We start from the raw sequence: 57671 nt of genomic DNA on the forward strand, positions 1-57671 counted from the left end.
CGAACCGCGGACTGCCTCGCGGCTCTCGAGCAGCCCGGCGAGTTCGGCGGGGTCGAAGTTGTTCAAGCGGGTCCAAAGGCCGACGTACGGCGCGAGTGGCGACTGGGCCTGCATGCCGACGAGGTGCTCGATCGTCTCCAGCGCGGTCGCGTCGCGGCGCTCGATCAGCCACTGGCGGTGCAGGGTGGCGCGGTTCTGGGCTTGCAGGCTCAACTTCGACATGGCTGATCCTCTCCTGGTTTACGGATCAAACGCTAGGAGAGGAAGAGGCCAGGATCGGTCCTCTACTGAGAACCGGAGTCAGGCCTCTCGGGTCCGGCTGAAGGTGGCGAGGCGGGCGTTGTAGGCGCGGCGGGCGGCGTCGTCGACGGTTAGGCCGCGGTCGTCGCCGGCCAGGCGGCGGGCGAGGGCCATGGCTGACGACGGGACGAGTCCGTCGAGAACCTTCCAGCCGCCTAGCCAGCGCGGGACTGTCAGCTCTGCCTGTCGGGTTCGGCAGGTGCGCAGTACGGCGGCTGCGACGTCTTCCGGGTCGACTGTCGGCAATAGACCGCCGAGGCGGACGCCGGAGGACAGGGAGGTGCGTACGGCGCTGGGCAGTACGGCGCTCGCGGTCACGCCGGTGCCGTGGAGCTCACGGCGTACGGCGGCGGTCAGGCCGACGGCGGCGTACTTCGACGCGTTGTAGACCGCCATCCCGGGGAACGGGATCTTGCCGGCCATCGAGGCGATGTTCACGACGTGGCCGTTGCCGCGGGCAATCATGCTGGGGAGGACCAGGCGCATGCCGTGGATCAGGCCCCAGACGTTCACGTCGAGGGTGGTGCGGCTGAGCTCGTCGGGTTCGTCGAGGAACCGGCCGAGTGGCATCACGCCGGCGTTGTTCACCAGGATGTCGATCCGCCCACTGTCGGCAATCACATTGTCAACAAAAGACACGAAGGAGTCGCGGGAGGTCACGTCGAGAAACCAGGGCCCGTGGATGCAGCCACTGGAGAGCTCGGCGCAATCGGTGGAGTGTGTGCCGGGTCGTGGGGCGGTGGGATCGGTGGCCGGGTGTGGTGGGGCGGGGATTGCGCGGGTGTGGGTGGGGGATTGGGGCGTGGTGGGGTGGGGTGGCGGGTTGTTGAGGCGAGGGGAGTTGTCGGGGTTGTCGGGTGTTGTGGGGGCGTCGAGGTCGCCGGTGTAGACGATGGCGCCTGCGGTGGCGAAGGCTTGGGCTGTGGCTAGGCCTATGCCTCGGGTGGCGCCGGTGATTACTACTACCGCGTTGGTTAGAGGGAGAGGTTTCATCGGGCTGGCTCCAAGGGGGCGGTGATGGTGTAGGCGGTGGGGTCGAAGTGGGAGACGCGAGTGCGTAGGCGGGCGCTGGACCAGGGCCAGCTGAAGCTGTTGCGGCCGTTGGTGTCGTGGTAGTAGCTGGCGCAGCCACCGGTTTCGTAGACGGTGCCGGTCAAGGCGGACTGGACTTCCGAGAGGAAGGCGGCCTGCACCTCCGCGCGTACGTCGAGAGTCGACCAGCCGCGGTAGATCAGCGAAGACACGGCGGCGAGCACATGGTCGAGTTGGGCTTCCAGGATCATGAAGGCCGACGTGTGGCCGGTGCCCAGGTTCGGCCCGAGCAGGTTGAACAGATTCGGAAAGCCGGAGACCGCAGTCCCCAGGTAGGCCTGCGGCGACCCCTTCCAGTGATCGGCGAGGCTGAGCCCGGAACCGTCGAAGACCTTGGAAGCAACCGGCAGATCGAGGATCCGGAAACCGGTGCCGAGCACAACCACATCGGCCTCGACCCGAGTCCCGTCCGCGCCGACGACGTACCGACCGTCGAACCCGGCCACCGCGGTCGGATGTACCGACACGTTGCTCTGGGCAAGCGCCGGGTAGTAAGTGTTCGACATCAGCAGTCGCTTGCACCCGAGCCTGTACGACGGAGTGAGTGCCGCCCGCAACGACGCCGACCGCACCGAACGACGCAGATGCAGCAACCCCACCTGCTGCACCGCCCGCATGATCCACGGATGCCGGAATCCGAGCCCCAGCGCCTCCATCCCCAAGTACTCGGCCCGCCGCAGCAACCGCTGCAACACCGGGAACCGCCGAAACGCCCACCGCTCCACGCCCGGCACATGATGATCCGGCTTCGGCAACACCCACTGCGCGGTCCGTTGAAAGACGTGCAGAGATTCGACCTCCGGCTGGATCGCCGGAATGAACTGCACGGCCGACGCACCCGTGCCGATGACGGCAACCCGCTTGCCGGCCAACGAGACCGAGCGATCCCACCGTGAGGAGTGGAAGACCGGCCCGGAGAAGCTTCCCGGGATCGACGGCATCAACGGCTCGTGCCATGGACCCGTGGCCGTGATCAGGATCCGCGCCTCGAACGGTCCGGTCGAGGTCTGCAGTGACCAGAGGGTGCGATCCGGATCCCAGGATGCGCGCACCAGTTCGACGCCGAATCGCAGATGCGGCAGCACGCCGTACCGCGATGCTGTGTCGGCGAGGTATTGCCGGATCTCCGCCTGCCCCGCGAACGCCCGAGTCCACGAAGGATTCGGCGCAAACGAGTACGAGTACAAGGCCGACGGCACATCGCACGCACAACCCGGATAGGTGTTGTCCCGCCAGGTCCCACCCAGCGACGACGCCTTCTCCAGTACGACGAAGTCCGTGATCCCCGCCTGCCTCAACCGAATCGCCGCGCCGAGCCCGGAAGCCCCGGCGCCGACCACGACGACATCCAGAACGTCAGCCATCAGTTCACCTCCAGAAACCGACGGTATCCGAATACCAAGGGAATGCCAATACCGCAGGCACTAGAGTCGGACCATGCCGAGAATTACCCGCGCGGAGAGCCAGGCGCGGACCCGCGAGACCCTGGTGGCGACCGCGACCGAGCTGTTCCTGCGGGACGGGTACGGCGCGACGTCGCTGGAGAAGGTCGCGGACGAGGCCGGCTACTCCAAGGGCGCGGTCTACTCGAACTTCCGCAACAAGGACGAGCTCTGCCTGGCCGTGGTCGACGCGATCCGCGCTGACCAGGCGCACCGGATGGCGGTCGCGCTGGAAGGGGCCGCCACGCTCGAGGCTATGCTCACGTCGTTCCAGCGCTGGGCCGAGGCCACCATCGGCGACCAGGCCTGGACCGTCTTCGAGGTCGAGTTCGCGACCCGGGCCCGCCAGGACGACGTCGTACGGCGGGAGCTCGCGCAGCGGAACGCGCAGATCCGGGACGCGGTCACCGTCCTCCTCGAGGAACACGCGAAGGAGTTCGGCATCACGCTGCCGATGCCGGCGGCGGACTGCGCCACCGCGCTGCTCAGCCTCGGCGTCGGGCTGGGCGTCCAGCGCGCGATCGACCCCGACGTCGGCGTCTCGGTGCTTCCCAACGTCATCCGCCTGCTGGCAGGTGGCTGATTTCCCTTGCGACCCCGAACTTCTGCTTCCCAGCGGCCGGCGGGAGAACTAGGGTTCGACGGACCGTAGTTGTTGTGTTACGCAACTCGTCTACCTAGGAGGGGAACACATGGCGAAACGCGTGATCGCGGTCGTCACTGCCGGTCTGGCCACCGTCTCGATGGGGATGTCGTTCACCAGCGCTGCGGGGGCGGCGCCGGAGGCAAAGCCGGTGAACGACCTCGAGCTGATCAAGACCAAGACCTCGCTGCTCGGCAAGCACTACTGGTACCAGCAGACGTTCAAGGGCCTGCCGGTCGTCAACGGGTACTACGCCAAGCACGTGACCACATCCGGCGGCGTCCAGATCGCCGACGGGCGCGACGCCGTACCGGCGAACCTGGACGTGACCGCCAAGGTGCCGTCGGCAACGGCTACGAAGTCCGCCAACGCGGCGGTCAGCGCCCGCGCTGCCCGGGCCCGGATCGCCGGGCCGGAGAAGGACGTCACGCCGGCTCCGGCGGCGACCGACGGCGCCGCTCAGCTTGCCGTCGTCGGCGGCCCGGACGCGCGACTCGTCTGGAACGTCACCAGCCGGTCGGCGCAGGGCGTCACCCGCTCACTCGTCGACGCGAAGTCCGGTGCCGTGGTCGAGTCGAAGGTGATCAGTGACCACGCCGACGGTCGCGGCATCGTGTTCGACCCGAACCCGGTGGTCAGCGAGCGGGACGAGAAGCTGACCGACCAGGACGACGCCAACACCGACGAGCTGTTCCCGGCGCACAAGAGCGTGATCCTGCGCAACCTGGCCGGCAACGGCAAGCTCGAGGGAACCTACGTCACCATCGTGAAGGCCAAGGGCGGACTGGCCGAGAGCGCGAACAACCAGTTCCTGTACTACCGCGACGACGACCGGTTCGAGCAGGTGATGGCGTACTACCAGGTCAACCAGACCCAGGAGTACATCCACAGCCTCGGCTTCACCGAGGTGAACAACGAGTCGCAGGACTTCGAGATCAACACCTACAACGGCGACAACTCGTTCTACGACCCGTCGAAGGACGTCATCACGATGGGCGAGGGGGGTGTCGACGACGGCGAGGACGCCGAGGTGATCTGGCACGAGTACGGTCACGCGATCCAGGACGACGTCGTTCCCGGGTACGGCGAGTCGCTGCAGGCCGGCGCGATCGGTGAGGGCTTCGGCGACTACTGGGCCGTCACGATGTCGGTGCCGGTGAGCCGGAACTTCGACCTGCCGTGCGTGATGGACTGGGACGCCACGTCGTACACGACCACCGAGCCGCACTGCCTGCGCCGTACCGACACCGGCAAGACCACCGACGACATCGTCGGCCAGGTGCACGACGACGGTGAGATCTGGTCGAACGCGCTGTGGGACATCCACAAGGCGCTCGGCCGGACCAAGGCCAACAAGGTGATCCTCGAGGGCACGTTCTTCTACGCGCCGGACACGTCGTTCGCCGACGCCGCCCGGGTCACCGTCCAGGCCGCTCGGCTGCTCTACGGCAAGGCCACGGCCGCCAAGGTGACCGAAGCCTTCCAGGCCCGCAAGATCCTCTGACCGACACCAGGTTGTGCGCCCACCGCTACTGTGGGCGCATGACCTGGAGTACGACGGACATCCCTGACCTGACCGGACGGCGCGCACTCGTCACCGGCGCCACCAGCGGACTCGGCTACGAGACGGCGCTCGAGTTGCTCAGGCACGGCGCCGAGGTGCTGATCGCGGCGCGCAACCCGGAGAAGGCGGCCCGGAGCGCCGCCGACCTCAAGCAGGCGTCAGGCCGGGAGCCGATCGTCGTCGAGCTCGATCTCGCCGATCTGACGAGTGTGGAGAAGGCGGCCGACCAGGTCGCGAAGACCTACGACAAGCTCGACCTGCTGGTGAACAACGCCGGCGTGATGGCGACGCCGTACCGGCAGACAGCCGATGGGTTCGAGCTTCAGATCGGCACCAACCACCTGGGCCACTTCGCCCTGACCGGGCGGCTGCTCCCGTTGTTGCTCAAGGCCCCTTCCAGCCGGGTGGTGACCGTCAGCTCGTTCATGCACAAGACGGTGCGCGCCATCCACGAGGCCGACTTCCGGCGACCCGAGCAGGGCTACTCGAAGTGGGTCGCCTACGGGAAGTCCAAGCTCGCCAACGTGCTGTTCATGCTAGAGCTCGACCGCCGGGTGCGGGCGGCCGGGACCAACCTGCTCAGCGCCGGAGCGCACCCCGGCTACGCGTCCACGCATCTCCAGACGCATGGCCCGAAGCTGGCCGGGCGGTCCTTCGAGGCGAGGATCTGGACGGGCATCAACAAGCTCGTCGCGCAGCCCGCGGCCGCCGGCGCCTGGCCGAGCCTGTACGCCGCGACCAACCCGGATCTCCGGCCCGGGTCGTACGTCGGGCCCGGCTTCCTGGAGTACCGCGGGAAGCCGGCGATCGTGCTGCCGACCCGGACCGCACAGGATCCGGCGCTGGCCGAGCGGCTGTGGACCTGGTCTGTCGAGGCGACCGGAGTGGATCCGGTACTCACCGTGCTGAGGTAGTGACACAGCGGCAGATTTGTGGCTACTCTCCGGTAATCCCGAGCCGGAGGTCGTCCCGTGCGCAGAATCGCAGCCGCCCTTGCGGTCGTCCTGGCCTTTATCACGATCGGCCCGGCGGTCGGCGCCGAGGCGGATCAGGCCGGCTTCAGCACGTCGTACCAGCGCATCCCCGGCGCGGGTGGGATCGAGATCGGCGCGGTTGTGCTCACGCCGACCGGTCAGGGGGACGGCCCGTTCCCGCTGGTCGTGATGCCGTCCAGTTGGGGTGTCCCGAACGTCGAGTACGTCGGCCAGGGCGCCAAGCTGGCCAAGTCCGGCTTCCAGGTCATCTCGTACTCGAGCCGCGGATTCTGGGACACCGGCGGCGGCATCGACATCGCCGGTCCGCCGACCGTCGCCGACGTCAGCGAGGTGATCGACTGGGCGGACGAGCACACGCCGTCCGACACCAGCCGGGTCGCGGCCGTCGGGATCTCGTACGGCGCCGGCACCTCACTGCTCGCCAGCGCGCAGGACCCGCGGATCAAGGCGGTCGGCGCGATGAGCGGCTGGGCGGACCTGATCGCCTCACTCGACCCCAACGAGACCGTCGCGCTCCAGTCCGTCGCCGGCCTGCTTGCCTTGGGCAACGTGACCGGCCGGCCGGGACCGGAGATGGCGTCGCTGCAGGCGAAGTTCATCAGCGGGAACTTCGACGGCGCGATCGCCGAGGCCAAGCAACTCGCGCCGGTCCGGTCCGCGGCGACCATGGTCGACCGGATCAACGCCAACCGGCCGGCCGTGTTCCTGGCCAACGCGTTCGAGGACTCGATCTTCCCGCCGACGCAGTACACCAACTTCTTCACCCGGCTGACCGGGCCGAAGCGGCTGCTCCTGGCCCACGGGGACCACGCCACGCCCGAGGCGTCGGGTGCGATCGGCCTGCCGAACGAGACCTGGGACGTGCTGGCCGCCTGGCTGCACCACTACCTGACCGGCGTCGACAACGGGGCCGACGACGAGGCTCCGGTTCAGCTGAAGTCGCAGCGCGGAGTCTGGCGCGGCTACTCGAGCTGGGCGGCCGTCGGGCAGGCGCGTACGTCGTACCTCACCAAGCCGATCGGGTTGTCGCGGACCGGTGCGATGCAGACGCAGGCGTCGACGGGCTGGAGCAACGGAATCGGGGCGGGTGTGCCGACGATTGCCGACAGTGGCGTGGCGCTCGTTTCCGGCGCTCTGCAAGGGCTGCTGTCGATTCCGACTGGTGTGGTGACGCCGTTGGTGGATCGGTCGTTTGCGGGCGCGTGGTCCGGCCCGGTCTACACCAGTGACGCCGTCATCAACGGTGCGCCGAAGCTGCATCTGACGGTGCAGCCGTCTGGTGCTGACACGTCGCTGTTCGCCTATCTGTACGACGTTGACGCGCTCGGCATCGGCTCTTTGATCGCGCACAAACCGTTCACCTTGCGTGGAGCGACGCCCGGCAAGGCGGTGCCGATCGATCTTCGGCTGGAGGCGACGAGTTGGGAGGTGCCGGCCGGTCATCACCTCGTCCTGGTGGTCGACACGGTCGATCCGCGGTACCTCGGCCGGAGCGTGATCGGCAAGACCGTCACGTTCAGCTCGCCGGCCGGCGACCCGTCCTCGCTCACCATCCCGGTGGCATGACGACCCTCACCCGCCGGGGGTTCCTCGCCGGGCACACCCGGGCCGGACGGCATCCACTTCTACCCGCTCGACGGAACCACGGAAGATGCCGTCGGCAACAACGACGCCACCCTCGTGGGTGGAGCGATCTTTGCCCCAGGCAAGAATGGTCAGGCGTTGCGCTGAACGGTTCCGGCCAGTACGTCGACACCGGCGCCGCGCTGCTCTACACCAACGGCAACTACTCGGCCGCCGCCTGGGTGAAGCTGAACAAGGCCGACGGTTCGTACCAGACCGTGGTCAGCCAGGACGGCGACCACGACAGCGCCTTCTTCCTGCAGTACTCCGGCCAGGATCAGCGGTTCGCGATGAGCTTCTCGGGCGTGCGCGCACTCTCCCCGACGAAGCCGAACCCGGATCAGTGGTATCACCTGACCGGCGTACGGGACGTCGTGAAGGGTGAGCTCAAGCTCTACGTGGACGGTCAACTGGTGGCCACGAAGGCCGCGTGCAGCCTGGATGCGACGTCGACCGGGAACACGGTGATCGGGCGGGCCAAGTTCGGCGGCAACCAGGTCGACCACCTGGACGGCACGGTCGACCAGGTGCATGTTTACGACCGGGCGCTCACCGATGCGGAGGTGCGAACACTCTACGAGTCCGGCCGCTGACCAACTCCCCACGTTCGGGATGCGAACATCGCTCGCAACCCCGATGCTGGTAGTGGTCGTGGAGGGAGGTGACGGTGCGATGGCTGCTCCCAGTCACGCTCTCACGCCTCTTGCGATGAGCAAGTTCCGGCCACCCCGGTTCGGGCTCGGTGGTTCGCGACTCGGCGAGCCGCTGGGCCCGGACGGGGACGCGAAGGCGGTCGCCACCATCGACGCGGCGTACCAGGCCGGCATCCGGTTCTTCGACACCTCACCGGCGTACGGCGTCGCCGAGCAGCGACTCGGTACGGCGTTGCAGCGCCGTCCCCGTGGCCAGTTCCTGGTCTCGACGAAGGTGGTCGGCGACGCCCGGGAGTCGGTGAAGGCGAGCATGGAGCGACTCGGGCTCGCGGTCGACCTGGCGTTCATCCAGGATCTGGCCACGGTCGGGACGACGTACCCGGAGCTGGACGAGTTGCGCCGCGACGGCGTGATCAAGGCGATCGGTGTCGCGTCGGGCGACTGGCGACAGCTCGACGAGATCGTTCGCGACGTCGAGCTGGACGCGGTCCTGCTGGCCGGGCAGTACTCCCTGCTCGACCAGTCCGCGCGGCCGCTGATCGATCGTTGCCTCGCGCGCCGGGTGTCGGTGATCGTGTCCGGCATCCTCACGCCGCAGATCCTGCAGACCGAGCAGTCGAGTGACCCGGCAACGATCCGCGCGCGCCGCATCTCCGCGGTCTGCGAACGGTACGGCGTCTCGCTGCCACAGGCCGCACTCGCCTATCCCACCAGGCATTCCGCCGTCACGTCGGTACTCATCGCGGCGGCCAGCGCGGCCGAGATCCGCGCCGACGCAGCCCTCGTCCGGCGGCCCGTGCCGGCCACCCTGTGGCGCGATCCCGACTTGGTGCGATTGATATCCTGACCTGGAGGAGCCGCGATCTGCGGCTCCCCGGACGAGTGGCGTCGTACCCGGTCCACGACAAGACGGCGCCCGCCCCCGGGAGGGGGTATTCCGATGCATGCCATTGACATCGTCGAGATCGCCGGTGCGCTGACAATCCTGACCGCCTTCGCGGCTGCCCAGGCCGGATGGTTGCGGCAGCGCACCACGTCGTACCAACTGCTGAACCTGGTCGGCTCCGCCGTCCTCGCGGTGATCGCCGCCGTCGAGTCGTCCTGGGGCTTCCTGCTGCTGGAAGGCACCTGGGCCGTGATCAGCCTGATCGGCCTGCTGAGCCTGACCCGCACCCGGGAGTCGACGAGCTAGAACCTGTCGCCCGGGTCGCCGGTGCCGGGGCTGCCGCTCGTGCTGGGCAGCGTCGTCGGGATGCCGCTGGTCGGGCTCCCCGGCGTCGGGCTGGGACCGGTGGTCGGCGTCGGCCCGGTGGTCGGCGCCGGCGGCGGCGTGGTCGGGGTGACTGTGACCGTCGACGTGTTGGTCGGGGTCGGGATGACCGGCTCCGGCTCGAGCGGCTCGGCGTTCCGGAACAGCAGCCAGGCCAGCAGGACGGCCAGCGCCATCACGACCGCCATCGCGATCAGGGACAGGATGAGCGCCCACCGCGACGCCGCCCGCAACGCGCTCGGCCACGGCAATGGCCAGATCCGGAAAAGGCCCGGACGCCGGCGGCCTTCCCAGTAGTGCAGGAAGTCGGGTCCCCGGAACGGCCCGAGGTGCGGGATCCGGTCCATCAGTACGGCGGACAGCACTTCCTCACCGCGTCGCTCGGCGATCAGCCGCTCGTCCGAGGCCGCGCTGGACCCGTCGGCCACCCGGATCGGCCCGATCGCGACCCACAGCGCCAGGTCGTCGTCGTCACTGTCGTTGTGCGCCAGGACGGCCTCGCCCGGCAGGTCGTCGACCGCGGTGACGAACCGGTCCCGGGCCGCGGCGTCGTCGGCCGAGCCCTCGGTCATCATCGCCACGACCGCGTCCACGCCGGTCTCGTCGCTGGCGGCGTACAGGTAACCCGCTGCGTTCGCCCCGAGCCGCCCGCGCAGCCAGAACGCGCCCACCCGGGGCGGGTCCTCCGGCAGCAGCGGCAGCGCGTCCGGAATCGCCCGGGCAGGTGCCTGCTCCGGCGCATCCGCCGGCCGCACCTCGGTGGGGGATTCGGTCGCAGTCATCACCCCCAATCCCACCACATCCCTGGTAGCACTGTCGCCACACCCGGATTCCGGACGGACGGCCCCGCTGACCGCCGTGCTCACCCGGCGTGACGACAGGCCGCTCGGCGGGTACCGACTTGAGTGGGCGGGGAGGATAGGGATGGACCTGGTGGGCCCAGCGCCCGGGGGACCCGGGGATCTGATGGAATGGCCGGTGTTGTGAGTGCGCCGGGCGACGGCGCGGCGTTGACAAGGTCCGAGGCGGACCCCGGAAGGACAGGCATGACCGAAACCACTGTGCCGGCTGGATCGGTGGCCCAGCAGTCCCGGCTGATCGGCGAGGCGATCAGCGAGGTCAAGCGGGTGATCGTCGGCCAGGAGCACATGGTCGAGACGCTGATGGTCTCACTGCTCGCGAAGGGTCACTGCCTGCTCGAGGGTGTCCCCGGTGTCGCCAAGACGCTCGCGGTGCGGACCTTCGCCTCGGTGGTCGGCGGCACCTTCGCCCGGATCCAGTTCACCCCCGACCTGGTCCCGTCCGACATCGTCGGCACCCGGATCTACCGGCAGACCCGGGAGACGTTCGACATCGAGCTCGGCCCGACGTTCGTGAACTTCGTCCTCGCCGACGAGGTGAACCGGGCCCCGGCCAAGGTGCAGTCGGCGATGCTGGAGCTGATGGCCGAGCGGCAGGTGTCGATCGGCGGCCAGACCTTCCCGATGCCGAAGCCGTTCATCGTGATCGCCACCCAGAACCCGATCGAGTCCGAGGGCGTCTACCCGCTGCCGGAGGCGCAGCGGGACCGGTTCCTGGTCAAGATCGACGTGCCGCACCCGCGCGGGCACGAGGAGTTCGAGATCCTGCGCCGGATGAGCGTGGACCCGCCGGAGCCGCGGCAGGTGCTGAAGCCCGAGACGATCCTGGAGCTGCAGCGGTCGGCCGAGCAGGTCTTCGTGCACAACCTGGTCGCGGAGTACGCGGTCCGCCTGGTGATGGCGACCCGGACGCCGTCCGACTTCCACCTGCCCGACCTGGAGCCGATCATCGAGCTCGGCGTCAGCCCGCGGGCGACCCTCGGCCTGATCTCGGCCGGCCGGGCGCTGGCGCTGATCCACGGCCGCGACTACCTGCTGCCGAGTGACATCCAGACCGTCGCGCTGGACGTGATGGGTCACCGCCTCGGCCTGACCTTCGACGCGGTGGCCGACAACATCGACCCGCGCGCCGTGATCGAGCGGATCCTCGCCACCGTCCCGCCGCCGCAGCCGGTCTGGCGCGACGGCACCGACGGCTCCGGCCGCCCGGAGTTTGTGTAGTGCCCAACCGACCGGACCCGCGGGCTGCGATGACGATCTCGCAGCTCGCTCCCGAGCGCGCACTGCGGCGGCTCGAGCTGACCGTCGTACGGCGCCTTGAAGGGTATCTGCACGGTGAGCACCTGGGGCTGCTGCCCGGTCCCGGCACCGAGCTGGCCGAAGCGCGTGAGTACCAGGTCGGCGACGACGTACGGCGGATGGACTGGGCGGTGACCGCGCGGACGACGGTTCCGCACGTGCGGGACCTGATCGCGGACCGTGAGCTGGAGACGTGGGCCCTGGTCGACCTGTCGGCCTCGATGGACTTCGGTACGTCGCAACTCGAGAAGCGCGAGCTGGCGGTCGCAGCCGTGGCGACGGTCGGGTTCCTCACGCACCGTCTGGGTGACCGCTTCGGCGGGCTGATGTTGCGTGACTCGGCGCTGCGCCGGTGGCCGGCGCGGTCTGGGCGACTGGCCCTGTACGGGCTGCTTCGGGCGCTGCTGGCCGAGCAGGTGAACGGCGACCAGGAGGCGCACCGCAGCGACTTGACAGCGGCGCTGGAGTCGATGGCCCGCACCCAGCGCAAGCGTGGACTCCGGGTGATCGTGTCCGACTTCCTGACGCCGGAGGACAGCGAGATCGACGCCCGGATGGAGCCGTCCTGGGAGCGCGCGATGCGCAAGCTCACCGCGCAGCACCAGGTGCTCGCGGTCGAGATCGTGGACCCGCGCGAGCTGGAGATGCCGAACATCGGCGTCGTGCTGGTCGGCGACCCCGAGACCGGTGCGGTGCGCGAAATCGACACTCGGCGGCGCAAGGTCCGCGAGGCGTTCGCGACCGCCGCGCTGGCGCAACGGGAACGAACCAGGACCGCTTTGCGTAGGGTAGGTGCGGGGCACTTGGTTCTCAGGACCGATCGGGACTGGGTCGCCGACACTGTGCGATTCGTGCTCGCCTACCGGCGGGTGGCGCCGCGCCTGCACCAACCGCCGAAGGGAGTGTCTCGCTGATGGAGTTCCTGTCTCCCGGGCGGCTGTGGTTCCTGCTGATCATCCCGGTCGTCGTCGCCGGCTACATCTTCCTGCAGCACCGCCGGGCGCAGTACGCGCTGCGGTTCACCAACATCGCGCTGCTCGACCGGGTCGCGCCGCGGCGTCCGCAGTGGCGCCGGCACCTGGCCGTCGTGCTCGCGCTGCTGGCGGCGCTCTCCTGCATCGTGGCGTTCGCGCAGCCCAAGGACGAGGTGAAGGTGCCGCGCGAGCGGGCCACCATCGTGGTCGCGATCGACGTGTCGCTGTCGATGATGGCCACCGACATCGAGCCGAACCGGCTGGAGGCGGCGAAGAAGTCGGCGAAGAACTTCATCAACCAACTGCCGGGCAAGTTCAACGTGGCCCTGGTCAACTTCGCCGGTACGGCGTCGATCATCGTGCCGCCGACCACCGACCGGGCCACCGTGCTGCGCTCCGTGGACGGGCTGGAGCTGGCCGAGTCGACCGCCACCGGCGAGGGCATCTTCACCTCGCTGCAGGCGCTCACCCAGGTCCCGCCGGACCCGGACCACCCGAACGACCCGGCTCCGGCGCGCGTCGTGCTGCTGTCGGACGGCAAGCGCACGGTCGGGCGGACCGCCCAGGAAGGCGCGCAGGCCGCGAAGGCGAAGAACACGCCGGTCTACACCATCTGCTTCGGCACCGACTCCGGCTTCATCGAGATGGACGGCATCCGGCAGCGGGTGCCACCGGACCGCGCCGAGCTGCGCAGCGTCGCCGAGATCAGCGGCGGCGAGGCGTACACGGCCGAGTCGGCCGGTGAGCTCGAGGACGTCTACAAGGACATCGGCTCCTCGGTCGGGTACGACGAGGTGGACAAGGAAGTCACCGCCCGCTTCGCCGGCATCGCGATGATCTTCACCCTGGCCGCCGCCGGCGCCTGCATCGCGCTGGCCTCCCGCTTCCCGTAGCACTTGACCGGCCACCCACGCTGGGACTGCCTGGGTGGCCGGAGGATGCTCTGCCGGGAAGACCTCTCGAGCGGTCCTCCCGTCGGCGGGTCAGGTGACCGGTACCGTGATGGTGTCGGAGACTGCGCCGTCTTCGAGCAGCGTGAGAGTGCCGTCCCCGAAGGTCACGTCAATGATCGTAGGTGTCCATTGGTCGTTCGGGCAGGTAGGCGTCGGAGGCAACGGGTCCGGACTCTCGCTCTCGAGACTGAACCTGAACTGGCCGTTGCGAGGCGTCGCCAGTGGGCCACTGGATCCGGAAACGTCGACTGCGGTGTCCTGGCCCGGAGCGACGTTGCCGCCCGGGTTGGTGCACTCGACGGTGGCGATGCCGGTGGCGTCGACCGTGATTTCGAAGGTGGTGCCGCCGAGGCCGGCGACCTTACCCGAGCACTCGACCGTCAAGCCGGTGTCGGTGCAGGTCGGCGTACCGACGAAGTGTCCGCTCTGGGCGAAGGCTGGTGTTGCCGTCAGCCCGAAGATCGCGAGCACTGCTGCCAGCATGAGTACGACTGATCGCTTCATTTCTTCTCCCAGCGCTGCGCGGCGAGGCGCAGCGCAGATGCTGAAATGGACTAAGCGTTTGGTCTCCACGCGGAGACGTGTCAGGTCAACGTGCTACCACCGTGCGGTGGCGGCCCGCGTGCTCTCGGACGATCTGATACGCGCACGTCCATTCCCCGGAGATGGAACTCCGGTTCCCCCCTGGAACCGGGAGCCGTCCCGGCAGCGCTGCCCAGACCCGGACGTGGACACGACGAACTTCGCGCAAACTGACGGCCCCACCCGGTATCTGCTGCTCCCCCAGAGCTGTCGGCGATGCCGAGAACTCTTGCTCGCAACATACGCTCGGGGGTAGTGGTGTGCAATAACTAGACCGGGTGTTCTCGTAGTGTCAGCAAGTGGCGAACAGATCGTGATGGATCTCCGCCTCGAATAGCCCCAGAAAATCGCGGCGTAACTCGGGTGGTGACATTACCGTCGCGTAAGAGATGTAGCGGTGCGGGCCGAACCGGTTAATCACCGGAAACCGGCAGCTGTGGGTTCGTCCCGCACTGCGGGGATGGGGCGTTTCGCCTGCCAGGCATGGCCTGATGGCGGTCGGTCACCTACTGGTGGCGGCGGGTGTCTCGGGTGTCGGTTGCCGTCACATCGGTGAATTGGAAAGTGTTTTGTGTCCGGTGATTCGTGAAACGGTCGTTGGGTGTGATGATCGCTTTCTCGCCGACTTCTGCGGTGTTTCTTCGAGGTCAACGCGCCGGCCTATTACCGGCGGGTCGGTTCCTGACCCGGGTGTCGGCGTAGGCGGTGAGCCAGGCGAGGGCGGAGTTCCAGTTCAGGGCGCTCGTTGGTGGAGTAGGAGCCGATCTCGTCGACGTAGCACTTGGCCGGGGCGCAGCCCTGGAGGTTGCGTTGGGCAACGGGATCCTGGAGGCCGGAGTTCGGTCCGCCGGCCAGCGAGCCCGCGTACGGCGACGGGAGCGCCGGGTTCAGCGAGTGCGCCCAGGAGCGGTGGTGCTGGTTGTGGCTCGATCGCTCGCCGTAGCCGGTGACGTACGACGTGCCGACCGGGTTCCGGCCGAGCAGGTAGTCGAGTGACTCCAGGGCCGCCGAGCGGTACGCCGTACGCCCGGTCAGGTCGGCGGCGATCGCGAGGTCGGCGAGTCCAGCGGTCTCCTGCCACGAGAACCCGTCCGCGGCCTCGAGCCCGGTCGTGATGAAACGCTTGTACGACGCCTTGCCGGTCGCGCCGAACAGCTCGGCGGCGGCCCAGGAGAACTCGTCCGCCACCTTGGTGTCGTCGTACGCGCCGCCACCTTCGCCACCGGGTGGGGCGTAGAGCGCGGGGTGCTGGCGGGCGGCGTTCCAGGCCGTCTCGGCTGCGGTCAGGCAGCGCTTGGCCAGTTGGCGATCCCAGCGGGCGTAGATGCGGGCGCACCGGGAGCCGACGGCGGCCAGGTTGAGGGTCGCCGCGGTCGACGGCGGGTACAGGTACCGCTGCTGCGGGTCGGCGGCCGCTTCGTCCAGGACGTCGGGAATCCCGTTGCGAGCCTCGGCAATCCGGAGCGCGGTCGTGCCGGACTGTTCGTACAGGTCCAGCAGTTGCCACGCCGCGAGGGCGCCGTTGACGACGTACTTGCCGTGGTCGCCGGCGTCGTACCAACCGCCGCTCACGTCGAGGCTGTAGTCGCAGGTGCCGGGGAAGCAGGGGACTGACTTGTCGCCCTTGTTCGGTGCGATCCCGATGTGTCCGGCGGCTCGCGAGTACTGCTCACCGACGTACTCGGCCTTGATCTCGATGCCGCTGCGGTTGTTGTAGAAGTACTCGAGCGCGTCCCGGCGGAGTGTCGTGTGGATTCCGTCGCCGATGTCGAACGGCTCGCTTACGTCGTCGCCGACCGCGAGCCGGAAGCCACTGCCCGTGTGGCGGAAGCGGCCGAAGTCGATCAGCTGGACCTCGTCGCCCGAGGCCGCGTCGGCGCCGTACGGCGTGGTCTTGCCGGTGGCAACGATCCGGTCGCCCGCATCGACCAGCCGCCAGTCGAGAGCGATCGTTGCCTTGGTCACGTACGTCGCCCGCTTCGGCCCGCTGGTGAGGTAGCCGCCCTGGTTGGCGCGCACCGGTGAGCCGTAGTCCGGGATCCCACCGGGTGGCACCCGACCGTGCAGTTCTCGCTCAGCCAGCTCGCGACGCAGTACTACACCGACTACACGCTGATGTTCACCGGCACGCTGATCGCGACCGTTCCGCTGCTGGTGGTGTTCGTCCTGTTCGGCCGTCAGCTGATCAGCGGCATCATGGACGGCGCCGTCCGGTCGTGATGATCTACCCTCTACCCACTCAAACGTTAAGGACCAGCCGGTGACCGACCTCTCCAAACGGCAAGTGACGCTCGACGAAGTCGCCGAGCGGGCCGGCGTGTCCCGATCGGCGGCGTCCCGGGTGATCAACAACGCGCCGCACGTCAGCAGGGCCAAGCGCGAGGCCGTCCAGCGGGCCGTCGTGGACCTCGGGTACGTGCCGAACGCCACCGCCCGGGCGCTCGCCACCCAGCAGGTCGGCGCCGTCGTCCTCGCGATCTCGAGCGACAACCCGCAGGTGTTCGCCGACCCGTTCTTCGCCGAGGTGGTGGTCGGGGTCAACTCGGTGCTGGAGGAGACCGAGCTCGAGCTGATGCTGCTGCTGGCGACGTCGACCCGCGGGCAGACCAGGCTCGAGCAGCTGCTGCGGACCCGGCAGGCGGACGGCGTGATGCTGATGTCGATGCATGGCGACGACCCGCTGGCCGCGCTGGCCGACAAAGCCGACGTACCGGTCGTCTTCGGGGGATGCCCGGTCAACTTCGAGCCGCGGTACTACGTGGACGCGGACAACCGGGGTGGTGCGCGACTGGCGACCGAGCACCTGGTCGCGGCCGGGCGGAGGCGGATCGCGACCATCACCGGCCGGATGGACGAGGGCGCGGGCACCGCGCGGTACAAGGGCTACCAAGAGGCGCTCGCGGTCGCCGGTCTGGCGTCACACCGGGTGGTGCACGGCGATTTCAGCGAGGACGGCGGCAGCCGCGCGATGGAGGAGTTGCTGGCCGAGCACCCCGACCTGGACGCGGTCTTCATCGCCTCCGACCAGATGGCGATCGGCGCCCTGCGAGTGCTGAAGGATGCCGGCAAGGCGGTCCCGGGTGATGTAGCGATCGTTGGCTTCAACGACATCACCAGCGCCCGCCACACCGAGCCGCCGCTCACCACGATCCGCCAGCCGATCCAGTCACTGGGCCGCGAGATGGCCCGGATGCTGCTGAATCTGATCTCCGGCGAGCAGCCCACGCCGCTGATCCTGCCGACCCGCTTGATCCCCAGGTCCTCTACCTAGCACGCACGAAGGGCGCGAACCCTGAGGTTCGCGCCCTTCACGTGGTGCGGCCGCTGTTTGCGACAACCGGGGGTGTCCCGACACCCGGTGGCCCAGCGGCCACGGCCCCTCCCACCCTGGTGAGATGTCTGATGCTCAGTCTTGGCGAAAAGTTCGGGGAAGTCCTTACCTTTCACGCCTTTCTTCTGAAGTTCTCAGGTTCCCCTCAGCCAGGAGAGGTCAGACGACCTGGTGCAGCCAGCGCACCGGCGCGCCGTCGCCGGCGTACCGGAACGGCTCGAGCTCGTCGTCCCACGGCCGACCCAGCAAGCGTTCGACCTCCTCGGCGAGATCCGCCTCGCCGGTGGCCGCCTTCAGCATGGCCGCCTTCAGCCGCTCCTCCGGCACCATGATGTCGCCGTGCACGCCGGTGGTCGCGTGGAAGACGCCGAGCGTGGGCGTGAACGAGTACCGCTCACCTTCGACCCCGTTGCTCGGCTCCTCGGTCACCTCGAACCGGAGCTTCTGCCACCCGCGCAGCGCGGAGGCCAGCTTCGCCGCGGTCCCGGCCTCGGCCTGCCACGACAGCTCGGCGCGATAGGTGCCCTGCGCCGCGGGCTGGGGCGTCCAGTCCAGTTTCACCGGCACGCCAAGTACGCCGCCCGCGGCCCACTCGACATGCGGGCACAACGCTGACGGCACCGTGTGGACGTAAAGAACGCCACGAGTCGTCGCCACCGGGACCTCCTGTGCTCGAGGGGCGCCTTCCCCAGCGTTCTCGAACACCCGCTCGTCGATCCCGGCGGACTACTCGTACATCTTGCACCACGGCCCCCACCAACACCAGTAACCTCGCCGTGTCAACCACATCACTGTCGTGTCGCGAGCCAGATCCGGCCATCGGACACGTCAGAGCGGGATGTTGCCGTGGGAGCCCCGGGTTCCGGTGTCGGCGGTGGCGATCGCGGCGGCCAGGGTGGAGCGGGTCCTGGCGGGGTCGACGACCTCGTCGACGACGCCGATCTCGCGGGCGCGTTCGATGCCACCGGCAATTTTCTCGTGCTCGGCGGCCAGTTCGGCCTCGACCTTGGGGCGGAGCCCGGGGTCGACCTCGGCGAGCTTGCGCCGGTGCAGCACCCGGATCGCCGCGACCGCGCCCATCACCGCGACCTCGGCCCGCGGCCAGGCGAACACCCGGGTCGCCCCGAGCGAGCGCGCGTTCATCGCGATGTAGGCGCCGCCGTACGTCTTTCGGGTGACCAGCGTGACCCGCGGTACGACGCTCTCCGCGAAGGCGTGCAGCAGTTTGGCGCCGCGCCGTACGACGCCGTCCCACTCCTGACCGACACCGGGCAGGTACCCGGGGACGTCGACCAGCACGACGAGCGGGACCCCGAAGGAGTCGCACATCCGGACGAACCGAGACGCCTTCTCGGCGGACAGGGCGTCGAGGCAACCACCCAGCCGGAGCGGGTTGTTCGCGATCACGCCGACGGTCCGCCCACCGAGCCGGCCGAGCGTGGTGACGATGTTCGGCGCCCACCGCTGGTGCAGTTCGACGGAGGTGTTCTCGTCGAGCACCCCTCCTACCAGCGGATGGACGTCGTACGCACGCTTGGCCGACTCCGGCAGGAAACCGGACAGATCGGTGTCCGGTACGTCGGTCGCGACCGACCCCTGGTTCGCGAGCAGATCCGCGAGCCGGCGCGCCTCGTGCAGCGCGGCCGCCTCGGAGTCGGTGGTGATGTGGACGACCCCGGACCGCCGTCCGTGCGGCTCGGGTCCGCCGAGTCGCAGCATGTCGACGTCCTCACCGGTGACCGAGCGGACCACGTCCGGACCGGTGACGAAGATCCGGCCTTCGGGGCCGAGGATCACGATGTCGGTCAGCGCCGGACCGTACGCCGCGCCGCCCGCAGCCGGCCCGAGGACGACGGAGATCTGCGGGATCTTCCCCGAGGCCTGCGTCATCGCGTAGAAGATCTTGCCGACCGCATGCAGGCTCAGCACGCCCTCGGCCAGCCGGGCGCCGCCGGAGTGCCACAGCCCGATGATCGGCAGCCCTTCGCGGCGGGCCACCTCGTAGGCCTTGACCACGACCTCGCAGCCCTCGTCGCCCATCGCGCCACCCATCACGATGGCGTCGGAGCAGAACGCGATGACCGCCGCGCCCTCGATGGTCCCGCGCGCCGCGAGCATCCCGCACAGGTTGTCCGGCGTGATCAACTCCAGGCTGCCCTCATCGAGCAGCTGAGTCAGCCGGGTGACCGGGTTCCGCGGATCGTCCTCACGCGGGAGCTTCGCAGGTTTGGGTGGGGCAGCGCTGGTCATGGGGCCTCCCGGCCTGGACTGAGGAGCGGAGGGAGCGCAGCGACTGGAGGGACGAGGGAAGGCCGGGAGTTCCAGCCCCATGACCCGCCGCGCCGGAGGCGTGGCATCAATGCAGTCATGCGTCCTCCGGGGATGGGGAAGGAATTACACCGTCTTGAAGGCGATGGCGGCGTTGTGGCCGCCGAAGCCGAAGGAGTTGTTCAGTGCCGCGATGTCCCCGTCGGCCAGCTTGCGCTGCTCCGTCGCGACGTCCAGCTCGATCTGGTCGTCGAGCTTGTCCACGTTGATGGTCGGCGGCGACACCCGGTGGTGCAGCGCGAGTACGGTCGCGATCGACTCGACCGCGCCGGCCGCGCCGAGCAGGTGCCCGATCATCGACTTCGGCGCGGTGGCGACCGCGTGGTCGGCCTCCTTGCCGAGCGCCTGCCGGATCGCCAGCGACTCCGCGATGTCGCCCTGCGGGGTCGAGGTGGCGTGCGCGTTGATGTGGAAGATGTCGGCCGGGGTCAGGTCGCCCTCGGACAGCGCCCGCTCCATCGCCCGGCGGGCGCCGGAACCGGTCGGGTCGGGCTGCGCGATGTCGTGACCGTCGGCGGAGATGCCGGCGCCGGCCAGCTCGGCGTAGATCTTCGCGCCGCGCGCCTTGGCGTGCTCGTAGGACTCCAGCACCAGGATCCCGGCGCCCTCACCCAGCAGGAAGCCGTCCCGGTCCACGTCCCACGGCCGCGACGCCTTCTCCGGGTCGTCGTTGCGCTTGCTCAGCGCCTGCATCATGCCGAAGGCGGCCAGCGGCAGCGCCATGATCGCGCCTTCGGTGCCACCGGCCAGTACGACGTCCGCACGGCCGAGCCGGATCTGGTCGAGGCCGAGCGCGATCGCCTCGTTGCCGGAGGCACAGGCCGAGACCGGGGTGTGCACACCGGCCTTGGCGCCGAACTCGAGGCTGACGTATGCGGCGGAGGAGTTCGGCATCAGCATCGGGATCGCCAGCGGCGACACCCGGCGCGGGTTGTTCTTCAGCGCGTCGTAGTTCGCCAGGGTGGTGTGCAGGCCGCCGATGCCGGAGGCGCAGGCGACGCCCAGGCGCTCCTTGTCCAGCCCGGAGTCCTCCAGGCCGGCGTCGGCCCAGGCCTCGCGGGCCGCCACGACCGCGAGCTGCGCGTTGCGGTCGAGCCGGCGGGCCTTCACCCGCTCGATCACCTCGGTCGGCTCGACCGCGGCCGGGGCCGCGATCTGGACCGCCAGGTTCTGCACCCACTCGTCGGTCAGCCGCCGCGCGCCGGAGCGTCCGGCCAGCAACCCTTCCCAGGTGCTGGACACGTCGCCACCCAGCGGGGTCGTGGCTCCGAGCCCGGTGATCACGACTCGGGTCTTCGACATGGTTACCTCATCCTTCAGAGTTCGGGGATCCGGTCAGCGAGGGGTGTGTTGCTGGTGCTCGCCGGACCAGGTCCGGCGAGCATTGGCCAGCACAGTGCGGGTTTGTCAGCCGTTCTGGGCGCGCTCGATGAACGCGACCGCGTCGCCGACGGTCTTCAGGTTCTTCACCTCGTCGTCGGGGATCTTCACGTCGAACTTCTCCTCGGCGGCCACCACGACCTCCACCATGGAGAGCGAGTCGACGTCGAGGTCGTCGGTGAAGGACTTGTCCAGCTGGACGTCCTCGACCGGGATGCCGGCGATCTCGTTCACGATCTCGGCGAGGCTGGAACGGATCTCTTCGGTGCTGGCCATCTGTTGGTTTCCCTTTCGGATTCTCTTGCTTGCCACGACCGGGCCGGCCACCTGAGCCGCCCCGGACAACTTTGGGGGTACTACGGGACCCGGATCACCTGGGCGGCGTACACGAGCCCGGCGCCGAACCCGATGATCAGGGCCAGGTCGCCGCTCTTCGCCTCGCCGCTGTCGCGCATCGCGGTGATCGCGAGCGGGATCGATGCGGCCGAGGTGTTGCCCTGCCGCTCGATGTCACGGGCCACCTTGACGTGCTCGGGCAGCTTGAGCGCCCGCCGCATCGCGTCGGTGATCCGCATGTTGGCCTGGTGCGGCACGAACAGGTCGAGGTCATCGGCCTTCACGCCGGCCACGTCCAGCGCCTGCTGCGCGGTCTTCGCCATCTCGAACGACGCCCACCGGAACACCGGGTTGCCGTCCATCCGCAGGTGCGGCCAGTTGTAGCTGCCGGCCGCCTCCTGCCAGGACTCCTTCTGGCTGATGACCTGGTACTGCGTGCCGTCGGAGCCCCACACCACCGGGCCGATACCGGGCTCCTCGGCCGGTCCGACCACCGCGGCGCCGGCGCCGTCGGCGAAGATGAACGCCGTACTGCGGTCGGTCCGGTCGGTGAGGTCGCTGAGCCGCTCGACGCCGATCGCCAGCACGTACTTGGCGCTGCCGCCGCGGACCATGTCGTTGGCCAGCGCGATGCCGTAGCAGAAGCCTGCACAGGCGGCGGAGACGTCGAACGCGGCCGCGGTCGGGGCGCCCACCTCGACGGCGATCCGGGTCGCGATCGCCGGGGTCTGGTACAGGTGCGTGACGGTGGAGACGATGACGCAGCCGATCTGGGCCGGGTCGACCCCGGAGTCCACCAGCGCGTCCTTGGCGGCGTTCACCGACATCATCAGGACGGTCTCGTCGTCGCTGGCCCAGCGCCGCTCCTTGATCCCGGAACGGGTCTGGATCCACTCGTCACTGGAGTCGATGTGCTCCAGGATCTCCGAGTTCGGCACCACCCGGCGCGGCCGGTACGACCCGATCCCGAGGACTCCGGCGTACGTCGTACCCGTCGCGGGGGTGATCGTGCCACTCATCAGTTGCCTCCGTTGGGGTGCAGGCGGACCAGCGGCTGCCCGGGGGAGACCGGGTCGCCTTCCTCGACCAGCCACTCGACCACGATGCCGCCGTGCGGCGCCTGGACGTCGAGCTCGTCGCGCAGGCTCTGCACCTTCGCGACCACCTCGCCGGCCTCGACCGTGTCACCGGCCTCGCGCGGGGTCTGCCCGGCGCGGGTGAAGGTGCCCTTCATCGGGGCGACCAGCAGCCGCCAGGTCGGCGACGCGTCGATCTCGGACGGGCTGCCGTGCTTGTCGACGAATGCGCGGGCGTCGTCCAGCTGGTCCGGCGTCTTGAGCGCGAAGGTCTCGACGCCCTTGAGGGCGCGCTTCGCGATCCCGGTCAGCGTGCCCGCCGGCGGCAGCTCCAGGATGCCGGTCACCTGCAGGTCCGCCATGGTCTGCATGCACAGATCCCAGCGGACAGGGGAGTTGACCTGGGTGACGAGCCGGTTCAGCGCCTCGCGGCCGTCGTGCACGACCTGGCCGTCGCGGTTCGAGATCAGCCGGGTCCGCGGGTCGTGGGTGCTGATCGCGGTCGCGTACTTCGCCAGCGTCTGGACGGCCGGCTCCATGTGCTTGGTGTGGAACGCGCCGGCCACCGACAGCGGGATGAGCCGGGCCTTGGCCGGCGGGTCCTCGGCGAACGCGGCCAACTCCTCGACCGTGCCGGCGGCGACGATCTGGCCGGGGCCGTTGTCGTTCGCGGCGGTCAGGCCGTGGTCGGCGAGCTTGGCCAGGATCTCGTCCCGGTCGCCGCCGAGGACGGCGGTCATCGAGGTGGAGGTCAGCGCCGACGCGGCGGCCATCGCCTTGCCACGCTCGCGCACCAGCACCATCGCCTGCTCGGCGCTGAGCACGCCGGTGCCGGCGGCGGCCGCGATCTCACCGACGCTGTGCCCGGCGACAGCGCCCACCTTGGTGAACGCGTCCGACGGGTGCGGGAAGACGGCGAGCGCGGCCAGCATGCTGGAGGCCACCAGCAGCGGCTGCGCGACCGCGGTGTCCCGGATGGTGTCCGCGTCGGCCTTGGTGCCGTAGTGGGCGAGGTCGAGACCGGCCACGGCGGAGAGCCAGTTCAGCCGGCTCTCGAACACGGGATCCGCCAGCCACGGCTCGAGGAAACCTGGGGTCTGGGCACCCTGACCGGGCGCGACGATGACGAGCACGTGACAACTCTCCCTGAGCCGGGCCGTCCGTGGGCCGGAATGCAGCACGAATTCTACCGGCCCGTCTTTGGAGGAATCCTACAAAATGGTGCTTCCGGGCTCCGGGTTGAGCAGGCGGCCAAGGGCCAGTGCGACACGCAACGTGAAAGCGTCGCGGGGACTGAGCGGCGAGTAGCCCGTGATCTCGCCCACACGCTTCAGCCGGTACCGGACGGTATTCGGGTGGATGAACAGCGTGCGAGCGGTCGCCTCGATGGAACCACCCGAGTCCAGGTATGCCGACACTGTGTCGAGCAGCACGCCATCGCCTATTGTGAGCGGGCCGTAGACGTCGGAAGCTAGTTGCCGGCGGGCGTGGCCGTCTCCGGAGAGTGATCGCTCCGGGAGCAGCTCGTCGGCGTGCACGGGCCGTGGGGCCTCCGGCCAGGCCGGTGCCGCGCGGAGACCGGCGACGGCCGCCCGGGCGGACGTGACCGCCGCCATCAGGTCCTTCACCACGGGTCCGACGACGATCGGGCCGGGTCCGAACCACTGGGCCAGGTTTTGTACGATCTCGACAGGTTTACTCGTACCACCGAGTACTACCACGAGCCGGTCGCCCTGCATCGCGCACAGAGCGTCAGCGCCGGCCTCCCGGGCCGCGTGCCGGACCAGGTCGGCGACGTTGGCGCTGCCCGGCTCCGACTCCAAGGCCCGGCCGACGACCACGGTGACCTCCGAGGATCCCGTCGTACCGGCTCCGGTCCAGCCGAGAGCGGAGGCGCGGGAGCGGACCGACTCGTCGGCCTCGCCGCGGATCACCGAGTCGACGACGAGGGCTTCGAGCCGGGCGTCCCAGGCGCCGCGCATCTCGGCGGCCTGGGCGTAGACGGTGGCGGCGGCGAACGCGACCTCGCGGGCGTAGCGCTGCATCGCCTCGCGGACCACCGGCACGTCCTCGGCCGGGAGCAGGTCGCCGATGGTGTTCTCGATCATCTCGATCGTGGTGCGCAGCAGCTCGACGGTCTGGTGCAGCGAGATCACCCGGGTGAACTCCCGCGGCGCCGAGCCGAACATCCGGGTCGGCATCGACGAGTGCGCCTCGGGGTCGCGGAACCAGTCGACGAACGCGGTGATACCGGACTGGGCGACCAGGCCGATCCAGGACCGGTCCTGCGCCGACAACTTGCCGAACCAGGGCAGCTGCTCGTCCATCGCGGCCATCGCGGCGGTCGCCAGCGCACCGGTCGCGCCCTGCAGCCGCTCGGCGCGCGCGAGATGTCCCTTCTTCGCCACGCCCCGACCATAACCGGCGGACCGCCACGCCATCACAACTGCAGCTTCCGCGTGACGCGCCGCCTGAGCGGCGCCGGGGCGTTGGATTGCGATGGCCTGGGGGTCCGCACTGCCATCATTGGGGGATGACGGACAAGGCAGGCGTGGCGGATGCGATCGCGGCGCTGCGGGCGATCGGGTACTACCTGGAGCGCGACCGGCAGCCGACCCACCGGGTGAAGGCGTACCGGCGGGCGGCCGACACGATCGCGGCGCTGCCGGCGACCGAGGTGCGGGCCCGGCGCCGGGCCGGGACGCTGACCGAGCTGCCGGGGATCGGGCCGAAGACCGAGGCCGTCATCGTCGAGGCGATGGACGGCAGCACTCCGGCGTACCTGGTCAAGCTGGAGGAGGCGGCGGGTGAGCTGACCACGGCCGGCAAGCGGATGCGTCAGGCGTTGCAGGCCGACCTGCACCTGCACTCGGAGTGGTCCGACGGCGGCAGCCCGATCGAGGAGATGGCCCGTACGGCGCATCGCCTGGGGCACAAGTACATCGCCCTGACCGACCACTCGGCGCGGCTCCAGGTCGCCAACGGACTGTCCCGCGAACGCCGCCTTCAGCAGCTCGAGGTGGTCGCCGAGCTGAACAAGAAGCTGGCCGACGAGCTCGACGGGTTCGTGATCCTGAACGGCATCGAGGTCGACATCCTCGAGGACGGCTCGCTCGACTGCGACAGCGAGATCCTGGCCCGGCTCGACCTCGTCGTCGCCAGCGTGCACTCGAAGCTGCGGATGGCGGCCGGGCCGATGACCGAACGGATGGTCCGGGCGATCGCGAACCCGCACGTCGACATCCTCGGCCACTGCACCGGCCGCCTGATCACCGGCGGCCGGGGGACGCGCCCGGAGTCCGAGTTCGAGGCCGAGGTGGTGTTCGAGGCCTGTCGCCAGTTCGGTACGGCGGTCGAGATCAACTCCCGCCCGGAGCGGCTGGACCCGCCCAAGCGGCTGCTGTCCCTCGCGGCCGAGATGGACTGCGTCTTCTCGATCGACACCGATGCGCACGCGCCGGGCCAGCTCGACTGGCAGGTCTACGGCTGCGAACGCGCCGAGGACTGCGGCGTCACCCCCGACCGCGTCATCAACACCTGGGACCAGCAGAAGCTGCTCGCCTGGGCCAGCTAGCCGTATCGTGCAGGGATGGCGAGCGGTGGCTACTTTCTGCCTGAGCTCGCGATCTCCGCAGACTGCCAGGTCACCCCGCTCATCGACGGAGCCGAGTACGGCGCCGCGCTGCAGGAGGTCCTGGACGGAGTCGGAGCGGGTGGATTCGTCTACCTGACCGGCTGGTGGCTCGGGCTGGCGCGTGGACGGTTCGAGTTGCGCGCCGGTGGGCGAGACATGGACTTGTACGACGCCCCGCCGTACTGCCTGAATCCGTGGCCGGAGTCGGTGCCGTTCGTGGATCCGCCCGACGAGTCGTCGGCCCTGCTGGGAGTGCTGGCGGGGAAAGTTCGTGCCGGCGCCGATGTGCGTGCGGTGGGGTGGGTTTCGCCGTTCGCCCTGCGGCATCCGAGCGTCGCTGCGCGCGGGGGTGCGGCGTATGCGGTGGCGATCAACACGCTGACCATGCGGTCGCTCGAGGCGTTGCGGGAGGCCGGGGCGCTCGCGCTGCCGAGCACGATCGGTCATGTCGCCGGATCGACGCACAGCAAGCTGGTGCTGGTCTCCGACGGCGAGAACACGGTCGGGTTTACCGGGGGCCTCGATCTCGAGCTGAGCCGGTGGTCGCGGCCGGATCACAGCGGCCGGCAGATCTGGCACGACGTGGTGGCGAAGGTGGAGGGCCCTGCTGTCCAAGGGTTCTACGACCATTTCCGCACCTTGTGGGAGGCGAACGGCGGACCGGAGCTGCCGGCCACCGAGGTCCCGGTCGAAGGGCGCGGTGCCCAGCGAGTGCAGAACCTGCGGACGTTGCCCGCGGCCCGCTTCCCCTGGTACCTGCCGGTCCGGTCGAAGCCTTTGCCCGAGGCAACCGACGGACTCTTCACCTACCGCGACGCACTGCGCCACGCGATCGGGCAGGCCCGCCGCTACATCTACCTCGAGGACCCCCTGATGTGGTCGGTCGAGCTGATGACCTGGGTCCGCGACGCGGTACGGCGTACTCCCGAGCTGACCGTGATCCTGCTGACCGGCGGGCTGGACGACCCGAACGACCCGCCGTTGCCGCATGCGGAGTACTTCTGCCAGTCGGTCAACCACGGGCTGCTTGCCGGACTGGACGACGGACAGCGCAGGCGGGTGCGCGTGTTCCGTCGTACTGGGGTCGTCGTGCATGCGAAGACCGTGCTGGTGGATGACGAATGGGCCTGCATCGGGTCGTGCAATCTGGCCAGGCGATCGCTCTACACCGACATCGAACACGGGGTCTCGTTCGCCGACGGTGTGACGGTGTACCGGGAGAAGCTGTGGAGCCATCACCTCGGGACCGCGCCGGACGGCGACCTCGACGCGTGGCTGGCGGCCTGGCGAGGATCCGGACAGGTCGAGGAGGTCGCGCTACCGGTCCCTGAGGTCGCGTTCAGCCCCCGGCAACGGCGGCGCTATCAGGCCCTCCATGACCCGGACTCGCGCTGGTGGACCCCACGGCCGTCCTGACTCTGGGTTACGGGACTAGATTTTCTCTATGAGCGATCTGGAAAAAGACCCGGCAGAGATCGTGAGTGTCTGTGGCGACGGTGGACCCGTGCTGGAGTTCCTCGAGCCGCGTGAGGTGATCCTCGGCCGGACGACGAAGGTACGGCGGTTGCTGCCGAACAAGAACCGCCGGATGGTCGGCGCCTGGTGCTTCGTCGACCACTACGGTCCGGACGACGTCAGCCACCGCCTCGACTCGTACGACGTGCCGGGGGACCGGGGCATGCAGGTCCCGCCGCACCCGCACACCAGCCTGCAGACGGTGAGCTGGCTGTTCGAGGGGGAGATCGAGCACCGCGACAGTGTCGGGTCGCACGCGATGGTCCGGCCGGGCGAGCTCAACATCATGACCGCCGGCAACGGCATCGCGCACTCCGAGGTGTCCACGCCGGACGCGCCGCCGATGCTGCACGGCGCGCAACTGTGGGTCGCGCTGCCGGACTCCGTGCGTACGACGACCCCACCCGCCTTCAACGCGTACGCCGACCTGCCGTCGGTCGACTTCGACGGCGGCCGCGCCACCGTGATGGTCGGCACCGTGGCCGGCGTGACCTCACCGGCGCCGGCGTACACCCCGCTCGTCGGCGCGGACGTCACCGTCGACCCGGGTCGCACTTTGACACTCCCGCTGACGCCCTCGAACGAGTACGCCGTACTGGTCGTCGACGGATCGCTCACGGTCGGCGAGCTGGCGCCGTCGTTCGGGGAGATGGCCTACCTCGGCTCCGAGCGGGAGTCCGTCGACCTGGTTGCCTCCGACGACGGTGTCCGGTTCCTGCTGCTCGGCGGCGAGCCCTTCGAGGAGCAGTTGGTGATGTGGTGGAACTTCATCGGCCGCACCCACGAGGAGATCGTCGCCGCCCGCGACGCCTGGCAGGAGGCGATCGCCGCCGGCGGCACCGATCGCTTCCCGACGGTCCCCGGGTACGACGGCGCCGCACTGCCGGCACCGGCGTTGCCGGCTACCGTGCTGAAACCACGGCCGCGGGCACGCTGACCCGGCGGCGGTAGTACGCCCAGGTGAGGACGAGGAGGGACGGACCCCAGAGCTGGAGCGGGGCGTAACAGGCGATCATCAGCGTGGCCCAGGCCGGGCCGGCGAACGGGATGAACTCGTTGCTGAAGACGTCCCGGAAGCCGTACGTCCAGATCGCGATCAGGGCCAGAGATCCCAGGACGGCCGGGACGATCGCGGCCCACGGGTTCACCCGGCGGCCGCCGATGAACGGGATCCAGCGCGGCGCGACCTCACCCCACGGCTTGACCAGGCCGAAGGCGATCAGCGCGACCGCCTCGGAGAAGATCGACAGGAAGACGATGTAGACCTTCTCGGCAGTGCCGATCACGTACATCGGGTGGCCGGCGTCGTCGAGGATGCCCATCGACGACCCGGCGACCAGCCCCAGCCGCCACAGGCCGGACGGCAACGTCATCAGCGGGATCGCGTGGGCGAGCCGGTAGGCCCACCGGGGGACGGGGCGCTCAGTCGTCGTGTTCACTCTGCCGAGCATCCGCCGCGCACCGCGCGCGGACCTCACCCGTGAGAGTGAATCGATTCCCTCCGGAGAGCGTTTCAGAGCAGGTCGTGGTCGCGGGCGTAGGCCGCCGCCGCGGTCCGCGACGGTACGTCGAGCTTGGTGAAGATGTTGGTAAGGTGCCGGGCGACGGTCTTGTCGCTGAGCACCAGCCGCTGCGCGATCTCGGTGTTGCTGTTGCCCGAAGCAACCAGGCGGAGGACTTCGAGCTCGCGCCCGGTCAGCCCGCCGGCCGTCTCGCGGTGCAGCAGCTTCTCGACCTCCTGCCGGGCCGGCGTGGTGCCGAGTTCCTCGAAGGACCGCATCGCCGAGGCCAACTCCGCCGACGCCGAGTCCTCGTCGCCGAGCAGCCGGAAAGCCCGACCGACCAGTACCTTCGACCGCGCGACGTCGTACGGCGCCTGCAGGCCGCTCCACAGTTGCGTCGCCGACCGGGCATGCGGCAACGCCCGCTCGGACTCGTCGGCCGCGAGCGCCACCAGGCTCTCGCAGTACGCCGCCATCGCGCGCAGTCCCGAACATCCGAAGCGGCTCGCGACGTCGCTCAACTCGGCTGCGGTCGACACGGCCTCCTCGAGGTGCCCGCCGACCAGGAACACCTCCACCGCCGCCGGCAGCAGCCGCGCTCGGTGGACCGGATCGCCGGCCTCGGACAGCAGCCGCCGTACGGTGGCAACGGCTCCCGGCGTACGGCCGCGGGCGAGCAGCAACAGCGCCCGCCCCGGCTGAGGCTCATACCCGTAGCTCGCTGCCTTCTCGTAGGCCGTCTCGGCCGCGGTGTAGTCGCCCCGGATCCGCAGCACGTCGCCGGCCTCGCTCAGCGCGAGACCTGCGGCCGCGACTGCTCCGGTGTCCGCGTAGCGCTTGCAGGCACGGTCGAACTCGTCCAGCGCCGGTCCGAAGGCCCCGCGCAGCCGCAGGATCTGACCACGGTGTACGGCGCACTGCCCGGTGTACGGGACGAGATCCGGCTGACTGTCGCACCACCGTGTCAGCGCGGTCGTCCACGCGGACGCGCGGTCGAAGTCCAGCACCTCCTGGCAGCCCTCGATCATCGCGCAGTACACGTTGCCGGAGACGATCGGTGACACCTCTCCGGCGGCGACGCCGACCATGGCCTCGTCCATCTGCGCCAGCCCTTCCGGCACCCGGCCCGAGTACAGCAGCAGTCGGCCCTGCGCGATCAGGCCCAGCGCCAGCAGATCCGGTTCCGCGAACCGGCGCGCCGCTTCGGTGACCTCGTTGGCTGCGCGATCCGCCTCGGCGAAGTCACCCTGAGCCACACTCCGGAAGAACGCCGTCACCCGCAAGTAGCCACGCTCCACCACATCCTCGGGGTAGTCCGCCAGCAGCCGCTCGGCCCGGGCGGCCCAACCGCCGGCGACCGCCATCTCACCGCGAAGGTTGAGCACCATCGACAGCCAGAAGGCGAACCGGACCGCGCCCGGGATCTCACCGCGGTCGATCTGCAGCCGGAAGCCGCGCTGCAGGGCCCGGACACAGGCGTCGTTGTCGCCGACCAGGTACGCCGCGGTGCCGAGCGCCATCAGGTCGTCCGGGCCCAGAGCGGCGTCGCCGCCGGCCGACAGCCGGTCGTAGGCCACCGCCCAGTCGCGTCGTTCGAACGCCGCCCGGGCTCTCTCGAGATCGTCGACAATCCCCATCACACGGCCCCCACTCGCGAGCATGCGCGCCCAATCAGGCCACGGCAAGACTCCGCCCGGATCGGGCCGCGATCCGCTTGGCGACGTACGCCGCGTCCCGCCCGACACCCGGCAGCACCATCGAGCTGAAGGCGAACTGGAAGGACAACCCGCAGAAGAACAGACCCGGCGCGTCCGTGACCACGCCACGCTCCTCGAGCGGCCAGCCGTCCGGGCCGAAGATCGGCAGCCGGATCCAGTCGAAGACCTGCTGGAACCCGGTCGCCCAGACCACGTTCGCCACGTCCAGCACCCGGTCGTCGCCGAGCACCGGCAGCCCGTCCCGGACTCCGGTGACCCGATCGTGCACCCGCTCGACCCCCCGCGCGAGCAGGTCCGACCGCTTCACCCGGAGCATCGGGCCGCCGTGGAAGCGGATGTCGTCCTTGGCCTTCCGGCCGATCGGGGTCCGCCGTGTGACCACGTGCTTGCCGAAGAACAGGAAGACCGGGAAGAACACGTGGGCGCCGGGCCTGTCCAGCCGGACCGGGATCTGGCCCGGGTCGCGGCCGCACAGGACGGTTGGGTGGCTGGTCGCGACCTCGTAGGCGATGTCCGTGCCGGAGTGCGAGCCGCCGACGACCAGCACCGGGCCGTCCTTCAGCTGCTCGGCCCGGCGGTACTCGCTGGAGTGCAGCTGCCGGATCCCCGGGTCCAGGTCGACGGCGAAGTCCGGCAGGTACGGCGTCCTGCCGAAGGTGCCGGTGGCAACGACCACGTTGTCGGCGTGGATGGTGCCGGAGCTCGTGGTCACGGCGTACCGGTCGCCGTACGCCTCGAGCCTCTCGACCCGGGTGCTGCCGCGGACCGGGAGGTCGAAGCGGGCTGCGTACGACGCCAGGTAGTCGGCGACCTCGTCTTTCGTCGGGTACGACCACGGCGTGCCCGGGAACGGCATCCCGGCCAGCCCGTCGTACTTGCGCGGGGTGTAGAGCCGCAGCGTGTCCCACTGCGCTCGCCACTGGTCGCCGACCCGGGCGTTGCCGTCCAGGATCAGGAACTGCCGCTCCCGCTTGCGCAGGTGGTAGCCGGTGGACAGCCCGGCCTGGCCGCCGCCGATGATGACGGTCTCGACACTTTCGGTGTTCATCACGCGAGCCTCCGCTCGTCTCGTGCGACGCCGTGGTGCCCGGTGAGGCTGTGGTAGCGCAGCCACCACAGCAGCATCACCGCAGACGTCACGACGTAGAAGCCGTGCAGGGCCCAGATCGGTCCCGGCGGCAGGTGCACCACGTAGATGCAGTGGACGGCGTTGCCGACGTTGGCGAGGACCAGGTTGGCCGGGCTGTACGACTTCAGGTCGCGGGTCCGGACCGCCTTGATCACCATGGGCATTGCACTCGACGCGAAGAGGATGGTGGACACCGTCCCCGCGAGAAGAGCAACGCTGACGCCAGTCATGTCACTGACGGTAGGGAGCGGGGGCATCCCGCCGCGTCGGACGGAATGTGCAACCGGCGCAGGCGGCCGGCTACGAGGTTTGTCGTACGCCGGCCCGCTGCCAGGCGACCGTAAGAGGTTCCGGAACCAGGAAAGCCGCCCACCCGAAGGTGAGCGGCTTCCCGGGTTTCCAGGGTGCGGGCGTCAGGCGCCGGCGCCCTCCTGCTTCACGCCGGCGACCGCGGTCGGGTCGTCGATGCGGTACTTGCGGGCCGCCTCGGCGGCGACCTCCGGCTTCACGTCACCGCGCTTGGCCAGGATCTCCAGCGTGGCCACCACGACGGACTCGGCGTCCACGTGGAAGTGCCGGCGGGCCGCGGCCCGGGTGTCGGCCAGGCCCCAGCCGTCGGTCCCGAGCGAGGTGTAGTCGTTCGGCACCCAGCGGGAGATCTGGTCCTGCACCGAGCGCATGAAGTCGCTGACCGCGACGACCGGGCCCTTGGTGTCCTTCAGTTGCTCGGTGACGAACGGCACCTGCTCCGGCTCGTCGGGGTGCAGCAGGTTGTGCTCCTCGGCCGCGACCGCGTCCCGGCGCAGCTCGTTCCACGAGGTCACCGACCAGATGTCGGCGGCCACCGAGTACTCCTCGGCGAGGATCTGCTGGGCCTTGCGGACCCACGGCAGCGCGACCCCGGACGCGAGCAGTTGCACCCGCGGCACGTCGTCGCCCTCCGCCGTCTCGTACTCGTTGAACCGGTACATGCCCTTCAGCAGTGCCTCGACGTCGAGGTTCTCCGGCTCGGCCGGCTGCGGAACGGGCTCGTTGTACACGGTCAGGTAGTAGAAGACGTCCTCGCCGTACGGCGCGTCCTTGTCCAGGCCGTACCCGTACATCCGGCGCAGGCCTTCCTTCACGATGTACGCGACCTCGTAGGCGAAGCCCGGGTCGTAGTGCACCGCGGCCGGGTTGCTCGAGGCAAGCAGCGGCGAGTGGCCGTCGGCGTGCTGCAGTCCCTCACCGGTCAGCGTCGTACGGCCCGCGGTCGCGCCGATCAGGAAGCCCCGGCCGAGCTGGTCGCCGAACGCCCAGAGCGAGTCACCGGTCCGCTGGAACCCGAACATCGAGTAGAAGATGTAGAACGGGATCATCGGCTCGCCGTGCGTCGCGTACGCCGTGCCGGCCGCGATCATCGAGCCCATCGCGCCGGCCTCGCTGATGCCCTCGTGCAGCAGCTGACCCTGCTCGGACTCCTTGTACGACAGCAGCAGGTTGCGGTCGACCGCCTCGTACTGCTGCCCGTGCGGCGAGTAGATCTTCGCCGTCGGGAACATCGAGTCCATACCGAACGTGCGGTACTCGTCCGGGGCGATCGGGACGATCCGGGGACCGACCTCCGGGTCCTTCATCAGGTCCCGGAACAGCCGGACCAGCGCCATCGTGGTCGCCACCGGCGCGTTGCTGCCCTTGGAAAGCGGCTTGTAGACGTCGTCACCAGGAAGCTTCAGCGAGGTCTTCGGCGTCACCCGGCGCTCCGGCAGCGAACCGCCGAGCTGCTTGCGCCGCTCCATCATGTACTGGTACTCCGGCGAGTCCGTGCCGGGGTGGAAGTACGGCGGGTTGTAGGCGTCCTCGAGGTCCTTGTCCTCGATCGGCAGGTAGAGCCGGTCCCGGAACGCCTTCAGGTCGTCCGAGGTCAGCTTCTTCATCTGGTGGGTCGCGTTGCGGCCCTCCAGCGCCTCGATCGTCCAGCCCTTGATGGTCTGGGCCAGGATCACCGTCGGCTGCCCGACGTGCTCGGTCGCGCTCTTGAACGCCGCGTACACCTTGCGGTAGTCGTGACCGCCGCGCGGCAGCTTGCGCAGGTCCTCGTCGGACAGGTTCCGGACCATCGCCTGCAGCCGCTGGTCGCCGCCGAAGAAGTTGTTCCGGATGTACTCGCCGGACTCGACCGAGTAGGTCTGGAACTGGCCGTCCGGCGTGGTGTTCATCTTGTGCACCAGCACGCCGTCGTGGTCCTGCGCCAGCAGGTTGTCCCACTCCCGGCCCCAGATCACCTTGATGACGTTCCAGCCGGCGCCGCGGAAGTAGGCCTCCAGCTCCTGGATCACCTTGCCGTTGCCGCGGACCGGGCCGTCCAGCTGCTGCAGGTTGCAGTTGATCACGAAGGTGAGGTTGTCCAGCTCCTCGCGGGCGGCCAGGCCGATCGCGCCGAGCGACTCCGGCTCACCCATCTCACCGTCGCCGAGGAACGCCCAGACGTGCTGCTGGCTGGTGTCCTTGATGCCGCGGTGGTGCAGGTACCGGTTGAACCGGGCCTGGTAGATCGAGTTCAGCGCGGCCAGTCCCATCGAGACGGTCGGGAACTCCCAGAAGTCCGGCATCAACCGCGGGTGCGGGTACGACGACAGCCCGTTGTGCGGGCCGCGGGAGACCTCCTGGCGGAAGCCGTCCAGCTGGTCCGCGGACAGCCGTCCCTCCAGGAAGGCGCGCGCGTACATGCCGGGGGAGGCGTGGCCCTGGATGAAGACCTGGTCGCCGCCGCCGGGGTGGTCCTTGCCGCGGAAGAAGTGGTTGAAACCGACCTCGTACAGGCTGGCCGCGGACTGGTAGGTGGCGATGTGGCCGCCGACCTCCAGGCCCTTGCGGTTGGCCTTGCTCACCATCACCGCGGCGTTCCACCGGATGAAGGCGCGGATCCGCCGCTCGATGTGCTCGTCGCCGGGGAACCACGGCTCCCGCTCGGGCGGGATCGAGTTGATGTAGTCGGTGCTCCGCAGCGCGGGCACCCCGACCTGTCGCTCCCGGGCTCGCTCGATCAGCTTGAGCATCAGGTAGCGCGCTCGCGCCTTGCCCCGTTCGTCCAGGACCGCGTCGAGCGATTCGACCCACTCCCGTGTCTCGTCGGGGTCGATGTCGGGGAGCTGGGTGGGCATCCCCTCGGTGATGATGGCTGGTGGTTCGTGTCCGGAAGCCACGGTGTCCTGCCGTTCTCTCTGGTTGCTCTTCACCGCAATCCTGTCACCTGTTCGGAATGCGTTCTACTTCGCCTTCCACAGGGGCCCGATTCTGGTCGTCCCGGCGTGTTCCCACCGGACACGCGCCGTACCCACCACGCGGATACCGGACACGTCACGGAACCCTCGTGCATACTTGCGCGACGCGGTAGGCCACGATGGACTATCGCTACTGACGCCTACCCCCGGGCAAGCGGGGACCACGGAGGAGGACACGTGAGCGCGACCGCGGACCACGCGGACGGCAAGAGCGGCGGGCCGAACATGGCCTCCCGGCTCGGCCTGGAGACCGGCTGGATCGTGCAGGAGATCGGGTACGACGACGACTGCGACGACGAGTTCCGCGACGCGATCCGGGAGATCACCGGAGAGGAGTTCGTCGACGAGGACACCGACGAGGTCGTGGACGCAGTCCTGCTCTGGTTCCGGGAGGACGACGGCGACCTGGTCGACGCGTTCTTCGACATCCTGACCGACCTGAAGGCCGGCGGCGTGGTGTGGCTGCTGACCCCGAAGGTGGGCCGCGACGGGTACGTCGACGCCAGCGACATCGCCGAGGCCGCCCCGACGGCCGGACTTGCCACCACGAGCAGCCTGACCGTCACCGACGACTGGTCGGCGACCAAGCTGGTGGTGCCCAAGTCGGCCCGCGGCAGCCGGTGACCGTCCGGTGACCCCTGCCGTCGGCAGCCGGGCACCGGACTTCACCGCCCGGAACCAGTACGGCGAACAGGTCCGGCTGGCCGACTTCCGCGGCCGGCGCGACGTCGTGCTGGTGTTCTACCCCTATGCGTTCAGCGGGGTGTGCACGAGTGAGCTGACCACGCTGCGGGACCGCCCCGGCCTGCTCGCGGCAGCCGAGTTCCTGGCCATCTCCTGCGACCCGATGTTCACGTTGCGGGCCTACTCGGACGCCCAGAAACTCGAGTTCGGCCTGCTCACCGACTTCTGGCCGCACGGGGCGATCGCGACGTCGTACGGCGTCTTCGACTCCGACCGCGGCTGCGCCCTGCGCGGCACCTTCGTGGTGGACCGGAGCGGGGTAGTCCGGTGGTCCGTCGTGAACCCGATCCCCGAGGCCCGCGACCCGGACGACTACGCGGCGGCCCTGGCAAGCCTGGGCCTCGACCTCGGGTAGACTGCGCCGGTCGCTGAAACGGGCGAATAGCTCAGCGGTAGAGCGCTTCCCTTACAAGGAAGATGTCGGGGGTTCGATCCCCTCTTCGCCCACGATCGGAATCTCGAAGTGGACCGCCGGGCTGTACCGGGGGTCTGTGCGGCCATCGTGGACTTCGGTGGCGATGGCGTGCCAGAACGGCTCGGCGCCCTCGACGGCCGCGTTGGTGTGCAGGTAGATGACGTCGTAACCGGGTGTGTCGGCGATGAAACGGCAGGCCAGGTCGACGAGCGCGCGGGCGAGGCCGTGGCGACGGTGATCGGGGCGGACGTAGACCCGGAAGATCTGGGCGGTCGTCCCGGACGGGTACCGTTGCGCGATCCAGGGGGCGTGCGGTGGGCTCTTCGGGCCGTCGGCGCGTACGGCGGCTGTCCCGACCACCTCGTCGTCCCGTACGGCGACGAACAGCCGCTGCCGTGGATCGTCGAAGTACGCCCGGCCCGGGTCGACGACGTCGGCGTGCCAGCGTGGCACGTACCCGTGCCCGAACACGTGGTAGAAGGTGTCGAGCATCACAGACCGCGCTCCGTCGATGTCCTCACGACGCGCGGTCCGGACGACGTACGGGCCGATGTGGTGTTCAGCCGGCCGGGTCAAGGGCGTCCTCCAGTGTTGAGGCGGCCACCAACGCGCGGGTGACCGGATGAGCGGGTTCGGCGAGGACTGCGGCCGTGGCCCCTCGCTCGACGATCCGGCCGGCGGCCAGCACCGCGACCTGACGGGCGAGTGCGGCGACGACCGTGAAGTCGTGGGTGATCACCACGAGGGCGCAGCCGGTCCTGTCCTGCAGCGTCCGCAGTACGGCGATCGACTCGGCCTGGGCCACTGTGTCGAGTCCGGAGGTGATCTCGTCGCAGACCAGCAGGTCCGGCTCAGCCATGAGAGCGCGCACGAGCGCTGCCCGCTGCAGCTCCCCACCGGACAGTGCAGCCGGCAGGCGGCTCACAGTGGCTTCCGGGACGCCCAGCTGGGCCAGTGCGTCGAGCGCACGGCGCCGTGCATCGGTCCGGCCGCGGAGGCGCTCGGCTGTCCGGGCCACCTGGTCGACCACGGCGACGTACTCGTTGAACGACGCGCGAGCGTCCTGGTGGACGTACTGGATCCGCGCCAACTGCTCGCGGGTGCGTCGACGCAGCAGCGGCGACAGGCGTGTGGCGCCGAGCAGGAGCTCCCCTCCGCGGTGCGGGTGCAGTCCGGCGATGCAGCGAGCCAGCGTGGACTTGCCGCTGCCTGAGGGGCCGACGACTGCCAGCGACTCGCCGGCGTGGATCGTCAGCGAGACCTCGTGCAGGGTCTCGACCCGTCGGTGGCCGGCGGTCAGTCGCCGGACGTCGAGAACCGTCGGCCCGGCGGCTTCGTAGGCCGCGGGCTGATGGGGCGGCGCGCTGGGTAGCTCGGTGCCGACGATCCGGCCGTTGTCCATCACCAGGACCTGGTCGGCGAGCCGGCCGGCCAGCTCGAGGTCGTGGGTGAGGAGCAGGATCGCGATGCCCTGGTCCGCGACCGCCCGCAGTTCGTCGATGAGACCGGCGCGAATCAGCGCGTCCTGGCCGGTGGTGGGTTCGTCCGCGATCAGGACCTTGGGACGGCCGATGAGCTCATGAGCGAGCACGACACGCTGCTGCTGCCCGCCGGAGAGCTGGTGTGGGTATCGGTGCAGGAGCTGGTCGCCGTCCGGAAGCTGGGCCTGCCGCAGCGCTTCGAGCACGCGGTGCCGCACCTGGTTGCGTGGCACGTGCAGGCGGGCGATCTCCCGCAGGACGCCGCCGATCCGTCGTACCGGATTCAGCGCGGCCGAAGGTTGCTGTGGCAGGTAGCCGACCGGCCCGTCGACCCGCACCTCGCCGGAGACGATCCCGCCGGATGGCTGCTCGCCCAGCAACGCGAGGGCGGTCGTGGTCTTGCCACTTCCGGACGCACCGACCAGGGCCGTGATGCTGCCCGCGGCCAGCGCGAACGAGATATTGTCGACAATCGAACGATCACTCAATCGAACGATGAGATTGTGAACCTCGACGACGCTCACCGGGCCTCCGTCCGCAGCAATCGGTCGAAGGTGAGGTTGACGCCGATCGCCAGCATCACGATCAGCACCGCGGGGACGGCGACCGCCCACGGCTGCACGAACAGGCCGCCACGATTCCGGTCGACCATCGCCGCCCAGTCACTGGCCTGCGGTGAGATGCCGACACCGAGGAAGCTGGCCGAGGCGACCAGGTAGGTCGCGCCGGTGAACCGAATGCCGAGGTCGGCGGCGAGCGTACGGCGCATCGATCGCGCGACGTACCCGAGTCCGATCCGGATCCGGCTCTCGCCCTGCAGTCGCATCGCCTCGACGGCCGGCCGCGCGGACAGCGCGAGCGCGGCGGCGCGACTGATCCGAACCACGTCCGGGAGATTGATCAAGGCAACGACCGCGACCAGCACCCATGGCGAGTGCGGCGCGATCGAGACGAGCAACAGCAACAGCACCATCGACGGCACCGCGAGCAGCAGGTCGAGCGGCCGCATCAGCAACTCGTCGAGCACCCGGCTCCGGGTCATCCCGGCGACCAGCCCGAGCGGTACTGCGACCAGGTAGGTGCACGCGGTCGCGGCAGCAGCCACCAGGATCAGCGACCGTCCACCGAGCAGCACCTCGTTCCACACGTCCCGCCCGACGAAGTCCGTCCCGAACCAGCCGCTTCCGAGACTGAATGGCACCGCCTTGGCCGTGCCGGCCGACGCGAACAGCGGCCCGGCCAGCGCCAGCAGCACCGGTACCGCCACCAGGATCCCGGGCACGACGAATCCACCCGGCCCGGTTCGTCCTGGCGAAGGCCGGCATTCTCGCCTGCCGCCCGTCTCGCCGACCAGCTGTCGCTTCGTCGATGCCTTGCCGCCCATCGACGTCTTCACCGGCCTGCCTCGGCCGCCGGCGCCAGTGCCCGCGCCGCCACGTCGGCGAGCAGGTTGACCAGGACCGTAGTGGTGGCGAGCACAACGGCCAGGCCCTGGACCACCGGCAGGTCCCGGGCGGCCACGGCCTCGGCCAGCGTCGTGCCCAGACCGGGGATGACGAAGATGGCCTCGATGACGATCACGCCGCCGACCAGCCAGTCGGTGGTTCTCGCGAGTTGCTGGACGGACGGCGCCACCGCATTGGGCAGCGCATGCAAGAGCCGGATGCGGATTGTCGACAATCCGATCCTCTGCACGTGCCGCACGTAGTCCGACCGCTGGGCGTCGATCATCCCGGCCCGGATCAGCCGGCTCAGCGAGCAGACCGGGCGCAGCAACAGGACGAACACCGGCAGCACGAGGACGGCGGGATTGCTGGCGAGCGCCGTACCGACGGCTGTCGGTGGAAACCAGCCGAGCTGAACCGCGAACACTGTGACGACCAGGATTCCCATCGCGAACTCGGGCGCCGAGTACAACCCGAGTGTGCTGCCGGTGATGACCCGATCCAGCCGCCCACCCTCGCGATGTGCCGCGAACACCCCGAGCGCAACCGACAACGGGATCAGCAAGACCAGGGTCAACCCGGCAAGCAGGACGGTCGGTCCGGCCGCGGTGGCGATGATGTCCAGCACCGGACGTGGGCCCACCAGCGACTGACCGAAGTCGCCGTGCAGCGCGGCGGCCGACCAGTCGCCCAGCCGATGCCATGCCGACTCGTTGAGGCCCAGCCGCTCGCGCAGCGACGCGATGATCGCCGGATCCGGGTTGTCTCCGGCAATCGTCACGGCTGCGTCGCCGGGCAGCGCCTCGGTCAGGAAGAAGGTCCCGCCCATCACCGCCAGCACCTGTACGACACCGAGCAGCAGGCGGCCGGCGACGTACCGGATCACGCGAGCCAGACCTTGTCGAAACGCGCCCAGTTCAGGGTGTTGGCCGGAGCGCTGTCGTCGAGGCCACGAAGATTCGGGGCCGAGGCAACGATCCAGTCCGAGACGCCCCACCAGACGAAGCCGCCCTCGTCGAACAGTTGCTGCTGCATGCGCAGGTACAGCTCGGCGCGCTTCGTCTCGTCGGTCGTCGACTGCGCGTCGTAGTACAGCTTGTCGAACTCCGGCCGCCGCCACTGCGTGTTGTTGGTCGTCGAGGTCGTCAGCAGTCGCTGCGAGATGTGCGACTCGAGCGGCATCGCGCCGGATCGATAGCCGGCCAGTACGCCGTTCTTGGCGATGTCGGCCCAGTAGGTGTCCTTGTTGCCGAGCCTGACGTTCAGGTTCAGGCCGATCGCCTTGGCCTGGTCGCTGATCGCCAGCGCTGCCTCCTTCAGCCCGGTCGACGCGTCCGAGGTGTCGAAGTCGATCGTCAAGCCCTCGGCACCGGCCTGCTTCAGCAGAGACCTGGCCCGATCCGGATCCGGACCCCGCTGCGCCAGGCCGGCCGCGTAGTACTGGTAGTTCTTGCCGTAGAGGTCGTTGCCGAGCTCACCCGATCCGTGCAGCACGGACCTGATCAGTTCCTCCCGGTCGACGAGGTGGAACATCGCCTGCCGGAGTTCCGGCCGGTTGAACGGCGGGCGGTCGATCTTCATCGCCAGCCCATGGAAGTTGCTCAGCGGCAGCCGGTGGACCTGGACGGTCCGCTCGTGCGTCCGGGCGCTCGTCGGCGTCAGATCGTGGGCGTACTCGACCTGCCTGCCGAGCAGCGCGTTCACCCGGGCGGCCTCGTCGTTGCTGATCAGGAGGTGCAACTCGTCGAGGTACGGCGCTCCGTCCCAGTAGTCGGGGTTGCGTTCGGCCACGAAACTCCGCCCGGGCTCGAACGAACGGAACCGGAACGGCCCCGACCCGATCGGTTTCGCCAGGTCCGGCGTACCGGCCGGGACGATGTAGGCGCCGAGCGTCGCGAGCGCGTTCGGGAACTCGCCGTACGGTCGCTGCAGCCGGAACTCGATCGTCCGATTGTCGACAACCCGGCTGGCGGCCAGGTCGATGACCGACAAGGCCGACTTCGCGCGCCGCGTGGATCCGGGCTCGACGATCCGCGCGAAGCTGGCCAGCACGTCGGCGGGCCGTACCGGGCGGCCGTCGTGGAAGGTGGCCTGGCGCAGCGTGATCCGCCAGGTCCGCAGGTCCGCACTCGGCTCCCACTTCTCCGCGAGCCGGGGCTGCGGCGACATGTCCGATCCGTAGTCGGCGAGCTTGTCGTACATCGCCTTGGCGCGCGCGATCTCGACGTACAGATTGCTCTGGTGCGGATCCAGCACCTCCGCGGCGCCGCCACCGGAGAACGCGGCGCGCAGCCGACCGCCCGAGCGCGGCGAGCCGCCTGCCGACGCGGTGCCGGGCGATTCGGCGCAGCCGGGCAGTACGGCGACCGCCGCACCGGCCGACGCGAGACCGAGGAAGCCGCGGCGGCTCAACGACGAACTGGACATACGAGGACCTCACTCCCTCGGCGGATGGCGAACAGTCGAAAACGATAATGGTTTTCAGTTCCGAGAGCCAACCGGGTTCCGGATCTCGATTCCGGTCATCGGACGGCGCGGGCGGGCGCCGTACCCGGTGGCCGCGCCGCTCGTTGTGCTGGTGTCGGCGGCCGCGCGATTTCTTAACCTTCGGCTGCTGGGATCGGACTCCTCCAGGGCGGGTCGCGGCTGGTAGGGTTCACGGCTGTCGGTCGGCGCGATGACGCACCGGGTCCACCCGGTCACGGCATCGTTCCGGCAGGCGGAAAACGGGGCTTCTGTCGGTGAGAGCGAGGCGGGTCTGCCCTGAGCCCGGCTCCGTCCAGTTGGGGAGGCGCGTGTCCGTGGGTCGCCAACTGGCTGGCGCCACCGTCCTGGTGACGATCCGGCCCGCGTTCCCGCGTGACGCCGTACCGGTCCTGCTCGCGGTGGTGGCATCGGCGTGGTGAGGAGCAGTGTGGACCGGCCGGCGATCAGCACCGGACCGGCCCTGATGATTCCGGCCGGGTACCCGCGTGATCTCCCGAGCGCCCTGCTGCGCGCCGCCCGCGACTTCGGCGGCGCCGGCGTGGTCGAGATCGGGCCGGACGGCCGCGAGACCAAACTCGACTTCCCGACCCTGCTCGAGCTCGCCGCGCGCATCCTGGCCGGGCTGCGGGCGAACGGCGTCCGCGCGGGCGACCCGGCCGTCGTACACGTCACCGAGCCGGTCGGCTTCTTCGCCGCGTTCTGGGCCTGCACGCTCGGCGGCATCCGGCCGTTGCTGATGGCCCCGAGCGCCGGCGGCGACCGCACCGAGGAGGGCCGCGAGCGGCTCCGCAAGGTCACCGACCTGCTCGGCTGGACGGTGCTGATCGGCCGCCCGTCCGACCTGCCGAACGACCTCGGCCTGCCCGTCCTCGACCCGGATGCGCTGGCCGGCCACGAGCCGACCTCGGAGTTCCACCGGCCGGCTGCCGACGACGTCGCCGTACTGATGACGTCGTCGGGGACCAGCACGGGTGCGCCGAAGATCGTTCAGCTGACGCACCGCGGTCTGGTCGAGTTCGCCGCCGGTACGCCGGCGATGCTGCCGGTCCGGCCTGGACAGACCACGCTCAACTGGCTGCCGCTGGACCGCAGCGGCGCGTTCTTGCTGTACCACCTGCTGCCCGTGTTCACCGGGTGCACGAACATCCACGTCAACACCGACTGGGTGCTCGCCAACCCGCTGCGCTGGCTCGACCTGATGGACCAGCACCGGGTCAACCACTCCTGGTCGCCGAACTTCGGCTACCGGCTCGCCACGCAGGCGATCGCCGGTGAGCCGGACCGGCACTGGGACCTGTCCGCGCTGCGCAGCCTGGTCAGCGGTGGCGAGCAGATCACCGTGCCGGTGATGAGCGAGTTCCTCCGGCTGACGAACCGGTTCGGCGTCGTACCGGAGACCTTCGTCGCGGCGTGGGGGATGACCGAGACGGTCACCGGGATCACGTTCGGGCGACCGGGGCTGACGCCGAACGTGCACCGCGTCCGGATCCCACCGACCGGAGTCGTCGAGTGGGTCGACCAGCGGCCGTCGAGCGGCAAGGTCGCGGTGGCACGGCCGGGCAAGACGCGGGCCGAGGCGCCGGGCGTGCTCAGCCTGGTGTCGGTCGGCGCACCCGCGCCGGGGACGACCGTGCGGATCGTTGCGCCGAACGGCGCGGTGCTGCCGGAGGGCCGGATCGGGCAGTTGCAGGTCGCGTCCGCGCGGGTGACGCCCGGGTACCTGGGCAACCTGGAGGCCGACCGGGACGCGTTCCCGATCGGCAACTGGCCGGCGCGCAAGTGGCTCGCGACCGGCGACCAGGGCTTCATCACCGGCGGGCAGGTAGTCATCACCGGCCGGGACAGCGAACGCATCATCATGTCCGGCAAGCTGTACTACGCGCACGACATCGAGACGGTCGCGTCCTCGGTGGTCGGCGCGGAGCACGGCCTGATCGCGGCCTGCGGAGTTGCCGACCCCGAGCGCGGGACCGACCGCCTGGTCGTCTTCTACGCGCTCACACCGGAGTCGATCCCCGGCATGGACCAGGCGATCCGCAGCCTGATCCAGGGCCGCCTCGGCCTGGAGGCGGAGGTCGTCGGCGTACCCCGCCGCGACTTCCCGACCACGCCGGGCGGCAAGATCCTCCGTCCCCTCCTGCGCCAGCGCTGGCTCGACGGCACCCTGGAAACCCCCGCCCACCCGTACGTCGAACCCGCCGGCGCCAACGCCCACTCCGGCCCCACCGGCGAAGGCCCGCACGCCACCACCCCCGGCACCCCCATCTCCCTCGAGGAAGACCCCGCCGAACGCACCCAAGAACTCCCGGTAGTCCGCCTGGCCTGGAAACGAACCCTCCAGCAATCCATCCCCACCCCACCCCAACGCCCCACCCTCGGCGCCAACCGCACCCCCACACCGGCCCCGGAAACCCCCTCCGCCCCAGCCGAGCCAACCGCAACAGCAGCCGAGCCAGGCCCGACCGCAGCCGAGCCGACTCCTGCCGCCGTACACGAGCGCAGCCCTTCCGCCGGGGGCGAGCCGACTCCCGCCGCCGTACACGAGCCGGGCCCTGCCGCCGAGAGTGAGTCAGCTCGAGCCGCAGACGAGCCAACTCCTGCCGCCGCACACGAGTCGGCTCCCGCCACAAGCCAGGCAGGTCCCACCGCCGTACACGAGCCCGGCTCTGCCGCCGAGCGTGAGTCAGCTCCCACCGCCGCAGGAGAGCCAACTCCCGCCGCGAGCGAGGCTGACCACGACCACGCTCCCCAGCCCGCGTCTGCCGCCTTCGAGGCCAGCTCCACCTCCGGTCCAACGGTCGCCACCGACCCCGGCACCAACAGCACCCCCGACGCGGATACCACCCGTCAGCCCGACGCGGACGCCAACGGCAACGACGAGTCCGACGCCTACTTCGACAGCACAGCCTTCTCCCGCAAGCCCTCCACAGACCCCGAAGCCACCACAGAACTCCGCCGCATAGAAGCCCCCATCCTCGGCACAGACCCCACCGCCGATGTCCAGCCCACCGCCGAGGCCCAACCCAGCTCCGAGGGGGACACCGCCACCGAGCCCAACTCCGTGGATGGCCCCGCCACGGAGCCCAGCGCCGAGGTTGGCCCCGCCACGGAGCCCAGCGCCGAGGTTGGCCCCGCCACGGAGCCCAGCGCCGACGTCGACCTCACCGCCGACGTCCAGCCCGGCGGCCAACCACAGGCCGATCCCGCACCTGAGGCCGGCTTCGGACCCGAGGCTGTATCGCTGACGGCCGGCGGTCCTCCGACGATTGCAACGAGCGCCGAGGCCACGCCGCAACCCGCCCAGCCGACCGCGAAGGCTGACAATCCCGCGGTACCCGCCGAAACAGAACTCACCTCCGACCAGGAGCCTGCAGCCGACCCGACGACCACCGAGCTGGCACCCGAACCAAGCAGTGAACTCGCGGAGCCCACCCCCGACCCGACCGCTGAGCCCGCCGAGGCGAGCGATCGGCCCGAGCAGCCGAGCGACCCGGACGCGGACCAGACCTCGCACGCAGCCGAGATCGAGTCGCCCGCCGACGCGGACCTCAGCGCCAGGCCCGAGGCCGAAACCAACCAGCCCACCGCCCAGGCCGAGGCTGAGCCGACCGACGAGTCCGCCGCCCAGGCCGAGGCTGAGCCTACCGACGAGTCCGCCGCCCAGGCCGAGGCTGAGCCGATCGACAAGTCCGCCGAGCAGGCTGAGGCTGAGCCGACCGACCAGCCCGCCGAGGCTGATACTGAGCCGACCGACGAGTCCGGCGAGCAGGCTGATGCTGAGCCGACCGACGAGTCCGCCGGGCAGGTCGCAGTACAGCCCGCCGAGTTCGAGCAGCCTGCCGCGCCGGAGGTCGCTCCCGAGGCCGACGCGGAGGACGCTCACGCTGCGGCCGGCGAGGCCACCGCGGCAGCTGAGTTGCCTGTCAGCGAGCAGAGTCACCAGCCCGCGGAGCAGATCGCATCAACCGCCGAGAGCGAGTCGCCCACGGAGACCGATCTCAGCGTCGAGCGTGAGGCCGAAACCGACCAGCCCGCCGCCCAGGCTGAGCCGACCGACGAGCCCGCCGACCCGGTCGCAGTACAGGCGGCCGAGGTCGAGCCTGCTGAGCCGGAGCTTGTCGCAGAGCCCGCAACGGGGGACGACCAGGCTGCTGCCGGCGAGGTGCCCGCGGAGCTGGTCGCAGGACCGGCGGCCGAGGTCGAGCCTGCTGAGCGGGAGCTTGTCGCGGAGCCTGCAACGGAGGATGTCCAGGCTGCTGCCAGTGAGGGCACCGCGAACGCTGAGTCGGTCACCGCCGCACAAGGCGCCGAGCCGAGTGATCAGGCCGCGGAGCAGGTGGAGCAAGCCGCTGGGGTCGAGTCGCCCGTGGTGGACGCCAGCTCTGAGCCTGAGGCCGGGGCCGATTCGGCGGCCGTCGAGGGCTCGGCTGAGTCCGCCGAGCGGGTCGCAGTACAGGCGGGCGAGGTGGAGCCTGTTGAGGCGGAGCTTGTCGGCGAGTCTGCAACCGACGATGACGAGACCGCTGCCGGTGGGGTCACTGGGGACGCCGAGTCGGTCGCTGCCGCGCACGGCGCCGAGCAGAGTGATCAGGCCGCCGAACAGGTCGCAGAAGCTGCTGAGGTCGAGGCGCCCGCCGGCGTGGAGCTTGGCGCCGAGCCTGAGGCCGGGGCTGATTCAGCGGCCGTCGAGGGCTCGGCTGACGCGGGTGATGAGTCTGCTGAGCGGGTCGCAGTACAGGCGGGCGAGGCGGGCGATGAGTCTGCTGAGCAGGTCGCAGTGCAGGGTGCCGAGGTTGCGTCGTCTGAGCCGGAGGTCGTTTCCGGGCACGATGCGGCGGATGCCGGCGCTGCGGCTGGTGAGGTTGCCTCGGAGGCTGAGGCGGTCATCGCTGGGCAGGGCGCTGAGGCGGGCGAGGAGGCCGGCGAACAGGTCGCAGTACTGGCCGCGGGGGGCGAGGCGGCCGCCGAGGGGGACCTCGGTGCTGAGTCCGAGGCGGACGGCGATGGGGCCGTCGTACCGGCGTTGGCTCAGTCGGGTGAGTCCGCCAAGCGGGTCGCAGCAGAGCCAGTCGCTGAGCCTTCGGAGCAGGTTGCGGGTGCTGCGGGGGCTGGCGGCGTCGAGCTCGGGACTGAGGCCGGTGAAGAGGCTGCCGGGCAGGCTGTAGGGGCGGCTGGCGTTGTGGGGGAAGCGGCGTCGGACGAAGGTGTCTCGGCCGCGGGGTCGGTTGGTGGGCAGAAGAAGAAGGCGGCTGTTGTTGGGCCGGTGGCTGTGGTGGGGCTGGCGGGGCGGTTTCCGGGGGCTGAGGGGTTGGAGCAGTTCTGGGACAACCTGGTGGGTGGGGTTGGGAGCGTTCGGCGGTTCACGCCGGATGAGGTGCGGCTGGCGGGTGGGCATCCGGATGACGGGATGGTTGCGGTCAGTGGGGTGCTGGACCATGTGGAGTCGTTCGATGCGCGGTTCTTCGGGTTGGGGGATCGCGAAGCGGAGCTGATGGATCCGGCGCTGCGGTTGTTCCTCGAGGTTTGTTACCAGGCGCTCGAGCACGGCGGGTACGCCGGAACCTCCAGCCGCGTCGGCGTTTTCGCCGGTTCCGGCATGAACCTCTACGCCAAGCAGAACCAGTCCCGCGACTCCCTGGCTGCCCGCGTTGCCTACCGTCTCGGTCTCACCGGCCCGGCGATCGGGGTCCAGTCCGCGTGGTCGTCGTCGCTGGTCGCCGTACATCTGGCCTGCCAGGCGCTGAGGTCCGGTGACGCGGATCTCGCGCTCGCCGGCGCGGCCGCCGTACAGGTGCCGCAGGCAACGGGTTATCGCCCGTCCCCGGAGTCGATCCTGTCGCCGAGTGGTCAGGTCCGCGCGTTCGACGCGACCGCCGACGGGACGGTCGCCGGCAACGGCGTCGCCGCGGTCCTCCTCAAGCGGCTCGACCAGGCGGTTGCCGACGGCGACACGGTGTACGCCGTCATCCGCGGTACGGCGGTCAGCAGCGAGGACGCGCCCGCCGGCAACCAGGTCGACCTCATCGAGCGCGCGCTCGAGCGGGCCGGTTTCGCGGCGGACTCGCTGAGCTACATCGAGGCGAACGCGATCGGCAGTACGACGGCGGACTCGGCCGAGGTGAAGGCGCTGACGACCGCGCTGCGCCGGCACACCGACAAGGTCGGCTTCTGCACGCTCGGCTCGGTGAAGCCGAACATCGGCCACCTCGACAGCGCTGCGGGCATGGCCGGCCTGATCAAGACCATCCTGATGCTGCAGCACCGGATGCTGGTCCCGACGATCAACTACAGCGAGCCGAACCCGCAGCTCGACCTCGACGGCAGCCCGTTCGTGATCGGCACCGAGGCCCGCGACTGGGAGGCCGGTACGACGTTGCGCGCCGGCGTCAGCGCACTCGATGCCGGCGGCACCAATGCGCACGTGATTCTGGAGGAGGCGCCGCGGCAGATCCGCCGTGGCGACGACGGACCGGTCGTGCTGCCGCTGTCGGCACCCGACCTGGACGCACTGGCCGACCTGGTCGAGCTGTACCGCACCGACCTCGGCCACGGCACCGGTCACCGCCTCATCGACCTCGCTGGCACGGCGGCACTCGGCCGACCGGCGTACCGGCACCGCATCGCCGTCGCCGGCTCGTCAGAGGCCGAGCTGGTCGACGCGCTCGCCACAGCTCAAGCAGCCGAAGTGCCGCGCGGCGGACCGGGTCCACTGGGCTACGCCTTCACCGGACAGGGTGCTGCACGCCGCGGTATGGCTGCTGGCCTTGCAGCACGTTTCCCGGTGTTCCGGTCGGTGCTGGACGAGTGCGACCGCGTGTACGCCGAGGAGTTCGGCGGCAGCCTGCTCGACCTGTTGCTGACCCCGGCCGGCTCGTCGGAGGGCGTGTGGCCGACGGAGACCGCGCAGCCGGCGCTGTTCGCGTTCGAGTTGGCGTTGGCGCGGTTGTGGCAGTCGTTCGGTGTGCAGCCGGCGCTCGTGGTCGGCCATAGCGTTGGTGAGTACGCCGCTCTGTGCGTGGCCGGTGCGTTGTCGTTGGCTGACGGAGTACGGCTGACGGCCAAGCGTGGCGAGCTCATGCAGCGTGGCACGGTCCCTGGCGCGATGGTCGCCGTACGGGCGGATGCGGACCGGGTTCGCGAGCTGGCGCAGACGCCCGGTGTGGAGATTGCCGCAGGCAACGGTCCGCAGTCGTTCGTGCTGACCGGGTCCGAGGTGATCGTCGGACAGTTGGCAGCGCAGCTGGACCAGTTGCAGGTCGCGTGGCAGCGGCTGGACGTGGACCGGGCGTTCCACAGCTCGCTGGTGGACCCGATCCTCAAGGACTTCGCGGCGATCGTCCGCGAGATCACGCTGAAGCCGTTGCGTACGCCGATGGTGTCGAGCTGGTCCGGTGAGCTGCTGGAGTCGGGGACTGTGCTGGACGGCGACTATCTGGTCGGCCAGCTGCGTCAGCCGGTGCTGTTCGGTGACGCGGTCGAGGCGGTGACGGCGGCCGGGTGCCGGCGGTTCATCGAGCTCGGGCCGGACGCCGTACTGAGCCCGGCCGGTCGCCGGATCGCGCCGAACAGCACGTGGATCCCGGCGCAGCGGCTCGGCCAGGACCCGGTGCTCGCGACGATGAACGGGCTGGCCGAGCTGTACGAGCAGGGCACCGAGATCGCCTGGTCCAAGGTGTACGGCGATGGCGGGCGGGTGCCGTTGCCGACGTACCCGTTCCGTCGGGTGCATCACCCAATCGACAACTCCGCTGCTGTCGCCGAAGGTGCCGAGGGTGCTGGGCGGTTGAGTCCGTTCGAGCGGGCGGCGCGGGCGCAGACGGTGGTGTTCGAGCCGGCCAGCGGGACTGGTCCTGCGGTGAAGAAGATCCCGTTGGATCCGCCCGTCGAGCCGTCGGCGGCCGAAGCGGTCGAGGTCGATGCGAGCGAGTCCGAGGCTGATGTGGCGGACGAGTCGGTGTTTGCGCTGCCGGCTGAGACGCATTCGGTGGACGCGGATTACTTGGCGCAGGCCGGCTCGTTGTCGGGTGACGAGGTGTCGGCCGAGGTCTATCGCGCGTCGCTCGATGTGGTGCTGGACCTGACGTGCGAGGAACTGTCGCTGGATCCCTACGACCTGACGGTCGATCACACGTTCGCCGAGCTGGGGGCGACGGCGGAGTCGATGGCGCCGGTGGTCGAGGAGATCAATGCGCGGTTCGAGGTCAGTCTGACGGCGGAGGAGTTGCTCGGCAGCTTCAGTACGCCGCACAAGCTGGCGACTGCCGTGGCGATTCAAGCGCCGAAGCCGGAGCCCGTCGTCATCGAAGAGGTGGTTGCCGAGGGCGACGAATCGCCTGAGACGCCTGCTGTGGTTGACAGTGTGGCGCCGGCAACTGACGCCCGGACGGCGCTGGCGGTGCTGGGTACTGGGCTGGCGGAACTGGCGGCGAAGGTGGACGAGGCCGCGGCTGCGACGAGCGAGGCCGAGCTGCCGGGGTCGGGGATGGCCGCGTTGATGTCGCAGCAGTTGCGCGTTGCCGGGCAGCTGGTCGACGGCGTCACCAAGCTGATGCGTGAGCAGCTTGCACTGCTCGAGCCCGCGCAGGAGTCCGCGAAATCCGAGGCGCAGGAGCCCGACGAGTCAGCCGACGACGAGGACCCCGAGCCGGCCGCCGAACCCCGCGATGAGACCCAAGCCGACCAGCAGGCCGGAGCCGGTGAGCAGACCGAGACAGCGAAGCAAGCTGGGGTTGCGGAGCTGGCTGCGGTTGGTGGGCCGGTTCCGGTTGCCGAGTTGTCGGAGGAGGAGCGGGAGGCCCGGCGGCGGGACTTGGCGTACTGGGATGTGGCCCTCGCGGGCGCGGAGCCCTTGGTGCTGGTGGGTGATCGGCCGGTAGGGGAGCAGGGCGTCGGGTCGGTCAAGAAGGAGCTGGCCGAGGACCTCGGAGGCGCGATCTTCGTGTTCAGCCGGGAGCGCAAGGTCAGCCCGTTGATGGTGATGCTCGCGGCCGTCGGCACCGTGCTCGGCCGGTTCGCGGCGCAGGACGACGTGACCATCGGGACCGCGCCGCCCCGCCCGCAAGGCGACACTTCGACCACGCCTCAGCGAGCGCTGCCGATCCGCGTAGACCTGTCCGGTGAGCCCGACCTCGGCGTGCTGGCACACCGCGTCCGCGACGTCACCACCGGCGCGTTCGACCACGCCGGCACCGACCTCGCCGTACTGGAACGTGACCCGCTCTTCCAGGTCCTGGTCGAGTTCGAGGACGGCGACACCGACCTGCCGAAGCACCTCGACCTGCGCCTCCGGCTGACGCACCACGAGGCGAGGATCACCTGTACGGCGGACTACCGCACCGGCATGTTCGAGCAGAGCACCATCGACCGCCTGCTCGCCTACCTGGAAGCGGTACTGCGTCGCGCGACCACGCAACCGCATCTCCGCCTGCCCGACCTGATGCAGCCGATCGAATCCGACCTGCAGACACTGCACGAGCTGGAAGGCGACATCGACCCGGCCGGCCCGATCGGCCGAGTACGGCGGAACGCAGTAGTCGCCGGCGAACTCAGTGGACTGCACACGCTGTTCGAGCAGCAGGTCGCCCGCACTCCCGATGCGATCGCGCTGATCCAGGGCAACCGCGAGCTCACGTACGCCGAGCTGGACCGCCGCTCCAACGCGGTCGCCTGGCAACTGGTCGACCTCGGCGTCAAGCCCGGACAGCTGGTCGCCGTACGCGTTGCCCGAGGCACCGAGCTCGTGGTCGCGGTGCTCGCCGTACTGAAGTCCGGTGCGGCCTACCTGCCGCTGGACCCCGGTGTGCCGGAGTCGCGGTGGGCGTTCATGGTCGACGACTCGTCGGCGGTCGCCCTGGTCGGTGACGACGCCGCGCTGGCGGACCGGCTCGGGCTGCGGCTGGTTCCGGTCGCGGCGGTGGACGGCGACCCGCGGTCGCAGCAGGCGCCGCCGGTCCGGTCGGCTGCCGATGACGTTGCCTACTGCATCTACACGTCGGGCTCGAACGGCAACCCGAAGGGCGTGCTGGTTCCGCACCGCGGCCCGGTCAACCTGATCCGGCACTACCTGGCGACCCGGCGCTCGCTGCGGACGTTGCAGTGGACGTCGTTCGGCTTCGACGTCCACGTGCAGGAGATGTTCACCGCGCTGGCCTCCGGCGCGCCGCTGGTGCTGATCGGCGAGGACGACCGGTACGACCCGGACGCGGTGATCGCGGCGCTGCGGGACCACCAGGTCGAGCGGCTGTTCATGGCGTTCAGCCCCCTGACGGCGCTGCTCGCGACGATGCGCCGGCTGCCGGAGCTGCCCGCGCTGCGCGAGATCGTCGCCGGTGGCGAGGCGATGGTGCTGACGCACAAGGTCCGGGACTTCCTGGACGCGCACCCGGGCTGCCGGCTGTTCAACGAGTACGGCCCGGTCGAGGCGTCGATCGTGACCACGATCCACGAGGTCGACCCGGCCGAGGACCGCCCGTCGATCGGGCGGCCGGTCGAGGGCGTCGTCGTACGCCTGCTGGACCAGGCTTTGCGGCCGGTGCCGGTCGGCGCGGTCGGTGAGATCCACCTCGGCGGCGCGGCCGTTGCCCAGGGCTACATCGGGCGGCCGGACGAGACCGAGCGTGCGTTCGTGCCGGACCCGGGTCACCCGGGTGGCCGGCTGTACCGCAGCCGCGATCTTGGTCGCTGGCGGGCGGACGGGACGCTGGAGTACCTCGGCCGGGCGGACGACCAGGTGAAGATCCGCGGTCACCGGGTCGAGCCGGGGGAGACCGAGCACGTGCTCGCGGACCAACCCGGCGTGGTCGACGCGGTCGTGGTCGCGTGCGCGGACCCGGCCGGTGACACCTGCCTGCTCGGGTACGTCGTTCTGGAGGACAGCGATCCCGCGGTCCTGGCCCGGTTGATGCTCGACCTGGGCAAGGAGTTGCCGATCTACCTGGTCCCGGCCGACCTGATCCCGATCGAGGAGCTCCCGCTCGACGACAACGGCCGCCTGGACCGCTCGCGCCTCCCCGAACCCGAGTGGCTCAAGGCGTAACAGCTTGTCCTGCACCGTGGGCGGGGTTGGGCCGGTGGCCGCCCTCCCACAACCACCGCCGACCGTCCACGGTGCAGAACCCGCGATCGATCCTCATCCCTCCCGAGGACCGATCGCACTCCGCGCCGGTCTGCCGCGGAACAGCGATGAGGCGCTGATCACGCAGACGAGCAGGGAGTAGATCGCGAGCGCGAATCCGACGCTCCCGTCGTCGGCCCGCTCACCGGAATCCGAGTCGGAGCCCAGGGGCGAGCCCGGGCGCAGACCAGTACCGGATTCCGGTGAGCAGACCGCGGCCGCGCCGGCGACGATTGCGGCGGGATCCGAGCCGGCGAGGGCTCGTCCGCGCAGGCAACCGTGCAGGGCGGCGACGCCGCACGCTGCGGCGACGTTCAGCAACAACAGGCGGTCGGCGACCTCACCGACCTCGCGGCGCGAGACGGTGGTGACGACAGCAGTGGTGAGGAAGGCGGCGAAGAGCAGGAGTACCGCGACGTCCATCCGGACTGATCCCTTGGGGTCGAGCGTTGCCTCGGACAACGCTGGCGAACGTTGCTACCTCACCTGATCCAATGCGACTGCCCCTGTCACGCGATGGCGGCGGAGAGTCTCCTCTCCGCCGCACTCGCGTTCTGGCCGATCCAGGCCCCCTGATCGGCCGGTTCGGTCGGTCCGAGCCCCCCTCGACCGACCCTGGATGACGTGCCCCCACCCCATCCACCCGTTGCATCGGAGACGACGGGGTGGTCGTTACACACTTCTGGGCAACTTCGTAAAAATTGCGCAAAGCTGCTCGCGACGCCCTTTTCCGGACGCGTTAGTTGTGCGCGGAGGTCCGCAGCGGCTCAGCGAACGGCGGACCAGGCCTGGTGAGCGGCTCCGAGGAGGCCGGCGTTGTCCAATTGGGCGGGCTCAACGCTCAGATCGGTGACGAAGGGCAGCTGGGCGAGCCGCTTGACCCAGGCCTGGACCGGGTCGAACAGGACCGAGCCGGCCTTCGAGACGCCGCCGCCGATGACGACGGTGGTGAGGTCGACGGTGACCGCGGTCGCGACGATGCCTGCGGCCAGCGCCTGCGCGCCGTCGTCGAAGGCCGCCAGCGCGAGCTCGTCCCCGGCGGCCGCGTCGGCGGCCAGTACGGCGGCGTCCACGGCCTCATCGGCTCGCCAGCCCCGGCGCTTGGCCCGGGCGACCATCCGCGGCCCGCTCGCGTACGCCTCGACGCACCCGAACGATCCGCACGCGCACGCCTCGCCGTCCAGGTCGACCACCACGTGTCCGATGTGCGCCGCGTTGCCCGACTGGCCGATCATCGGCTTGCCGTCGACCACCAGGCCGCCGCCGACGCCGGTCGACACCACGATGCCGAGCAGCGTGTCCGCCTCCCGCCCGGCGCCGGTCCAGAACTCGCCGAGCGCGAAGCAGTGCGCGTCGACCCCGAGTGTCACCGGTACGTCGCCGACCAGTTCGCGCACCCGGTCAACGAGGGGAAAGTTCCGCCAGCCGGTGATGTTCACCGGCGACACCAGCCCGTGCTCCTGGTCCAGCGGACCGGCCGAACCGATGCCGACCGCCAGTGGCTCGGCGTCGCCGCGGACCCGGTCGATCAGCTCGGCCAGCGCGGCGAACACCTGGTCGGCGTCGCCAGGTGGGGTGCTGATCCGGTCGCCGGTCACGATCCGGCCGTCCGCGGACACGAGAGCGGCGGCCATCTTCGTGCCGCCGATGTCGATCCCGAGAACCGTGTCCTGCGCGGTCACCGCAACGTCACTCATCGTCCCCCCGGGTCAGTGGCGGTTGTCTGCTGGGCAAGCGGTCACGGTGTCGGGCTCCGTCGACAGCGGTCAGGTCGAGAGACAACGTTATCTGTAGTCGGGCCGGACAGCGAGGGGTAAGTCTCAGAAATCCGTCCGGAAACCGTCCTGGCACGCTCAAAATCGGTCTGACAATAGTCTGACAACGATCGCCCTGATCTCGTCACGCGGCGCTAATTATTAGCTGTCCGTGACGGCGCACCCACAGCGGTTTCGGGTAGCGCCTTCCCCCACCGGGGCGAGAGGGTGTCTGGATGAGCGATCACCTGGAACGTGATGCAGCCGGCGCGCTGGTCGTCGGCTTCGACGGGACCACCGCCTCGGACGACCTGCGCCGCGCGGTCGCGGCCGGGCTCGGCGCGGTCATCCTGTCGACCCGCAACGTCTCCGACGCCGAGCAGGTCCAGGCGCTGACCGCCACGCTGCGGTCGGAGCGGCCGGACCTGATCGTCTCGATCGACCACGAGGGCGGCGAGTTCAGCCATCTCGCCCCGGCGAACCCGTGGCCGCTGGCCTCGCCGCGGATCCTCGGCGACCTCGACGACGTCGACCTGACCCGCGCCTCGGCCCGGGACGCCGCCGCCACGCTGGCGAGCCTCGGCATCGACCTGATGCTGGCCCCGTCGGTCGACGTGAACAGCAACCCGGCGAACCCGATCATCTCCACCCGCTCGTTCGGCACCACCGCCGACGTCGTCTCGCGGCACGGCGTCGCGTTCGTCGAGGGCGTGCACGAGGCCGGGATCGCCGCCTGCCCGAAGCACTTCCCCGGCCACGGCGACGTCACCGTGGACTCCCACCTCGACCTGCCCCGGGTGGACCGCTCGATCGCCGAGGTCACCGACGTCGAGCTCGCGCCGTTCAAGGCCACCATCGCGGCCGGCGCCGACGTGATCATGAGCGCCCACATCGTCTTCTCCGCGTACGACGACCAACCGGCCACCCTCTCGCACCGGATCCTCACCGGGCTGCTCCGCGAGGAGCTCGGCTTCACCGGCGTGATCACCACCGACGCCCTCGAGATGCAGGCGATCACCAAGACCCAGTCGATCGAGGACGCGACCGTCGCCTCCGTCCGGGCCGGCGCCGACCTCGCCATGGTCGCGCTCGCCACCGCCGATCCGCGGGCGCTCACCAAGGCCCTGGTCGATGCGGTCGGCAACGGCGCTCTCGACGCCGAGCGGCTCGCCGACGCCGCCGGCCGGGTCCGCGCGCTCGCCGCGAAGTTGCAGACCCGCACTCGCCAGCCAGGCCTCGACGGCGCCCCGGTCCGCGAGGTCGCCACCCGTGTCGTGGCCAGCCAGACCCTGCCCGCGCTCGGCACGCAGCCGTACATCGTCGACCTGACTCAAGGCCTGCACCCGGCATGGAACCCCTATTTCAGTGGGCTTCCGGAGGTCTTCAGCCGCGTCGCGCCCGGTTCCGAAGGGGTGGTCCTGCGAGGCGAGCACCGGGTCCTCGACGGCGCCGGATCCGAGTCCGAGGGTGCCATCGCCCGCGCGGCGGCAGCGGCGGCCGGTCGTCCACTCGTGATCGCGGTGCAGGATGCCGTACGCACGCCGTGGATGCGTGAAGCGCTGGCCGCGTTGCTGCAGGGCCGCGGCGAGAACACCGTCGTCCTGTGCACCGGCATCCCCGAGGACCGCGAGCTCGTCCCCGAAGGGATCGCCGCCGGTACGACGTCCGGCCGCAACGTGATCGTGCTCGAGGCGATTGCCAGGGCCCTCACCCGGGACGGCAGCTGAGGCTGAGATCCAGCGCGTTCTGCTCCACGTAGTTCAGGGCGTGCCGGACGGCGCCGACGGACACGATCGCGTCGCCGAGTGACGACACGGCGACGCGCGGCGGTGTCGAGGTGAAGCCGGCCAGCTGCTGCTCGATGTCCGGCAGCAGCGACTTGGCCGCCTCGGCGACCGCGCCGCCGATCACGACCAGCTCGGGGTTGAACAAAATGGCGAGCGTGGCGACCACCCGGGCGGTCCGGGCGGAGATGCGCTGCAGGATCTCCAGCGCTACCTGGTCGCCGGCGTCCGCGGCGGTGAAAACCAGCTCGGCGGTCACCGGCCGGTCGCCGGCCAGGGCTCGCAGCGCAGTCTTCACGGCCGGGTCGGCGACGGCTGCGGCGCCGTCCTCGCGAGCGATCCGCGCGATGCCGTGGGTGTCGCCGACGCCCTCGACGAGCTTGAGGTAGACCATCTCGCCGGCGCCGCCGCGAGAGCCGTGCAGCAGCCGGCCGGAGTCCATCAGGCCGGAGCCGAACCGCTCACTTGCCAGCAGTACGGCGAGGTCGTCGACGTTGCGGCCTTCGCCGCGCCAGTGCTCGCCGAGTGTGGCCAGGTTGGCGTCGTTCTCCAGGAGGACCGGCCAGCCGTGCAGCTCGGTCAGCCGCCGGCCGAGCCCGGCGTCGAAGCGCCGCCAGAACTCGTCGTCGGCCAGGAGGTTTCCGCTTCGGTCGACCGGAGCGGCGACGCCGGCGCCGGCTGCCAGCACCTGCGCGTCCGGCACCTGGGCGGTCTCGAGCGCCTCGACAACGGTCTCGTGCACGATCTCGGTCCGCTCGGCCGCGGTCGAGTCGCCGGCCACCGAGCGCACCGCCTTGGCCAACGTCTCGCCGCGCAGGTCGGCGACCAGCACGGTGGCCTTGCCCGCGCCGATGTCGATCCCGAGCACGTAGCCGGCCCGGCTGTTGAACTCGAAGCGGCGCGACGGCCGCCCGACCGCGCTGTCGTCCCGGCCGGGGTCGTGCTCGACCACCCAGCCCATCGAGATCAGGTCGTTGCAGACCGCG

The 57671-nt window shown here is 70.0% G+C and carries 45 protein-coding genes, 1 tRNA gene and 1 riboswitch (2 of these 47 cut by a window edge); of the genes, 20 read left to right on the plus strand and 26 right to left on the minus strand.

Features of this window, described 5'->3' with window-relative positions; translation table 11 throughout:
- From ACIBGM_RS42220 to ACIBGM_RS42230, 3 genes are all read right to left on the minus strand, one after another.
- Positions 1-222: the beginning of a winged helix DNA-binding domain-containing protein gene (locus ACIBGM_RS42220; RefSeq protein WP_396388752.1), read on the minus strand. Its footprint begins 882 nt before the window's first position; 222 of the gene's 1104 nt are visible here — the first part of the coding sequence; the start codon lies at positions 220-222; its stop codon lies off the left edge, out of view.
- 78 nt (positions 223-300) lie between these two features.
- Positions 301-1293: an SDR family oxidoreductase gene (locus ACIBGM_RS42225; protein WP_396388753.1), complete on the minus strand. Its 993-nt coding sequence runs from the start codon at positions 1291-1293 to the stop codon at positions 301-303.
- On the minus strand, positions 1290-2756 hold the full coding sequence (locus ACIBGM_RS42230; protein ID WP_396388754.1) for a flavin-containing monooxygenase: 1467 nt from the start codon (positions 2754-2756) through the stop codon (positions 1290-1292). Before ACIBGM_RS42230 ends, ACIBGM_RS42225 begins: the two co-directional genes overlap by 4 nt.
- Before the next feature lie 73 nt (positions 2757-2829).
- Here ACIBGM_RS42230 and ACIBGM_RS42235 point away from each other — a divergent pair, with 73 nt between their 5' ends.
- The 7 genes from ACIBGM_RS42235 to ACIBGM_RS42265 all read left to right on the plus strand — a co-directional run bounded on the left by ACIBGM_RS42235 (position 2830) and on the right by ACIBGM_RS42265 (position 9504).
- On the plus strand, positions 2830-3417 hold the full coding sequence (locus tag ACIBGM_RS42235; RefSeq protein ID WP_396388755.1) for a TetR/AcrR family transcriptional regulator: 588 nt from the start codon (positions 2830-2832) through the stop codon (positions 3415-3417).
- Between the two features lie 109 nt (positions 3418-3526).
- Positions 3527-4981 (plus strand): M36 family metallopeptidase, encoded by a 1455-nt coding sequence (locus tag ACIBGM_RS42240; RefSeq protein WP_396388756.1) that lies wholly within the window; start codon positions 3527-3529, stop codon positions 4979-4981.
- Between the two features lie 38 nt (positions 4982-5019).
- Complete coding sequence (locus ACIBGM_RS42245) at positions 5020-5955, plus strand: oxidoreductase (RefSeq protein WP_396388757.1); 936 nt, start codon at positions 5020-5022, stop codon at positions 5953-5955.
- Between the two features lie 57 nt (positions 5956-6012).
- Entirely contained in the window at positions 6013-7602 is a 1590-nt protein-coding gene (locus tag ACIBGM_RS42250; RefSeq protein ID WP_396388758.1) for an alpha/beta fold hydrolase, read from the plus strand.
- Complete coding sequence (locus ACIBGM_RS42255; RefSeq protein WP_396388759.1) at positions 7599-8252, plus strand: LamG domain-containing protein; 654 nt, start codon at positions 7599-7601, stop codon at positions 8250-8252. The genes ACIBGM_RS42250 and ACIBGM_RS42255 overlap by 4 nt, the downstream gene beginning before the upstream one ends.
- Positions 8253-8367: 115 nt before the next feature.
- Positions 8368-9159, plus strand: coding sequence for an aldo/keto reductase (locus ACIBGM_RS42260; RefSeq protein ID WP_360520801.1), 792 nt, complete (start codon positions 8368-8370; stop codon positions 9157-9159).
- A 4-nt stretch (positions 9160-9163) separates the two neighbouring features.
- Positions 9164-9231: riboswitch (guanidine-III (ykkC-III) riboswitch) on the plus strand.
- Between the two features lie 21 nt (positions 9232-9252).
- Entirely contained in the window at positions 9253-9504 is a 252-nt protein-coding gene (locus ACIBGM_RS42265; protein WP_360520804.1) for a hypothetical protein, read from the plus strand.
- Here the strand turns inward: ACIBGM_RS42265 and ACIBGM_RS42270 are convergent.
- A complete protein-coding gene (locus ACIBGM_RS42270; RefSeq protein WP_396388760.1) occupies positions 9501-10364 on the minus strand; it encodes a hypothetical protein in 864 nt (287 codons plus the stop codon). The genes ACIBGM_RS42265 and ACIBGM_RS42270 overlap by 4 nt on opposite strands.
- A 264-nt stretch (positions 10365-10628) precedes the next feature.
- Here ACIBGM_RS42270 and ACIBGM_RS42275 point away from each other — a divergent pair, with 264 nt between their 5' ends.
- The 3 genes from ACIBGM_RS42275 to ACIBGM_RS42285 are packed head-to-tail and all read left to right on the plus strand — an operon-like array spanning position 10629 to position 13608.
- A complete protein-coding gene (locus ACIBGM_RS42275) occupies positions 10629-11663 on the plus strand; it encodes a MoxR family ATPase (protein ID WP_360520810.1) in 1035 nt (344 codons plus the stop codon).
- Positions 11664-11692: 29 nt separating this feature from the next.
- On the plus strand, positions 11693-12655 hold the full coding sequence (locus tag ACIBGM_RS42280) for a DUF58 domain-containing protein (RefSeq protein ID WP_360521105.1): 963 nt from the start codon (positions 11693-11695) through the stop codon (positions 12653-12655).
- Positions 12655-13608 carry a VWA domain-containing protein gene (locus tag ACIBGM_RS42285; protein WP_360520813.1) on the plus strand — a complete coding sequence of 318 codons (954 nt, stop codon included), beginning with the start codon at positions 12655-12657 and terminating at the stop codon, positions 13606-13608. The genes ACIBGM_RS42280 and ACIBGM_RS42285 overlap by 1 nt, the downstream gene beginning before the upstream one ends.
- A gap of 90 nt (positions 13609-13698) precedes the next feature.
- Here the strand turns inward: ACIBGM_RS42285 and ACIBGM_RS42290 are convergent, their stop codons facing one another.
- The gene (locus tag ACIBGM_RS42290; RefSeq protein WP_396388761.1) at positions 13699-14172 is read right to left on the minus strand and encodes a hypothetical protein; all 474 of its coding nucleotides are present in this window, start codon (positions 14170-14172) and stop codon (positions 13699-13701) included.
- Positions 14173-14913: 741 nt separating this feature from the next.
- Positions 14914-16305, minus strand: coding sequence for a glycoside hydrolase family 9 protein (locus tag ACIBGM_RS42295; protein WP_396388762.1), 1392 nt, complete (start codon positions 16303-16305; stop codon positions 14914-14916).
- Positions 16306-16311: 6 nt separating this feature from the next.
- Here ACIBGM_RS42295 and ACIBGM_RS42300 point away from each other — a divergent pair, with 6 nt between their 5' ends.
- Both ACIBGM_RS42300 and ACIBGM_RS42305 read left to right on the plus strand, forming a co-directional pair.
- Entirely contained in the window at positions 16312-16470 is a 159-nt protein-coding gene (locus ACIBGM_RS42300) for a hypothetical protein (protein ID WP_360520822.1), read from the plus strand.
- A gap of 40 nt (positions 16471-16510) precedes the next feature.
- On the plus strand, positions 16511-17521 hold the full coding sequence (locus ACIBGM_RS42305; RefSeq protein ID WP_360520825.1) for a LacI family DNA-binding transcriptional regulator: 1011 nt from the start codon (positions 16511-16513) through the stop codon (positions 17519-17521).
- Positions 17522-17740: 219 nt separating this feature from the next.
- Here ACIBGM_RS42305 and ACIBGM_RS42310 read toward each other — a convergent pair whose 3' ends face one another.
- The 7 genes from ACIBGM_RS42310 to ACIBGM_RS42340 all read right to left on the minus strand — a co-directional run bounded on the left by ACIBGM_RS42310 (position 17741) and on the right by ACIBGM_RS42340 (position 25142).
- A complete protein-coding gene (locus ACIBGM_RS42310; protein WP_360520828.1) occupies positions 17741-18238 on the minus strand; it encodes a DUF3145 domain-containing protein in 498 nt (165 codons plus the stop codon).
- Between the two features lie 171 nt (positions 18239-18409).
- A complete protein-coding gene (locus ACIBGM_RS42315; protein ID WP_396388763.1) occupies positions 18410-19831 on the minus strand; it encodes an acyl-CoA carboxylase subunit beta in 1422 nt (473 codons plus the stop codon).
- 144 nt (positions 19832-19975) lie between these two features.
- Entirely contained in the window at positions 19976-21211 is a 1236-nt protein-coding gene (gene fabF, locus ACIBGM_RS42320; RefSeq protein ID WP_360520834.1) for a beta-ketoacyl-ACP synthase II, read from the minus strand.
- Between the two features lie 105 nt (positions 21212-21316).
- The gene (locus tag ACIBGM_RS42325; protein WP_130380551.1) at positions 21317-21565 is read right to left on the minus strand and encodes an acyl carrier protein; all 249 of its coding nucleotides are present in this window, start codon (positions 21563-21565) and stop codon (positions 21317-21319) included.
- A gap of 80 nt (positions 21566-21645) precedes the next feature.
- Positions 21646-22644, minus strand: a complete 999-nt coding sequence (locus ACIBGM_RS42330) for a beta-ketoacyl-ACP synthase III (protein WP_396388764.1) — start codon at positions 22642-22644, stop codon at positions 21646-21648.
- Complete coding sequence (locus ACIBGM_RS42335; RefSeq protein ID WP_396388765.1) at positions 22644-23834, minus strand: acyltransferase domain-containing protein; 1191 nt, start codon at positions 23832-23834, stop codon at positions 22644-22646. Before ACIBGM_RS42335 ends, ACIBGM_RS42330 begins: the two co-directional genes overlap by 1 nt.
- Positions 23835-23912: 78 nt before the next feature.
- The gene (locus tag ACIBGM_RS42340) at positions 23913-25142 is read right to left on the minus strand and encodes a PucR family transcriptional regulator (protein WP_396388766.1); all 1230 of its coding nucleotides are present in this window, start codon (positions 25140-25142) and stop codon (positions 23913-23915) included.
- Positions 25143-25234: 92 nt separating this feature from the next.
- Between ACIBGM_RS42340 and ACIBGM_RS42345 the strand changes: the two genes are divergently transcribed.
- From ACIBGM_RS42345 to ACIBGM_RS42355, 3 genes are read left to right on the plus strand one after another with little or no spacing between them, the layout of a single operon-like run.
- Positions 25235-26275 (plus strand): PHP domain-containing protein, encoded by a 1041-nt coding sequence (locus tag ACIBGM_RS42345; RefSeq protein ID WP_396388767.1) that lies wholly within the window; start codon positions 25235-25237, stop codon positions 26273-26275.
- 15 nt (positions 26276-26290) lie between these two features.
- The gene (locus ACIBGM_RS42350) at positions 26291-27751 is read left to right on the plus strand and encodes a phospholipase D-like domain-containing protein (RefSeq protein ID WP_396388768.1); all 1461 of its coding nucleotides are present in this window, start codon (positions 26291-26293) and stop codon (positions 27749-27751) included.
- A gap of 28 nt (positions 27752-27779) precedes the next feature.
- The gene (locus ACIBGM_RS42355; protein ID WP_360520852.1) at positions 27780-28787 is read left to right on the plus strand and encodes a pirin family protein; all 1008 of its coding nucleotides are present in this window, start codon (positions 27780-27782) and stop codon (positions 28785-28787) included.
- Here the strand turns inward: ACIBGM_RS42355 and ACIBGM_RS42360 are convergent.
- From ACIBGM_RS42360 to aceE, 5 genes are all read right to left on the minus strand, one after another.
- Positions 28753-29289, minus strand: a complete 537-nt coding sequence (locus ACIBGM_RS42360) for a hypothetical protein (protein ID WP_396388769.1) — start codon at positions 29287-29289, stop codon at positions 28753-28755. The two genes, ACIBGM_RS42355 and ACIBGM_RS42360, sit on opposite strands and share 35 nt — an antisense overlap.
- A gap of 74 nt (positions 29290-29363) precedes the next feature.
- On the minus strand, positions 29364-30989 hold the full coding sequence (locus tag ACIBGM_RS42365) for a LuxR C-terminal-related transcriptional regulator (RefSeq protein ID WP_396388770.1): 1626 nt from the start codon (positions 30987-30989) through the stop codon (positions 29364-29366).
- A gap of 34 nt (positions 30990-31023) precedes the next feature.
- Positions 31024-32118: a flavin-containing monooxygenase gene (locus tag ACIBGM_RS42370; RefSeq protein WP_396388771.1), complete on the minus strand. Its 1095-nt coding sequence runs from the start codon at positions 32116-32118 to the stop codon at positions 31024-31026.
- Complete coding sequence (locus ACIBGM_RS42375; protein WP_396388772.1) at positions 32118-32429, minus strand: hypothetical protein; 312 nt, start codon at positions 32427-32429, stop codon at positions 32118-32120. Before ACIBGM_RS42375 ends, ACIBGM_RS42370 begins: the two co-directional genes overlap by 1 nt.
- A 183-nt stretch (positions 32430-32612) precedes the next feature.
- Positions 32613-35342: a pyruvate dehydrogenase (acetyl-transferring), homodimeric type gene (gene aceE, locus ACIBGM_RS42380; RefSeq protein ID WP_360521108.1), complete on the minus strand. Its 2730-nt coding sequence runs from the start codon at positions 35340-35342 to the stop codon at positions 32613-32615.
- A gap of 297 nt (positions 35343-35639) precedes the next feature.
- Between aceE and ACIBGM_RS42385 the strand changes: the two genes are divergently transcribed.
- The 3 genes from ACIBGM_RS42385 (at position 35640) to ACIBGM_RS42395 (ending at position 36653) form a co-directional block, all read left to right on the plus strand.
- On the plus strand, positions 35640-36086 hold the full coding sequence (locus ACIBGM_RS42385) for a DUF3052 domain-containing protein (protein ID WP_360520867.1): 447 nt from the start codon (positions 35640-35642) through the stop codon (positions 36084-36086).
- A 7-nt stretch (positions 36087-36093) separates the two neighbouring features.
- Entirely contained in the window at positions 36094-36561 is a 468-nt protein-coding gene (locus ACIBGM_RS42390; protein WP_360520870.1) for a peroxiredoxin, read from the plus strand.
- A 20-nt stretch (positions 36562-36581) separates the two neighbouring features.
- Positions 36582-36653 (plus strand) — tRNA-Val (locus tag ACIBGM_RS42395).
- Here the strand turns inward: ACIBGM_RS42395 and ACIBGM_RS42400 are convergent.
- The 5 genes from ACIBGM_RS42400 to ACIBGM_RS42420 form a co-directional block, all read right to left on the minus strand.
- On the minus strand, positions 36613-37113 hold the full coding sequence (locus ACIBGM_RS42400; RefSeq protein ID WP_360521111.1) for a GNAT family N-acetyltransferase: 501 nt from the start codon (positions 37111-37113) through the stop codon (positions 36613-36615). The two genes, ACIBGM_RS42395 and ACIBGM_RS42400, sit on opposite strands and share 41 nt — an antisense overlap.
- Before the next feature lie 67 nt (positions 37114-37180).
- Positions 37181-38590 carry an ABC transporter ATP-binding protein gene (locus ACIBGM_RS42405; protein WP_396388773.1) on the minus strand — a complete coding sequence of 470 codons (1410 nt, stop codon included), beginning with the start codon at positions 38588-38590 and terminating at the stop codon, positions 37181-37183.
- A gap of 32 nt (positions 38591-38622) precedes the next feature.
- Positions 38623-39384 carry an ABC transporter permease gene (locus ACIBGM_RS42410; protein WP_396388774.1) on the minus strand — a complete coding sequence of 254 codons (762 nt, stop codon included), beginning with the start codon at positions 39382-39384 and terminating at the stop codon, positions 38623-38625.
- Positions 39385-39494: 110 nt separating this feature from the next.
- Positions 39495-40433, minus strand: coding sequence for an ABC transporter permease (locus ACIBGM_RS42415; RefSeq protein ID WP_396388775.1), 939 nt, complete (start codon positions 40431-40433; stop codon positions 39495-39497).
- A complete protein-coding gene (locus ACIBGM_RS42420) occupies positions 40430-41974 on the minus strand; it encodes an ABC transporter substrate-binding protein (RefSeq protein WP_396388776.1) in 1545 nt (514 codons plus the stop codon). Before ACIBGM_RS42420 ends, ACIBGM_RS42415 begins: the two co-directional genes overlap by 4 nt.
- 475 nt (positions 41975-42449) lie before the next feature.
- Here ACIBGM_RS42420 and ACIBGM_RS42425 point away from each other — a divergent pair, with 475 nt between their 5' ends.
- Entirely contained in the window at positions 42450-53069 is a 10620-nt protein-coding gene (locus ACIBGM_RS42425) for an amino acid adenylation domain-containing protein (RefSeq protein WP_396388777.1), read from the plus strand.
- Positions 53070-53162: 93 nt separating this feature from the next.
- Here ACIBGM_RS42425 and ACIBGM_RS42430 read toward each other — a convergent pair whose 3' ends face one another.
- Both ACIBGM_RS42430 and ACIBGM_RS42435 read right to left on the minus strand, forming a co-directional pair.
- Positions 53163-53570, minus strand: a complete 408-nt coding sequence (locus tag ACIBGM_RS42430; RefSeq protein WP_396388778.1) for a hypothetical protein — start codon at positions 53568-53570, stop codon at positions 53163-53165.
- Between the two features lie 344 nt (positions 53571-53914).
- Positions 53915-54844 carry an ROK family protein gene (locus tag ACIBGM_RS42435; RefSeq protein WP_396388779.1) on the minus strand — a complete coding sequence of 310 codons (930 nt, stop codon included), beginning with the start codon at positions 54842-54844 and terminating at the stop codon, positions 53915-53917.
- Positions 54845-55137: 293 nt separating this feature from the next.
- Between ACIBGM_RS42435 and nagZ the strand changes: the two genes are divergently transcribed.
- Complete coding sequence (gene nagZ / locus ACIBGM_RS42440) at positions 55138-56628, plus strand: beta-N-acetylhexosaminidase (RefSeq protein ID WP_396388780.1); 1491 nt, start codon at positions 55138-55140, stop codon at positions 56626-56628.
- Here nagZ and ACIBGM_RS42445 read toward each other — a convergent pair.
- Positions 56609-57671, minus strand: partial view of an ROK family protein gene (locus ACIBGM_RS42445; protein WP_396388781.1) — the 3' portion only. It continues 152 nt past the right edge of the window; 1063 of the gene's 1215 nt are visible here — the last part of the coding sequence; the start codon falls outside the window, past its right edge — the gene reads right to left on this strand; the stop codon is at positions 56609-56611. The genes nagZ and ACIBGM_RS42445 overlap by 20 nt on opposite strands.

The organism is Kribbella sp. NPDC050470 (assembly GCF_044458365.1).
GTDB lineage: Bacteria > Actinomycetota > Actinomycetes > Propionibacteriales > Kribbellaceae > Kribbella.

Excerpts from the sequence above, each read along its gene's own strand:
- nagZ (WP_396388780.1), top strand. The coding sequence starts at position 55,138 with ATGAGCGATCACCTGGAACGTGATGCAGCCGGCGCGCTGGTCGTCGGC.
- ACIBGM_RS42255 (WP_396388759.1), top strand. The coding sequence starts at position 7,599 with ATGACGACCCTCACCCGCCGGGGGTTCCTCGCCGGGCACACCCGGGCC.
- ACIBGM_RS42280 (WP_360521105.1), top strand. The coding sequence starts at position 11,693 with ATGACGATCTCGCAGCTCGCTCCCGAGCGCGCACTGCGGCGGCTCGAG.
- ACIBGM_RS42430 (WP_396388778.1), bottom strand. The coding sequence starts at position 53,570 with ATGGACGTCGCGGTACTCCTGCTCTTCGCCGCCTTCCTCACCACTGCT.
- ACIBGM_RS42435 (WP_396388779.1), bottom strand. The coding sequence starts at position 54,844 with ATGAGTGACGTTGCGGTGACCGCGCAGGACACGGTTCTCGGGATCGAC.
- ACIBGM_RS42225 (WP_396388753.1), bottom strand. The coding sequence starts at position 1,293 with ATGAAACCTCTCCCTCTAACCAACGCGGTAGTAGTAATCACCGGCGCC.
- ACIBGM_RS42340 (WP_396388766.1), bottom strand. The coding sequence starts at position 25,142 with ATGGCGTGGCGGTCCGCCGGTTATGGTCGGGGCGTGGCGAAGAAGGGA.
- aceE (WP_360521108.1), bottom strand. The coding sequence starts at position 35,342 with ATGCCCACCCAGCTCCCCGACATCGACCCCGACGAGACACGGGAGTGG.
- ACIBGM_RS42230 (WP_396388754.1), bottom strand. The coding sequence starts at position 2,756 with ATGGCTGACGTTCTGGATGTCGTCGTGGTCGGCGCCGGGGCTTCCGGG.
- ACIBGM_RS42350 (WP_396388768.1), top strand. The coding sequence starts at position 26,291 with ATGGCGAGCGGTGGCTACTTTCTGCCTGAGCTCGCGATCTCCGCAGAC.
- ACIBGM_RS42375 (WP_396388772.1), bottom strand. The coding sequence starts at position 32,429 with ATGACTGGCGTCAGCGTTGCTCTTCTCGCGGGGACGGTGTCCACCATC.
- ACIBGM_RS42270 (WP_396388760.1), bottom strand. The coding sequence starts at position 10,364 with ATGACTGCGACCGAATCCCCCACCGAGGTGCGGCCGGCGGATGCGCCG.
- ACIBGM_RS42275 (WP_360520810.1), top strand. The coding sequence starts at position 10,629 with ATGACCGAAACCACTGTGCCGGCTGGATCGGTGGCCCAGCAGTCCCGG.
- ACIBGM_RS42400 (WP_360521111.1), bottom strand. The coding sequence starts at position 37,113 with ATGCTCGACACCTTCTACCACGTGTTCGGGCACGGGTACGTGCCACGC.
- ACIBGM_RS42365 (WP_396388770.1), bottom strand. The coding sequence starts at position 30,989 with ATGGGGATTGTCGACGATCTCGAGAGAGCCCGGGCGGCGTTCGAACGA.
- ACIBGM_RS42260 (WP_360520801.1), top strand. The coding sequence starts at position 8,368 with ATGAGCAAGTTCCGGCCACCCCGGTTCGGGCTCGGTGGTTCGCGACTC.
- ACIBGM_RS42235 (WP_396388755.1), top strand. The coding sequence starts at position 2,830 with ATGCCGAGAATTACCCGCGCGGAGAGCCAGGCGCGGACCCGCGAGACC.
- ACIBGM_RS42265 (WP_360520804.1), top strand. The coding sequence starts at position 9,253 with ATGCATGCCATTGACATCGTCGAGATCGCCGGTGCGCTGACAATCCTG.
- ACIBGM_RS42290 (WP_396388761.1), bottom strand. The coding sequence starts at position 14,172 with ATGAAGCGATCAGTCGTACTCATGCTGGCAGCAGTGCTCGCGATCTTC.
- ACIBGM_RS42315 (WP_396388763.1), bottom strand. The coding sequence starts at position 19,831 with ATGACCAGCGCTGCCCCACCCAAACCTGCGAAGCTCCCGCGTGAGGAC.
- ACIBGM_RS42355 (WP_360520852.1), top strand. The coding sequence starts at position 27,780 with ATGAGCGATCTGGAAAAAGACCCGGCAGAGATCGTGAGTGTCTGTGGC.
- fabF (WP_360520834.1), bottom strand. The coding sequence starts at position 21,211 with ATGTCGAAGACCCGAGTCGTGATCACCGGGCTCGGAGCCACGACCCCG.
- ACIBGM_RS42325 (WP_130380551.1), bottom strand. The coding sequence starts at position 21,565 with ATGGCCAGCACCGAAGAGATCCGTTCCAGCCTCGCCGAGATCGTGAAC.
- ACIBGM_RS42370 (WP_396388771.1), bottom strand. The coding sequence starts at position 32,118 with ATGAACACCGAAAGTGTCGAGACCGTCATCATCGGCGGCGGCCAGGCC.
- ACIBGM_RS42245 (WP_396388757.1), top strand. The coding sequence starts at position 5,020 with ATGACCTGGAGTACGACGGACATCCCTGACCTGACCGGACGGCGCGCA.
- ACIBGM_RS42285 (WP_360520813.1), top strand. The coding sequence starts at position 12,655 with ATGGAGTTCCTGTCTCCCGGGCGGCTGTGGTTCCTGCTGATCATCCCG.
- ACIBGM_RS42420 (WP_396388776.1), bottom strand. The coding sequence starts at position 41,974 with ATGTCCAGTTCGTCGTTGAGCCGCCGCGGCTTCCTCGGTCTCGCGTCG.
- ACIBGM_RS42345 (WP_396388767.1), top strand. The coding sequence starts at position 25,235 with ATGACGGACAAGGCAGGCGTGGCGGATGCGATCGCGGCGCTGCGGGCG.
- ACIBGM_RS42240 (WP_396388756.1), top strand. The coding sequence starts at position 3,527 with ATGGCGAAACGCGTGATCGCGGTCGTCACTGCCGGTCTGGCCACCGTC.
- ACIBGM_RS42330 (WP_396388764.1), bottom strand. The coding sequence starts at position 22,644 with ATGAGTGGCACGATCACCCCCGCGACGGGTACGACGTACGCCGGAGTC.